Below are 55492 nucleotides of genomic sequence, written 5' to 3'. Positions count from 1 at the left end.
TCGCGGCGCCGATAACAAAGGTCAGGGCAATAACGCGATCGGTGTTAATCCCCAGCAGGCTGGCCATTTTCAGGTCTTCCGCACAGGCGCGGCAGGCGCGGCCCATGCGCGAATAGCGGATAAACAGCGTCAGCGCCAGCATCGCCACAAAGGTGACGATCCAAATAACCAGCTGCATGGTGGTGATCGTGGCAGAGAAGTTTTCGCTGCTGCCCACCGTCCACTGGCCGTTAAACAGGCTCGGCAGCGCCACGTCGCGCGACCCTTCCGTCAGGCTGACGTAGTTTTGCAGGAAGATTGACATCCCGATGGCGGAAATCAGCGCAATCAGGCGCTTGGAGCTGCGCACCGGCCGATAGGCCACGCGTTCAATACTCCAGCCATAGGCGCTGGCAATAATGATAGCCCCGACGAATCCGGCGGCGACCAGCAGCCAGCTGGTGTCGATGCCCATCATCATCAGCGCGGCAATGATCATGAAGGAGACGTAGCTCCCTATCATATATACCTCGCCGTGGGCGAAGTTAATCATGCCAATAATGCCGTATACCATCGTGTAACCGATGGCGATCAGCGCATAGGTACTGCCCAGCGTGACGCCGTTAAACATCTGCTGCAGAAAGTAGAGAAACTGCTCGGACATAAGGTAACCTTTCTAAACCCGGCAAGGCGGGATGTTGAATCCCACTCGCAACGATTCGAGCGGCGGACGGACGGCAAACTGTTCCCTCCCCGGCAGCCCCGGAGCGGAAACGTCGTCGAGGCATCAGCGGCTCGAACCATGACGAGGGGTTGTCTTATTTTGCAGCCGAGGATGACCCATCCGCATGCCACTGGAAGACACCAAACTCAAATCCCTTCAAATCGCCTTTTTCGTCCCAATTCAGCGGCCCAATCACGGTTTTCGCACCGTGAGCTTTCAGATCTTTGATTAAGTCCAGCGGCTCCTGGCTGCTGCTTCTGTCCATCGCCTGCGCTAAGGACTGCACGGCGGCGTAGGTAATCCAGACATACGGCCCGCTCGGATCTTTTTTCTCTGCTTTCAGCGCGTCTACGATAGCGCTGTTTGCCGGATCCTGGTCATAGCGTTTCGGCATTGTCACCAGCATGCCTTCTGCCGCGGCGCCTGCGATATTGGACAGCGAAGCATTGCCCACGCCCTCAGGACCCATAAAGACGGTTTTCAGCCCGTTAGCCCGCGCCTGACGCAGCATCTGGCCCATTTCCGGGTAATAGCCACCGTAGTAAACGAAATCAATATTCTCTTTCTGCAGGCGAGAAAGCAGCGCCGAGAAGTCTTTCTCACCGGCGGTGATCCCGTCGAAGAAGACGATGTTGGCGTTGCCTTTTTTCAGGCTCTCCTGGACCGAACGCGCCAGGCCTTCACCGTACTGCTGCTTGTCATGAATGATAGCAATACGCTGCGGTTTCACCGTTTCCAGAATATATTTTGCGGCGGTCGGCCCCTGCGAGGAGTCGAGGCCGGCGGTACGCATGATGTACTGATAGCCGCGCTGGGTCAGTTCGGGGTTGGTGGCCCCCGGAGAGATCATCAGAATGCCTTCATCTTCGTAGATATCGGAGGCCGGCTGGGTTGAGGAGGAGCAGAGGTGGCCGATAACGTATTTAATCCCTTCGTTAACGATTTTGTTCGCCACCGCGACGGCCTGTTTAGGGTCGCAGGCGTCGTCATACTCCACGCCGACCAGCTTATCGCCCTTAATTCCTCCCTGCGCGTTAATGTCTTTAATTGCCTGACGCGCGCCGTTGAACTCCATGTCGCCCCATTGCGCTACCGGACCAGACATCGCACCAACGACGGCGACTTTTATCTCTTTGGCGATTACCGCGTGCGACATGGTCAGTGCGACTAATCCCGCAATGATTGTTTTCGCGTTCCTTTTCATGCTCCAGAACCCCGTTCGTGATGTGGTGTAAATATTTTGTATTTTTATGGTTAAAAAGCATTCTGTGCTTTTATTAAACAACGCTACTTTTACCATGATCTTTAATGGTTTAGCGCAGTTTTTTGCCGGAAACCAGATTAAAATCTCTATTTTTCAGGCGATTAAGCAAAGATAATATTCTGTATTCACGCGAAGATAAACAAAAAAAGTCCCGTTTTCAGCATAAAATAACGATACTTATGGCGGAATAAAACGCTGCACTTTAGGTTAAAACTCTGCTTATTTTTCGATCCATAACGCATTGCGCTACCCTGCATTCACCAGGAAAACGAATCGCCTGATGAATGCGCAAAAAACAGCGCTCCGCCGGACAGTCATTTTAGGTACACTGACGCATCCGTTTTGACTGGACTTGCCGCGCATGAAACTGACCATTATTCGTTTAACGCACTTCAGCGATCAGGATCGCATCGATTTAGGGAAAATCTGGCCGTCACGCGATCTGGCCGGGATCACCGTGGATGAAAGTCACGCTATTTACGCCGCCCGCTTTAACGAGCGCCTACTGGCCGCCGTTTGCGTGACCTTAGACGGTGCAGAGGGCGAGTTGAGCGCGCTGTGCGTGCGAGAAGTCACCCGCCGTCGCGGCGTCGGGCAGTATCTGGTGGAAGAGGTGCTACAAAGAAATCCAGAAATCGGTCGCTGGCGGATGGCGAATACCGGTATTGAAGACCAGCGCGTCATGTCAGCGTTTATGCAGGCTCTGGGCTTCAGCGCCCAGGACGGCGGTTGGCAAAAGCATTAAAAACGAAGCGGGAAAACCCCGGGCGACGGCACATCGCGCCTTATCCGGGCTGCGATGGCTTTAGCTTGTTCAGCAAATTTAGGTAACCAGTAATCCCGTCTTTACCAGCCGCAAATTGACCGCTTATTTAACCCATAATCGCTGTTTTTCCCGGCCGAAAAGGGGCCATTTATTTAACCGAGAATTTCTACTTTCCCCGACCACAATTACGCCGTATTTAACCAATAATCCTCACCGCTTTCCCCAGCCATAAGCTGACCATTCATTTAACCAGGATCTTCTCTTATCCGGCCTACAAATTGACATTTTATTTAACCGAGAATTTCGCGCTACAGGCAGGCGGCAAGCTCTGAAATCCCCGGGAGCTTACATAAGTAAGTGACCGGGGTTGAAGAGCGCAGCCAACGCACCTGTAGCGTGAAAGGCGAAGGTTAAATTATTTGGCGTCGGTCGCGGTGCCATCGGCATGCCACGTAAACACGCCGAACTCGAAGCCTTTAAGGTCGCCCTTCGCATCCCATGACAGCGGTCCCATCACGGTATCAACGGAGTTTGCCTTGAGGTATTTCGCGATAGCCGCCGGGTCTTCAGACTGGTTCAGGCCCGCCTGCAGCGACTGGATAGCCGCATAGGTAGTCCAGACAAACGCGCCGCTCGGATCCTGTTTTTTCGCTTTGATGGCGTCTACGATCGGTTTGTTCGCCGGAACCTGGTCATAGTTTTTCGGCTTGGTGACCAGCATGCCTTCAGCGGACTGACCGGCAATGTTAGACAGGGAGACGTTCGCTACACCTTCCGGTCCCATAAACTGCGTTTTCAGGCCGGCCGCGCGCGATTGCCGCAGAATCTGCCCCATTTCCGGGTGATAGCCGCCGTAGTAAACGAAGTCGATATTTTCTTTCTTCAGACGCGCCACCAGCGTAGAGAAATCTTTCTCACCGGCGGTGATGCCGTCAAAGAACACGACGTTAGCGCCGCCTTTTTTCAGGCCATCCTGCACCGCGCGCGCCAGACCTTCACCGTACTGCTGCTTATCGTGAACGATAGCAATGCGCTTCGGTTTCACCTTATCAATGATGTACTTAGCTGCTGTCGGGCCCTGGTCAGAATCCAGGCCGGTGGTGCGCAGAATCATTTTATATCCGCGCGCGGTCAGCTCCGGCGCCGTCGCGGCCGGGGTGATCATCAGAATGCCTTCGTCTTCATAGATATCAGACGCCGGCTGAGTAGAAGAGGAGCATAAGTGGCCGATAACGTACTTAATGCCGTCATTAACAACCTTGTTGGCTACCGCTACCGCCTGTTTCGGGTCGCAGGCATCATCATATTTTACGATTTGCAGCTTATTGCCTTTGATACCGCCCTTCGCGTTAATATCGGCAACCGCCTGCTCAGCGCCGGTAAACTCCTGATCGCCATACTGCGCCACCGGGCCAGACATCGCGCCAACCACGGCAATTTTGATATCTTCAGCCAGCGCTGCATTGCTCATTACCAAGGCGATACATCCTGCCAGTAACGCTTTACCCTTCATATTCATCCTGAAGCTCCCCATTATTATGGTTTTTTGCATTTGTTGTGATGTTGTTTTTTAGCGCATTATTCTAATTAATCACATAAGAAAAGCATATGATAGCTAGATTGAGGTCTGCCGCTCGCGCCTTTGCAGCACACTATGCTAGAACATATCCCATTTTTCAGAATTTGAAACAACATTTTTTTAGGTTATGTAACAGTTATGTGACTGAAGCAGAACGCCACTCCGCAGAGTGGCGAGATGTGGGGCTATGCGGCCAGCGCGCGCTGAATAATCGCCAGCGCCTGGCGGAATTGCGCATCGGGGATGGTGAGCGGATAGAGGAAGCGGATGACGTTGCCGTAAACGCCGCAGGTCAGCAGCAGCAGCCCTTCAGCCAGCGCGCGTCGCTGGACGGCCTGGGTGAACTCGCTCGACGGCTCGCCGGTTTGCGGATCAAAAAACTCGACCGCCACCATCGACCCCTGCGCCCGCACCTCGGCAATCTGCGGGCACGACGCTTTGGCCTGATTGAGGACTTCAACCAGATGGTGGCCAAGCTCATTTGCCCGCTGGCAAAGCTGCTCTTCGGCAATCACATCCAGCACCGCGTGCGCGGCGGCAATCGCCAGCGGGTTACCGGCGTAGGTGCCGCCGAGGCCGCCTGGCGCGGGAGCATCCATCACCTCCGCCCGCCCGGCCACCGCCGACAGCGGCATCCCGCCCGCCAGGCTTTTCGCCATCGTTATCAGGTCGGGCTGCACGCCATAGTGTTCCATCGCAAACAGCTTGCCGGTTCGCCCAAACCCGGACTGCACCTCATCCGCAATCAGCAGGATGCCGTGGGTATCACAGAGCGCGCGCAGCGCCTGCATAAACCCGGCAGGCGCAGCGTTGAACCCGCCCTCGCCCTGTACCGGCTCAATGATGATGGCCGCCACCTGATCTGCCGCGATATCGGCCTTAAAGAGGCGCTCGAGGCTTTTTATCGCCTCTTCGCTGCTGATGCCGTGCAGCGCATTGGGATACTGAGCGTGGAAAACGGAGCCCGGGAACGGACCGAAGCCGATTTTATAGGGTGCCACCTTGCCGGTCAGCGCCATCGTCATGTAGGTTCGGCCGTGGAAAGCGCCGCCAAAGGTGATGATTCCCGGACGACGGGTCCAGGCGCGGGCAATTTTGACCGCATTCTCTACCGCTTCCGCGCCGGTGGAGAAGAAGGCCGTTTTGACGGCGCCGGAGACCGGCACCAAAGCGTTAATGCGTTCGGCCAGCGTGACGTAGCTGGCGTAGGGGACAATCTGATAGGCCGTATGGGTAAAAGCCTCCAGCTGCGAGGCCACCGCGGCGACAACTTTGGGGTGTCGATGCCCGGTGTTGAGCACCGCAATCCCCGCCGCAAAATCGATAAACTCCCGGCCTTCGATATCCCACAGCGTCGCGTTCTCGGCCTTTTGCGCGTAGAAGTCGCACATGACGCCCACGCCGCGCGGCGTCGCCTGCTGTCGACGCTGATTAAGATCGTTATTTTTCACCCGCCTTCTCCCTATATGAATTTAGTAAGTCATGCCTGTCTAAAAACAATAGCGCCTGCCCGGCATTCAAGCCCAGCGGAAGAAGAAATTAATATGGTTGAAGCGTGGAGGGATAAAAAAACAAAAAGCCCCCGCTGAGACAGCGGGAGCTTCTTTTAATGCCGGGCGCGGACTTACGCTTCGATAGCGGTACGCAGTTTCTTCATAGCGTTCTTTTCAAGCTGGCGCACGCGCTCAGCCGAAACGCCGTAGCGATCCGCCAGCTCCTGCAGCGTGGACTTGTTGTCTTCGTCCAGCCAGCGGGCGCGGATGATATCCTGGCTACGCTCGTCGAGGCCCTGCATCGCGTCGGTCAGCTTGTTTGCCGCCTGCTCTTCCCAGTTATCGTCTTCGATGCCGTCGGCAAAGTTAGACGTTTTATCCTGCAGATAGAGCACCGGAGCCATCGGCTGGCTATCGGACTCGTCGTCCGACGACATGTCGAAGGTCATATCCTGCGCCGCCATACGTGATTCCATCTCACGCACGTCTTTGCTTGATACGCCCAGTTCGCGGGCAACCATTTCGACTTCATCCTGGTTAAACCAGCCCAGACGCTGCTTGGTTTTACGCAGGTTAAAGAACAGCTTACGCTGGGCTTTGGTGGTCGCGACCTTCACAATACGCCAGTTACGCAGAACGTATTCGTGAATTTCGGCCTTAATCCAGTGCACGGCAAAGGAGACCAGGCGCACGCCAACTTCCGGATTAAAACGGCGCACGGCTTTCATCAGGCCAATGTTGCCTTCCTGAATCAGGTCCGCCTGCGGCAGGCCATAGCCCGAGTAGTTACGAGCAATATGAACAACAAAGCGCAGGTGAGACAGGATCAGCCTTTTCGCTGCTTCCAGATCGCCCTGGTAATGCAGCTTTTCAGCAAGCTCCCGCTCTTCATCGGCCGATAACATCGGCCATGTGTTCGCAGCCCGGATGTAGGATTCCAGGTTACCAACGGGGGCTAAGGCTAAAGTTTGCATATCTTTGGTCATTCAAATCCTCTCAATCGATATCGTCTGGCTCGACAGTTCCCGCTTAGACAACCGGGCAACAATCATGCCAGCGTTTATGAGCAACGAGAATATCACCCACATTAGTATCAGACAGTGATTTTATCCACAAGTTCCATGCAACGGTGTGAATACAATACGCACAAAATGTGACATGGAGATGAAGCGTAGGGAAGAGACAACAGGGACTCTTTCCCTGCAGAGAGACATTCAGTCAGTGCAGGGAAAGATTATACCAGAAAATTTTTAATCGGGAGTAAAGTGACGTAAATGTTGCACCGTCGCCAGCCAGGCCGCGACCCAGCCGATCATCGAGCAGACGATCAGCATCAGCAGACACTCGTCGAAGCCCAGGCCGCTGAGCTCAAACTGAGTGCCGAATACCTTCGCCACTTCCGTTACCGCTGATGACAGACGCATCACCATAATCTCCGACAGGATCAGCGATAAAAACGCCCCGCAGAAGCCCAGCAACGCGCCGCCGTAGAGGAACGGACGCAGGATAAAACCGTCCGTTGCGCCAATCAGCTTCTGCACGTTGATGGTATCGCGGCGGGCAAAGATGCTCAGGCGCACGCTGTTGCCGATCACCAGGAACACGGCGGCCACCATCAGCACGCCAATCAGCGCCGAGACGCGGCCAACCAGCCCGGTCAGCGAAGAGAGGCGAGCAAACCAGCTGTCATCCATGCGGACTTCATCGACGCCCTGAATATGCGCAACCCGATCGCGCAGGGTGTTGAGCGAGTCGGTCCCCTGGAAATCCAGCTTCGGCACGACAATCGCCACCGCCGGCAGCGGGTTCTCTTCCAGCATATCCAGCGCGCCGCCAAAGCCGGACCAGTTGCGGAACTCGCCTAAGGCTTCATCCCGCGACAGATAGTTGACCTTCTCCACGCCCTGCTCCGCCTGCAGCTGCCCGACCACCCGCGCCGCGGCGTCATCGTCCAGCGTCTTCTCCAGGTAGACGGTGATCTGCGGCGATGGATAGTACTGCGACGCCGCGCTGTTAACGTTTTTGTACACCATGTAGCACACGCTCGGCAGCGTCAGCGAAATGGCGATGACCATGATGGTCAGAAAGGTGGCCAGCGGCGTGCTTTTCAGATCCTGAACCGCACCGTGCCAGGCGTAGCGCACCTGCTCATTGAAAACGTTGCTTTTACGAGAAGCCGGGTTCGGCGCCGCTTTTGGCCGCTTCGGCGCATTGCGCCCACCGCCTGCCCCTGCGGCATTGCGGATGCGGTCAAATCGGCTGCCAAACTGGCGAATGTGGTTTATTGCGTCGCGCTTATTCACCCCAGTGGCCTCCGTGCATATGCCCGTCGCTCAGGGTCAGCATGCGATACGAACGACTGGAGATCAGCCCCAGGTCGTGCGTCGCCATCAGAACCGTGACCCCTACGCGGTTAAACTCTTCAAACAGTCGTAAAATCCCCTCCGAGAGCGCCTCGTCGAGGTTACCGGTCGGTTCATCCGCCAGCAGCACCGCCGGCTTGTTCACTACCGCACGGGCGATGCCCACGCGCTGCTGCTCACCGCCGGAGAGTTGGATAGGAAGATTTTTCGCTTTGTCCAGCAGCCCGACTTTATCCAGCGCCGCCGACACCCGGCGGCGGATATCATCCCCGCTGGCGCCGGCAATAATCAGCGGGATCGCCACGTTATCAAACACGGTGCGATCCATCAGCAGATGGTGGTCCTGGAAAATCATGCCGATCTGGCGGCGCAAAAACGGCACCTCACGGCTCTTCAGGCGGCTAATATCGTGGCCGCCGAACAAAATTTTGCCGGCGCTCGGCCGCTCGATGCCGCAGATAAGCTTGAGCAGGGTACTTTTCCCCGCGCCGGAGTGGCCGGTCAGGAACGCCATCTCGCCCGACTGCAGGTGGAAGTTCACCCCCTGCAGCGCTTGTCTCCCACCGAGATAGGCTTTGCTGACTTGTTCAAAGCGAATCATGATTAATCCTCTCGGGCAAAAAGTGCCTCAATAAAGTCGCCCGCGTTAAACGGACGCAGATCCTCAATACGTTCACCGACGCCAATATAGCGAATCGGAATACTGAACTGGTCGGCAACCGAGAAGATAACCCCACCTTTCGCGGTACCGTCCAGCTTAGTCAGCGTGATGCCGGTCAGGCCAACGGCTTCATGGAACAGTTTGGCCTGGCTAATCGCGTTCTGCCCGGTGCTGGCATCAATTGTCAGCATCACTTCATGCGGGGCATCTTCGTCCAGCTTCTTCATCACGCGGACAATTTTCTTCAGCTCTTCCATCAGGTGCGATTTATTCTGCAGACGACCCGCGGTATCGGCAATCAGGACGTCAACGTTGCGCGCCTTAGCGGCCTGAATGGCGTCGAAAATAACCGAAGCCGAATCCGCACCGGTATGCTGCGCAATCACCGGAATATTATTCCGCTGACCCCAAACCTGCAGCTGCTCAACCGCTGCGGCGCGGAAGGTATCCCCCGCGGCCAGCATGACCGACTTGCCCTGCTGCTCAAACTGACGCGCCAGCTTGCCGATGGTCGTGGTTTTACCCACGCCGTTGACGCCAACCATCAGAATAACAAACGGCGTTTTCCCTTCAACGTTCAGCGGCTGGTCAACCTTAGCCAGAATATCGCCCATCTCCTCTTTCAGCAGGCCATACAGCGCTTCGGCATCGCGGAGCTGCTTGCGGCTGGCAACGTCGGTAAGGTGGGTAATAATCTTACGCGTCGTTTCCACGCCCACGTCGGCGATCAGCAGCTGCTCTTCCAGCTCTTCGAAGAGATCATCATCTATTTTTTTGCCGCGGAACAGACTGATAAATCCGGAACCAAGGTTCTGTTTCGTTTTAACCAGGCTGCGCTTGAGTCGCGCAAAGAAGCCCTCTTTCGTCGGCTTCTCCTGCTCGATCTGAGCGGCTTCCTGCGGCTCGCTCTCTTCCTCAGTCTCTGCCTCAACCTCTGCCGCCAGCGCCTGGGCTTCCAGCTCATCGTCAGACAGCGCAGGCGCGTCCTCAATCAGCGTATCTTCCACCACGGCGGCCTGCGGCTCGGCGATAGTCTCTTCCGGCTCTTGTTCAGCAAGCGCTTCGGCAACCGCAGGCTCGGCAATCACCTCTTCAACCAGCGGCTCTTCAACCAGCGGCTCTTCCACCGGCGTTTCGTCGACTACGGCTTGTTGCACTTGCGGCTCGACGACGGCCGGCTCAGCGGCGATTTCTTCTACCGCGGCGTCTTTCGCTACGTCAACGGTCGGCGCAGCGTCTATCGCTGGCAGCGGCTGAACCGCCTCTTCCACGATGGTTTCTGCTACCGGCTGCGGCTGCTCGCTTTCGACAACCTGTTCGGTGACCTCAACGACGTCAGCGGCAAAGGCCTCCGGATCTGCTTTCTCCGGCGCCGGGGCGCGATCCGCTTCGGCTTCAGGCGCCACGACGGTCTCAGCCGGCGCTTGTTCGGCAGGAGCCTGCTCCGCAGCTTCCTGCAGCCCTTCTACTTTTTGTTCAACTTCTGTTTCCTGCGCCTGCTCTTTTTGTCCAAAGCCCAGCCAGGAAAAGAAGCCACGTTTTTTCTCTTTCGCCATTTGCGACTACACTCCTCGCTGATTATTCATGGCACAGCTTCGGCATATCTGTCGCGGAAGCTGAAAAATAATGAAATTAGTCAGATAGTCTATCACTTAACTTAACGCGCATCACCGCCCCCGGATTAAGGTTTCGTCATCCGCCTTCGATCGCTAGAATAGCAGGCTGGAAGTTGAGACTTGAGCAGAGAGATGAAGAAACCAAACCACGCAGGCAGCGGCCAGATCCGCATTATCGGCGGACAGTGGCGGGGCCGGAAATTACCGGTGCCGGAGAGCCCGGGCCTGCGCCCGACCACCGACCGGGTCCGTGAAACCCTTTTTAACTGGCTGGCGCCGTCTATGGTCGACGCGCGCTGCCTGGACTGCTTTGCCGGCAGCGGCGCGCTGGGCCTGGAAGCGCTCTCCCGCTACGCGGGCAGCACCACGCTGCTTGAGATGGAGCGCGGCGTTGCCCAGCAGCTGCAGAAAAACCTGGCGACCCTGAAAGCCAGCAACGGCACGGTGGTCAACACCAATACCCTGACCTGGCTTAATCAGCCCGGCACGCCGCACCAGATAGCCTTCGTCGACCCGCCTTTCCGTAAAGGACTGCTGGAGGAGACGCTGCGGCTGCTGGAGAATAACGGCTGGCTCGCCGACGAGGCGCTGATCTACGTCGAAAGTGAAGTCGAAAATGGGCTACCGCCGGTACCGGCCGGCTGGCACCTGTATCGTGAGAAAGTGGCCGGACAGGTCGCCTACCGCCTCTATCAACGAGAGGCACAAGGAGAAAAGAATGCTGATTAATCTGGGCCGGGTACTGATGCTGTGCGTATGGGCCTTTTTGCTCTTAAACCTGTTTCAGCCTTTCCCTAAGCCGCTGAATATTTTCGTCAACGTCGCGCTTATCTTTATGATCCTGATGCACGGCCTGCAGCTGACGCTGCTGAAGGCCACTCAGCCAAAAGATGCGCCGCCGCTGGGCCGCTTCGAGCAGGTACGCATTTTTGTCTTCGGCGTATTCGAGCTGGTTGCCTGGCAGAAAAAGCTCAAGGCCACGCTGCGTAAGAAGTGATGGCGCCCGGCTCGCTGCCGCGCCGCACGGCGCGTAGCATAGCCGGACACAGCAGGCTCAAGGATCTGGCGTAAACGCGACAAACCTTGAGCCTTTGTAGCTCAGCATTCCCCTGTCGCCAACGCTAAGCGCATGATACTGCGCCTCTTCGAGACGAAAGCTGACTTCGAGCCCGCCGCTTTCCGGCCTGAAGCTGACGTCATAGCGCATCTCGCTGCCGGCCGGGGAGACGGCTTGCTGGCGCGAACGACGATCGTTAATCACCTTCTCCCGCTTGTTGCTCACCACCACCTGCCTTTGCAGCAGCGGCGCGGCGTCGTTGTCCCTGCCTTCCCGTCGCTGCTGCGCATAGCGAACCGATGCCGCCACCACAATGATGGCCACGACGATAATAAAAAACAGCGGGATCTTACTCATTCATCTTACCCCCAGGAATTCTCAGGAATCAGCATACCGTGCCTTGATTAACGTTGTCATCTGCCCTCCCGAGCCACTACACTGAACATTAGTACCGTCAGTACAACTACTTATACCCTATGCATTTCGGGTTGCGGCCTGTAAGGCGGCGGGTATAGCGATAACAGATACAGGGACTCACTATGCTTTGGTCGTTTATTGCTGTCTGTTTTTCCGCATGGCTTTACGTCGATGCGTCCTATCGTGGGCCAACGTGGCAACGTTGGTTGTTTAAACCCGTTACGCTCATTCTCCTGCTGCTGCTTGCCTGGCAGGCGCCGATGTTCAACGCCATCAGCTACCTGGTGCTGGCCGGCCTGTGCGCCTCGCTGGTCGGCGACGCGCTGACGCTGCTGCCGCGCCAGCGGGTGATGTACGCCGTCGGCGCCTTTTTCCTTTCGCATCTGCTCTATACCATCTGGTTTGCCAGCCAGATGACGCTGTCATTTTTCTGGCCGCTGCCGCTGGTGCTGCTGGTCGTTGGCGCGCTGCTGCTGGCGGTTATCTGGACCCGGCTGGAAGAGATGCGCCTGCCGGTATTCACCTTTATCGGCATGACGCTGGTGATGGTCTGGCTGGCGGGGGAGCTGTGGTTCGTGCGCCCGACCGATACCGCCCTCTCCGGCTTTATCGGCGCCGCCTTCCTGCTGCTGGGGAATATTGTCTGGCTGGTCAGCCACTATCGCCGCCGCTTCCGCGCCGATAACGCGATTGCCGCCGCCTTCTACTTCGCCGGGCACTTCCTGATCGTGCGCGCGCTGTACCTCTAATTTAGCGCTTGACTCTGGAGTCGACTCCAGAGTGTATCCTCTGGGCAATGAGAAAATTATCATTACCCGGAGGGTCCCATGTCGACTCCAGAAGCTCAGGATAAAAAAGTCCCACAGTTCTCGTCATTCAAATTAAAACCCGCAGCCGCACAGCCTGACAGCTGCTGTACGGACTCCTCCTGCGCGGCGCAAGCCCGCGAAGAACCCCTGGAAACCGCGCGCTACAGCTGGTTAATCGACGGCATGGACTGCGCCGCCTGCGCCCGCAAGGTCGAGAACGCCGTACGCCAGGTGCCGGGCGTCAGCCAGGTACAGGTGCTGTTTGCCACGCAAAAGCTGCTGGTGAACGCCGGGAGCGATATCCGCCCGCAGGTGGAAAGCGCGGTGCGCTCGGCGGGTTATACCCTGCGCGATGAAGAGACTCCGCAGCAGGAAACCTCCCGGCTGCGGGAGAATCTGCCGCTAATAACCCTGGTGCTGATGATGGCGCTGAGCTGGGGGCTGGAGCAGTTTTACCACCCTTTCGGCGAGCTGGCCTTCGTTGCCACCACCCTCGTTGGCCTGTGGCCGGTCGCGCGCCAGGCGGTGCGTTTGATGAGAAGCGGCAGTTGGTTTGCCATTGAAACGCTAATGAGCGTCGCCGCCATCGGGGCGCTGTTTATCGGTGCCACCGCCGAAGCCGCGATGGTGCTGCTGCTGTTCCTGATCGGCGAACGCCTTGAAGGCTGGGCCGCCAGCCGCGCTCGCCAGGGCGTCAGCGCGCTCATGGCCCTCAAGCCCGATACCGCCACGCGGATCCGCGACGGCGTGCGGGAAACCGTCGCCCAGCGCGACCTGCGCCCCGGGGATCTGATTGAGGTCGCCGCCGGCGGACGCCTGCCCGCCGATGGTCAGCTGATGACGCCGTTTGCCAGCTTCGATGAGAGCGCGTTAACCGGCGAATCCGTCCCGGTGGAACGCAGCGCCGGCCAGCGCGTGGCGGCAGGCGCAACCAGCGTCGACCGTCTGGTGCAGCTGACGGTCATCTCCGAACCCGGCGACAGCGCTATCGATCGTATTCTGAAGCTGATTGAGGAAGCCGAAGAGCGCCGCGCGCCCATCGAGCGTTTTATCGATCGCTTTAGCCGCATTTATACCCCGGCCATTATGCTCGTTGCCCTGCTGGTAGCCGTCGTACCGCCGCTGCTTTTTGCCGGCGCCTGGCTGCCGTGGATCTACAAGGGGCTGACGCTGCTGCTGATCGGCTGCCCGTGCGCGCTGGTGATTTCCACCCCGGCGGCAATCACCTCCGGGCTGGCGGTCGCGGCCCGTCGCGGTGCGCTGATTAAAGGCGGCGCCGCGCTTGAACAGCTGGGCCAGATTCGCCAGGTCGCCTTTGATAAAACCGGCACCCTGACCGTCGGCCAGCCGCGCGTGAGCGCAGCGATCGTTACCGCCGACATCAATGAGAACGACCTGCTGGCGCTGGCCGCCGCGGTGGAGCAAGGCTCCAGCCATCCGCTGGCCCAGGCCATCGTCCGCGAAGCGCAGCAGCGGGGGCTGAATATCCCCACCGCCAGCGCCCAGCGCGCGCTGGCCGGTTCCGGCATCGAAGCCGACGTTGCCGGCCACCGGGTGCTGATTTGCGCGGCAGGTAAAGGAGCGGCGGCGGCGTATGAAGAGCAGATCCAGCAGTTGGAGAGCGCTGGCCAAACGGTGGTGCTGGTGCTGCGTGAGGATATCCTGCTCGGTATACTGGCGCTGCGCGATACCCTGCGCGACGACGCCCGCCAGGCGGTTGAAGATCTGCGTCAGCTCGGCGTACAGGGGGTGATCCTGACCGGCGATAACCCGCGCGCGGCGGCAGCCATCGCCGACGAGCTGGGGCTGGCGTTCCGCGCAGGGCTGCTGCCTGCCGATAAGGTCACGGCGGTGATGGCGCTCAACGCCGAAACGCCGCTGGCGATGGTCGGCGACGGCATCAACGACGCGCCGGCCATGAAGGCGGCCACCATCGGCATTGCGATGGGCAGCGGCACCGACGTGGCGCTGGAGACCGCCGACGCGGCATTAACCCATAACAGCTTAACCGGCCTGGCGCAGATGATTTCGCTGGCTCGCGCCACCCATGCCAACATCCGGCAGAACATTGCGATTGCGCTGGGACTGAAGGGGATTTTCCTGATAACCACGCTGCTCGGCCTGACCGGACTTTGGCTGGCGGTGCTGGCGGATACCGGCGCCACGGTGCTGGTCACCGTCAACGCCCTGCGGCTGTTGCGCCAGAAGTAGCGGACGCGCTCCCCGCTGGCGCAGCGCTTAGCGGGGAGTTCAGTGGTTTTTACGAATCAAATAGCGGTACGGCAGAGCGCTAATCTCCTGCGCCACCAGCTCATGCTCCATAAAGCGGCAAAAGCCGGGAATATCGCGGGTTGTCGCCGGATCGTCGGCGATAATCAGCAGCGTCTCGCCAACCGGCATCGTACGCACGGCCTTGCGCACCATCATTACCGGCTCGGGGCAGCGCAGCCCCTGTGCATCCAAAGTGTGGTCAGGACTGGAAAAAAGTTCGCTCATTTTCATCTCACGTCAACAAAACGGCCCTAGTTTACCCCCACCCGCACGCGACGCAAGCCAGGTTAACGTTTGCGCGAAAAACAACCGTTGCATTACGCTCTCAACGCAGTATCATGCAGCCGTTTTTAATTGGGTTCCCTCACCCCAAATTTCAGTCCCTCACTCATTCATGTTGTAGAAAAGCGGCGACGCCTCTGCAGCCTGAAGGATAACGGGCATAAAAAGGTCACAATATGAATCCCTTTACTACCGTACAGCGTAAAAAAGCGCTGGTCTGGCTATCGCTATTCCATTTGCTGGTGATCACCTCCAGTAACTATCTGGTGCAGCTACCGATCTCCATTTTTGGTTTCCATACCACCTGGGGCGCGTTCAGCTTTCCGTTTATCTTCCTCGCCACCGATCTGACGGTACGCATTTTTGGCGCACCGCTGGCGCGACGCATCATCCTCGCGGTAATGGTCCCGGCGCTGCTGATCTCCTATGGCGTCTCCGCGCTGTTTTATATGGGCGAATGGCAGGGCTTTGCCGCACTGACGCACTTCAACCTGTTCGTGGCGCGTATCGCGGCCGCCAGCTTTATGGCCTATGCGCTGGGGCAGATCCTCGACGTCCACGTCTTTAACCGCCTGCGTCAAAACCGCCGCTGGTGGCTGGCGCCCACCGCCTCGACGCTGTTTGGCAACGTCAGCGACACGCTGGCCTTTTTCTTTATCGCCTTCTGGCGCAGCCCGGACCCGTTTATGGCGGCCCACTGGGGAGAAATCGCCATCGTTGACTACTGCTTCAAGGTGCTGATTAGCATCGTATTCTTCCTGCCGATGTACGGCATGTTGTTGAATATGCTGCTGAAAAAAATGGCGGATAAATCTGATTTGTCAGCATTGCAGCCAGGTTAAGAGTACTCGCAGACTGATGTGATAAGATAAGCGAATGAGCCGTTAATGGCCGTTTATCGAAAGGAAGATGTCAATGCGCAATTTGGTTAAATATGTCGGTATTGGCCTGCTGGTTGTGGGCCTTGCGGCCTGTGATAACAGCGATTCAAAAGCGCCAACCGAAGGGGCTGCGGCTGAAAGCAACGCCAGCGGACAAACCGTGAACCTGCTGGACGGCAAACTGAGCTTCTCCCTGCCCGCTGGGATGACTGACCAGAGCGGGAAGCTGGGTACTCAGGCCAACAACATGCACGTCTATTCTGATGTCACAGGTCAGAAAGCGGTGATCGTGATTGTGGGCGACAGCACCACTGAAGAGCTGTCCGTACTGGCTCAGCGTCTGGAAGAGCAGCAGCGCAGCCGCGATCCGCAGCTGCAGGTCGTGACCAATAAATCCGTTGAGATCAAAGGCCACACGCTGCAGCAGCTGGACAGCATCATCTCCGCCAAAGGACAGACCGCCTGGTCTTCGGTTCTTCTCGGCAAGGTAGATGACAAGCTGCTGACCCTGCAGATCACTCTGCCGGCGGACAACCAGCAGCAGGCGCAGACTGCGGCGGAAAACATCATTAATACCCTGACCATTCAGTAACTCACGGTCAGAGGTTATGGCCTCCGGTGTCGCCACCGGGGGCCATTTTTTTTGGCCGCTGCCCCGACGGCACCGCGATCGTCAGCCGCGGGCAAATTAAACATCGCTCCCGGCCAATCCGCAGCCTGAAGCGAACTCCTTCAGGCGCCGGTTGCGGTATTCAGGTTCAGCGAATATGCCCCACTCGGTGTTTCCCCGTTACCACGTCATCCGGTGAAAAACAGCTACCAGAACTGAATATTGATTTACGTCATTCACGGCTTAAATCGGGGAAATAAAACAGAATTCCCGCTGCCCCCGGCAGCCGGAGATATAATACCCTCATTATATAGCCGGGTAATAGTTTGCTTATTATTAAATGATGAGAATGATATGACTGAATAAGCCGACTGATTAATTTGATGGTGAAGAATAGCGAGGATTGTATAATTTTTGTGAATTTTAGGCTATCAAAGTAAATTTTAACCATATGAAATCCATCATCATTACTCATTGCCGCTGGTGACCTCGCGATCTATGCTTTATGATGAAAACCCTTCTCGCCTGACGTCAAAACGGAAAACGTGCGAGATATTTACCTGAGAGATAATTCCGGCCCGGTGAGACTGATATTAATTATTCTTAGCATTGGGCATCTCATCATATACCCATAATTCGACAGGAAGCGTTCATGAAAAAGGTTGTTAAGTGGTTGGCAGCTATTGCCGTTATCGGGACATTGGCAGGCTGCGCCCGTACGGCGCCCATCGAACAAATTCAGACCACGGTCAGCGCTGGCCATACCGATGCTCAGGTAAAAAATGCTATTTTCCGAGCCGGCGTACAGCGCCAGTGGATAATGTCAGAAACGGCGCCGGGTATTATCAAAGCCCGCCAGCAGGCGCGCGATCACGTCGCTGAAGTGCAAATTAACTATTCCGCGACCGGTTATTCTATTCGTTACGTCAGCAGCCTCAACCTGATGGCCTCCGGCGGTGAAATCCATAAAAACTATAACCGCTGGGTACATAATTTGGATAAAGACATCCAGGTTAATTTGGCTGCGGGAAGCGCGCTGTAAGCATTCGCTCTCCGCGCTCGGGCGTGAAGTGATTAGGGTTCTTACCCCTAAAGAGGAATATAGCGCCCGGCGCTATATCGGCATCATCCCGCTAACGCCAGCCGGCAATCGCCTGAAGGCCCGCGGGATAATGCCGAACCGCCATTTGATTCGGCATTATCCTATGTATTCGCAAGCCGCCCTGTATGATATGTGGTGGTCGCGGCAGAAAATGCGCGTCAGGCGGCGGACGGAACGATGAAAATATTCGGCTCGTGCTCTTAGATTTGCCACAATAAATTGCACTGATGCGCGAAAATATCGAAAATACGCGAAATCGATCGGCAAATAATGCGGGCTGCGGCGCGCCCGATAACCTGGCGTCGGTCATACTGTATTGGCAGGCCAGCAGAAAAATAACAAGGTGGCGTTAAAAAACGCTACCGGAATCACCGATTTACCGCGGACTCGCGTTGATGAAATTTGCACTAAACATAATTGACTGGCAGGGCAGAGCCCCAGGACTAAGCGAAACGACGCAGTGGCAGCAGTGGTCACGGCTTTCGCACGCCATCGATCCGGCGGCGCCTCAGGCAAAGCTGAGCGAACTACCGATGATGACCGCCAGACGACTCAGCTCCGGCAGCCGGCTTGCCGTTGAGTGCGGGCTGGCGATGCTGCGCCGCCATCGCATCGATGCCGTACTGTACACCAGCCGCCACGGCGAGCTTGAACGCAACTACCGCATCCTGCACGCGCTGGCGACGGAGCAGGCGCTCTCCCCGACTGACTTCGCGCTCTCGGTGCATAATTCAGCGGTCGGTAACCTGACCATTGCCGCCCAAAGGCCGATCGTCTCCTCTTCACTCTCCGCCGGGCGGGATACCTTCCAGCAGGGGCTGTGCGAAGCGATGTGCCTCCTGCAGGCGGGCTATCAGCGCGTGCTGATGGTTGATTTCGACGGCCATCTCCCGGAGTTTTATCACCCCTATCTTCCCCCTGCGATGCCGACCTGGCCCTACGCGCTCGCGCTGGTTATCGAAGCGGGCGAAGAGTGGCGCTGCTCGACGCAGCGCGCAGCGCCGGGCGAAGAGGCGGAGCTGCCGCAGAGCCTGCAGTTTTTACGCCACTACCTACAGCAGAGCCCGGCCTTTACCCTCGCTGGCGAGCGCCTGCAGTGGCAGTGGAGCCGCTCATGAACGGCCTTCCGTCACGCATAAATCGCGCCTGGCGCGGGCTGATGACCGGCGTTTGCTTCGCGCTGTTCGGCCTTGGCGGGCTGCTGCTCTCCTTAGTCTGGTTTAACCTGCTGCTGGTGGTGGTCAGAGATAAATCTCGCCGCCGTCGCCTGGCGCGACGCAGCATCTCGGCCAGCTTTCGCCTCTTCTTAACGGTGGTCAAAGCCGTCGGGGTGCTGGATTACCGGATCGTGGGCGCCGAGCTCCTGCGCCAGGAGCGCGGATGCCTGGTGGTGGCTAACCATCCCAGCCTTATCGACTACGTGATGCTGGCTTCGATCATGCCCGAGACCGACTGCCTGGTAAAAAGCGCCCTGCTGAAAAACCCGTTCGTCAGCGGCGTGATCCGCGCGGCGGACTATTTAATTAACGATCAGGCCGATGCGCTGCTGCCCGCCAGCCGACAGCGCCTGCAGCAGGGCGATACCATCTTAATTTTCCCGGAGGGAACCCGCACCCTGCCGGGTGAACCCATGGTCCTTCAGCGCGGCGCGGCCAATATTGCCGTGCGCTGCGCCAGCGATTTGCGCGTAGTGGTCATTCGCTGCAGCGAACATATGCTGGGCAAAAACAGTAAATGGTACGATGCGCCGGCAACCCGGCCCCTGTTTACCATCGAGGTAGGCGAGCGGGTGCAGATCGCCCAGTTTTACGACGATAACTCACAAGAACCGTCGCTGGCAGCAAGACAGCTAAATCGGCATATTTTGCTTCAATTACAATCAGGTACTACGCCTACTTCAGGAATTAATGATGCAAGCGCTCTATCTTGAACTGAAAAATCTCATCATCAACACGTTGAATCTGGAAGAGCTGTCGGCTGACGACATCGACGCCGACGCGGCGCTCTTTGGCGACGGTCTCGGCCTCGATTCCATTGACGCCCTGGAACTGGGGCTGGCGGTGAAAAACCGCTACGGCGTGGTGCTTTCCGCCGAAAGTGACGAGATGCGCCAGCACTTCTACTCCGTCGCGACCCTGGCCGCGTTCATCCACGCTCAACGTACCTGAGGCACCACCCATGACTGAATCACATGATATTTATGCAGAAGTCTCGGCGCTTCTGGTTAAGCTGTTTGAAATCGACCCTCAGGAGATCCGCCCGGAAGCGCGTCTGTACGAAGACCTCGAGCTGGACAGCATTGACGCCGTCGATATGATCGTCCACCTGCAAAAGAAGACCAGCAAGAAAATAAAGCCGGAAGAGTTTAAGGCCGTGCGTACCGTACAGGACGTCGTTGATGCGGTTGAACGCATGTCCCGAGAAGCCTGACCCGCATGTCGGGCGCCCCTTCATCTAAGGGCATACAGCTGCTAACGAGCCTGCTCCTGCTGGCCTGGCCATTTTTAATCTGGCTGGGCCTCGCGCACAACAGCCTGCACTGGCTGCTCCCCTTGATGGCGCTGATTCTGCTGTTACGCTTTCGCCAGACCCGGCGACAGGCTGGACCGCTGCACGCCGTCACCCGGCTGGTGGCGCTGGCGGGTATGGCACTCTGTACCGCCAGCTACCTGCTCAAAACGCATCAGCTGCTGCTGTTTTATCCGCTGGTGGTCAACGCCGTCATGCTCGCCGTTTTCGGCGGCTCGCTGTGGTCCGCGATGCCGGTTGTTGAACGGCTGGCGCGCCTGCGCGACCCGCAGCTTTCCGCGGCCGGCGTACGCTACACCCGTCGGGTGACGCAAATCTGGTGCGGCCTCTTTATTCTTAACGGCGGCATGGCGCTCTTTACCGCGCTGTATGGCGATATGGCGCTATGGACGGCGTGGAACGGCATGATTGCCTATCTGCTGATCGGCACGCTGATGGCCGCAGAGTGGCTGGTGCGCCAGCGGATGATAAAGCGAGAGTCGTCATGATAGCGCCTCTCGCGCTGGCGCGCTGGCTGGACGCTTCGCGCCCGTCGGACACGCCGATCGCCTGGCTGGATGAGCAAACCTGGACCCTCGGCCATTTGCGCTACGACGTGGCGCAGTGGGTCGAACGGCTGCAACAGCACGATGCCGAACGCTGGTCGCTGTGCTTTGAGGACAGCTACCTGTTTCTCGTCGCGCTGCTGGCGACGCTGCACGCGCATAAAATCCCGGTGATCCCTGGACATAGCCGCACCTCGCTGCTGAACGAGCAGCGGGCGCTGTTTGACGGCGTGCTCAGCGACAGGCCCCTCGACTGGCACGGACCCTCGCTGGTCATCGGCAGCGCGCGCCGCGCGATGGCAGAGCCCGGCACGTTTTGCCGCATCGCCGGGGACGCCTGCGTAGAGCTGTTTACCTCAGGCTCAACCGGGAAGCCCAAGCGGGTTATCAAACCGATCGCCCATCTTGACCGCGAAGCCGAGCTGCTGGCCGCGCGCTTCGCCACCCGCCTTGAGGGCTGCCGCATCGTGGCCTCGGTGGTGCCTCAGCACCTCTACGGGCTCACCTTTCGCATCTTTCTGCCGATGGCTCTCGGCCTGCCGCTCCACGCGGCGATGCTCTTTTACGCCGAGCAGCTCAGCGCCCTGAGCCAGCAGCACCGCTATGCGTTTATCAGCAGCCCGGCGTTTTTGAAACGCCTCGATCCCCATCTGACGCCGCCGCCGGTAGCGCTCATCCTCTCCGCCGGCGGCCAGCTTCCCTCGGAAGATGTCGCCCGGGCGGCGGCCTGGCTGAAGGTCTGGACGGACGAAATTTACGGCAGCACCGAAACCGGCGTGATCGCCTGGCGTTCTCGGCGCCAGGAAGAGGCGGCCTGGCAGCCCTTTGCCGGCATCAGGCTGCTGCAGCAGGGGGAGACTTTCCGCCTGTTTTCACCGCTTATCGCCGATGAAGACGGGCTGTTAATCGACGATACCCTGGAATTTACCGCCAACGGCCAGTTTCATCTGACCGGACGGCGTGGGCGGGTGGTCAAAATTGAAGAGAAGCGGATTTCGCTGAGCGAAATAGAGCTCAGGCTCCAGAACCTGCCGGGGATCCGCGAAGCGGTGGCTCTGCCGGTTACCCGCGGCGATCGCCAGGGGATTGGCGCGCTGCTGGTGCTGGATGCGCAAACCCGTCAGCGCTGGCAGCACGAGGGCAAAACCCTTGAGCGCCAGTGGCGCCAGGCGCTGCGCCCGACGCTGGAACCGGTGGCGATCCCCCGCTACTGGCGCGTGATTGACGATATCCCGGTCAACAGTATGAACAAGCGTGTCTATGCGCAACTACAGGAATTTTTTCATGATACCCCATGAAATAGAGCGCCATCAGGCACAGCCGCAGCAGGTTGAAATCGTCCTGCACCTCGACCCTAACCTCTTCTGGTTCGGCGGCCATTTTGCCGTACAGCCGCTGCTGCCAGGCGTCGCGCAGCTCGACTGGGTGATGCACTACGCCACCACGCTGCTGGCGCCGGGCTGGCGCTTTCACAGCATTCAGAACGTCAAATTCCAGGCGCCGCTGCTGCCGGAGACCACCGTCACGCTGGTCCTGAGCTGGCAGGAAGCGCGCCAGATACTGGCCTTTAGCTATCAGCGCCACGACGGCGACGCGCGCCATACCGCCAGCAGCGGGAAGATTCGCCTGTGTCGCTAACCTTCCGCCCCTGCGTGGTGATCCCCTGCTACAACCACGGGGCAATGATGGCGCGCGTGCTGGCCCGGCTGCAGCCGTTCGGCCTGCCCTGCATCGTGGTGGACGACGGCAGCAGCGAGGAGACGCGCCTGCAGCTGAACGAGCTGGCGGCGCGGGAGCCAAACCTGACGCTGATTCGGCTGGCCGAGAACGCCGGCAAAGGGGTGGCGGTGATCCGCGGGCTGCAGGCCGCCGCCGAAGCCGGCTATAGCCACGCCGTGCAGGTCGACGCCGACGGCCAGCACGCCATCGAAGATATTCCGCAGCTGCTCGAGCTGGCCCGCCGCCATCCGGCGGCGCTGATTTCCGGCCAGCCGATTTACGACGACTCCATTCCCCGCTCGCGCCTGTACGGACGCTGGATAACGCACGTTTGGGTGTGGATCGAAACGCTATCGCTACAGCTGAAAGACAGCATGTGCGGGTTCCGCGTTTACCCGATAGCGCCAACGCTGCGCCTGGCGCAGCGCGTCGCCCTCGGCCAGCGCATGGATTTTGATACCGAAGTCATGGTCCGCCTCTACTGGCAGGGCAACCCCAGCTATTTTGTGCCAACGCGCGTCACCTATCCGCCGGACGGGCTCTCTCATTTTGACGCCTTTAAGGACAACTGCCGCATCTCCTGGATGCATACCCGCCTGTTCCTCGGCATGCTGCCGCGCATCCCCTCCCTGCTGCTGCGCCGCTCCCCCGTACACTGGGCGCAGCAGGAGGAGGTCAAAGGGCTGTGGGGCATGCGCCTGATGCTGCTGGTGTGGCGTCTGCTGGGACGCAAAGCGTTTACGCTGCTGCTCTATCCGGTGGTTGCGGTCTACTGGCTCAGCGCGCACCGCGCCCGCCGGGCCTCCCGCAGCTGGCTCTCCCGCGTGCGGACGCAGCTTAGCGCCAGGCAGCAGCCGCTGCCTGCGCTGAACAGCTATCGCCACTTTCTGCGCTTTGGCCATGCGATGCTCGATAAAATCGCCGGCTGGCGCGGCGAGCTCCGCTTCGATCGCGATGTGGTTTTTGCGCCCGGCGCTGAGGAAACGCTGCACAGCAGCGCCCCCGGCGGCAAGCTGCTGCTGGCCTCGCATCTTGGCGACGTCGAAGCCTGCCGGGCGCTGGCGCAGCTGCAGGGCACCAAAACCATCAATGCGCTGGTGTTTAGCGACAACGCCCGCCGCTTTAAGCAAATCATGCAGGAGATGGCGCCCCAGGCCGGGCTGAACCTGATACCGGTAACCGATATCGGTCCGGATACCGCCATCCTGCTGAAAGAGAAGCTGGAGCGCGGAGAATGGATTGCGATCGTCGGCGACCGCATTGCGGTGACGCCCCAGCGCGGCGGCACGTGGCGCGTCTGCTGGAGCCCGTTTATGGGCCAGCCTGCGCCGTTCCCGCAGGGGCCCTTTATTCTGGCATCGGTCCTGCGCTGTCCGGTACAGCTCATCTTCGCCCTCCGCCAGCAGGACAAGCTGCATATTCACTGTGAACCGTTCGCCGACCCGCTGATCCTGCCGCGCGCCGGGCGCGAGGAGGCGATCCAAAACGCGGTCGATCGCTACGCCAGCCGCCTCGAGCACTACGCCCTGCGCTCGCCGCTGGACTGGTTTAATTTTTTCGATTTCTGGCAGCTGCCAGACGCCAAAGAGAAGGAGTAAAGGGTGCTTAACGATCCCCGTTTTACTGCCGAAGTAGAGCTGACCGTCCCGTTTCACGACGTCGATATGATGGGCGTGGTGTGGCACGGCAACTATTTCCGCTACTTCGAGATCGCCCGCGAGGCGCTGCTCAATCAGTTCAACTACGGCTACCGGCAGATGAAGGAGTCCGGCTACCTGTGGCCGGTCGTCGACACCCGCGTTAAGTACCGCGACGTGCTGACCTTTGAACAGCGCTTTCGCGTGCGCGCCCGCCTCGAAGAGTATGAGAACCGGCTGCGCATTGGCTATGAGATCGTCGACGCGGCCAGCGGAAAACGGACCACCACCGGCTACACCATTCAGGTCGCGGTAGAGGAGAAAAGCCGGGAAATGAGCTTCGTCAGCCCGGATATTCTGTTTGAACGCATGGGGGTCACGCCATGAAACTCTGGCCCCTGCTGGCGCTGCTCGTCTGCCCGCTGGTCAGCGCGCTGACGCTCGACGATCTGCAGCAGCGCTTCACCGAGCAGCCGGTTATCCGCGCCCACTTCGATCAAACCCGCACCATCAAGGATCTGCCGCAGCCGCTGCGATCTCAGGGAACGATGCTGATCGCCCGCGATAAGGGCCTGCTGTGGGATCAAACCCAGCCGTTCCCGATGCAGCTGCTGCTCGACGACAGGCGAATGGTGCAGGCGATTAACGACCAGCCGCCGCAGGTCATCACCGCCGAGAGCAACCCGCAGATGTTTCAGTTCAACCATCTGCTGCGGGCGCTGTTCCAGGCCGATCGCCGGGTGCTGGAGCAGAACTTCCGCGTTGAATTCAACGATGCGGGCGCAGGCCGCTGGACGCTGCGCCTGACGCCGATAGCCACGCCGCTGGATAAAATCTTCGCCACCATCGATCTCGGCGGACAGGCCTACCTGGAACGCATTCAGCTAAACGATAAGCAGGGCGACCGCACCGATATCACCCTTTCTCAACATCAACTTACGCCAGCGCAACTGACCGATGACGAACGCCAACGATTTGCTGCACAGTAACCGCAGAAGCTTCGCGCTGCTGTGGGGGCTCGCCTGCCTGGTGATGCTGGGCGTGCTGCTGACGCTGCTGCCGCAGTCGCGGATGAACAGCAGCGTGCTGGCGATGCTGCCGAAACAGGCGCTTGGCGCCGTTCCTCCGAGCCTCAATGAGGGCTTTATGCAGCGCCTTGACCGGCAGCTGGTGTGGCTGGTCAGCCCCGGCAAGCAGGCCGACCCGCAGGTGGCCCGCGAGTGGCTCAGGCTGCTGCAGAACGCCCACGCGCTGGCGACGGTGAAGGGCCCGATGGATGCCGCCAGCCAGCAGGCCTGGGGCACTTTTTTCTGGCAGCACCGCAACGGACTGATTGACGATGCCACCCGCGCCCGCCTGCAAAACGGCGGCGAAGCCCAGGCGCAGTGGATCCTCTCTCAGCTCTACTCCGCCTTCTCCGGCGTCAGCGGCAAAGAGCTGCAAAATGACCCGCTGATGCTGATGCGCGGCTCGCAGCTGGCGATGGCGAAAAACGGTCAGCGTATGCAGCTGAAGGATGGCTGGCTGGTGACCGAGGATAAGCAGGGCAACCAGTGGTATCTGCTGCACGGCGAGCTGGCGGGTTCGTCGTTTGATATGCAGCAAACGCATCGTCTTGTGACCACCCTCTCCGCCCTGGAAGCCGAGCTCAAGGCCCGCTATCCGCAGGCTCAGCTGCTCTCGCGCGGCACGGTATTTTACAGCGACTACGCCAGCCAGCAGGCAAAGCGGGATATCTCAACCCTCGGCGTAGCCACCATCCTGGGCGTTATTCTGCTCATCGTCGCGGTCTTTCGCTCGCTGCGTCCGCTGATCCTGAGCCTGATCTCCATCGGCATCGGCGCGCTGGCGGGCACCGTCGCCACGCTGCTGCTGTTCGGCGAGCTGCACCTGATGACGCTGGTAATGAGCATGAGCATTATCGGTATTTCCGCCGATTACACGCTCTACTACCTGACCGAGCGGATGGTGCACGGCGGCGAGGTCACGCCGTGGCAAAGCCTCGCCAAGGTACGCAACGCGCTGCTGCTGGCGCTCCTTACGGTGGTCGTAGCCTATCTGATCATGATGCTTGCGCCCTTCCCCGGCATTCGTCAGATGTCGGTATTCGCCGCCGCCGGGCTCAGCGCCTCCTGCCTGACGGTCATCTTCTGGCATCCGCTGCTCTCCCGCGGCCTGCCGGTGCGCCCGGTGCCGGCGATGGTTCTGATGCTGCGCTGGCTGGCGGCATGGCGACGCAATAAAAAGCTCACCATCGGCCTGCCGGTCGCCCTTGCGCTGTGCTCGCTGGCGGGGATCGCCACCCTGCGCGTCGACGACGATATTTCACAGCTACAGGCGCTGCCGCAGCCCCTGCTGGCGCAGGAAAAGACGATCGCGGCCTTAACCGGCCAGGGCGTCGATCAGAAGTGGTTCGTGGTCTACGGGCGGACGCCGCAGCAAACGCTGGAGCGGCTGGAAGCCTTTACGCCAGCGCTGGAACAGGCGCAGCGGCAGGGGCTGCTTAACGGCTACCGGACGATCCCCCTGAACTCGCTGGCCCGTCAGCATCAGGATCTGGCGCTGCTGAAGGCCGCCTCCCCGGCGGTAAGCCGCGTGCTGCAAAGCGCCGGGCTGCAGGCGATCAATCCGGATCTCAGTCCCATGCCGGTCACCGTGGAGGCCTGGCTTGCCAGCCCGGCCAGCGAAGGCTGGCGTCTGCTATGGATAACCCTGCAGAACGGCGAGAGCGGCGTGCTGGTGCCGGTTGACGGCGTGAAGGAGAGCCCGATGTTGAAGGCCCTTGGCGCAAAATATAGCGGCGTGGCGTGGGTCGACAGGAAAAGCGCCTTCGACGAGCTCTTCGCCCTCTATCGTCATTTGCTCACCGGGCTGCTGGGTATTGCCCTGGCGACCATCGCCTGCGGGGCGGTTCTGCGCCTCGGCTGGCGTAAAGGGCTTATCAGCCTCGTGCCTTCGGTGCTCTCATTAGGCTGCGGCCTCGCGGCGCTCTCCTTCAGCGGCCACTCGCTCAATCTGTTCTCGCTGCTGGCGCTGGTGCTGGTGCTGGGGATTGGCATCAACTACACGCTGTTCTTCAGCAACCCGCGTGGCACGCCGCTGACCTCGCTGCTGGCCGTTACCCTGGCCATGATGACCACGCTGCTGACCCTCGGCATGCTGGTATTTAGCTCAACCCAGGCGATCGCCAGCTTTGGCATTGTGCTGGTCAGCGGGATTTTCACCGCCTTCCTGCTATCGCCCCTGGCGATGCCCGGCAAAAAAGGGAAACACAGACGATGATGACGTTCAGATTTGGCCGCGCCCTTGCGCTGATTGCCACCTTAGCCCTTGCCGGCTGCAGCCATTCGCAGAAGGCGCAGCAGGACCGCCCGCAGGCGTGGCTGGAGCCGGGCACCCGCGTGACGCTCCCGGCGCCGGGCATCTCACCGACGCTCAGCTCACAGCAGCTGCTGACCGGCAGCTTTAACGGCCAGACCCAGTCGCTGCTGGTGATGCTCAACGCCGATGCGCACAGGGTGACGCTGGCCGGGCTCTCATCGGTGGGCATTCGCCTGTTCCTCGTCACCTATGATGAAAAAGGCGTGCATACCGAACAGTCGATCGTGGTGCCGCAGATGCCGCCCGCCAGTCAGGTGCTGGCCGACGTGATGCTCAGCCACTGGCCGATAGCGGCCTGGCAGCCGCAGCTGCCGAAAGGCTGGACGCTGACCGACGCCGGCGACAGGCGCGAGCTGCGCAACGCCCGCGGCAGGCTGGTGACGGAAATCACCTACCTGAACCGCAAAGGCCGCCGTGAGCCCATCAGCATTCAGCAGCACGCCTTCGGCTACCACATCACCATTCAATACCTGGGTGACTGAGATGATCTACATTTCCGCTGTCGGCATGATTAACGCGCTGGGCAACAGCCTCGACGAGATTGCCTGCAACCTGACGCGCGGCATCGCCCCCGGTATGCGCCCGCGCGCCGGCTGGCTGCAGGGGCAACCGCAGGCGATGCTCGGCGGCGTTGACGGCGAGCTGCCCGCCATCGGCGACGCGTTTGCCGCCCATCGCACGCGTAACAATCAGCTGCTGCTGGCGGCGCTGGCGCAGATTCAGCCACAGGTGGACGACGCTATCGCCCGCTACGGCCGCGACCGCGTGGCGGTGGTGCTCGGCACCAGCACCTCCGGACTCGATGAGGGCGACAGGCACGTGGACTTAACCCTCAACGCGAAGGCGAGCGCGGCCTGGCACTACCCGCAGCAGGAGCTGGGCGATCCGTCGCGCTTTCTCAGCCACTGGCTGGATCTCGACGGCCCGGCCTTTACCCTCTCCACCGCCTGCTCCTCCAGCGCCCGCGCGATAATCAGCGGGCGGCGGCTGATCGAGGCCGGCCTCGCGGACGTGGCGATTGTCGGCGGCGCCGACTCCCTCAGCCGGATGCCGGTGAACGGCTTCCACAGCCTGGAGTCCCTCTCCCCGACGCTGTGCCAGCCCTTCGGCCGCGACCGGAGCGGAATTACGATCGGCGAAGGCGCAGGGCTGATGCTGCTGACCCGCGAGCCGCAGCCCATCGCCCTGCTCGGGGTGGGCGAGTCCAGCGACGCGCACCATATTTCGGCCCCTCATCCGCAGGGCGAAGGGGCCATCCGCGCCATTCGCCAGGCGCTCGACGATGCCGGTCTCTCAGCCGAGGCGGTGGGCTACATCAACCTCCACGGCACCGCGACGCCGCTTAACGATCAGGTGGAGTCGCAGGTGGTAAGCGCGCTGTTTGGCGAGCAGGTGCCGTGCAGCTCCACCAAGCATCTGACCGGCCATACGCTGGGCGCGGCGGGGATCACCGAAGCGGCAATCGCCATGCTGATCCTGCAGCGCAGCCTGCCGCTGCCGGCTCAGGATTTCAGTCTTTCGCCGCGCGACCCGGCGCTGCCCGCCTGCGGCATTATCGATACCGCGCAGCCGCTCGCCCGTCCGACGATCCTGTCCAACTCGTTCGCCTTTGGCGGCAATAACGCCAGCATTCTGCTCGGGAGAGTTTTATGAACCACTATTTATCGCCCGGCGACTACCTGCCGCACGACGCGCCGATGCTGCTGCTGGAAGAGGTGCTGGAGGTCACTGACGAAACCGCCGCGTGCCGCGTTGCCGTCACCGGGCGCGGCGTGCTGGCGCCGTTTCTTGACGCCGACGGTAACCTGCCCGGCTGGTTTGCGCTGGAGCTGATGGCGCAGACCGTCGGCGTCTGGTCGGGCTGGCATCGCCGCCAGCAGGGGCAAAGCACTATTGCGCTCGGCATGGTGCTCGGCGCCAGGGAGCTTATCTGCGCCGCGGGGATTCTGCCCGCCGGCCAGACGCTGACCATCAGCGTCAGCCTGCTCATGCAGGACGCGCGTTTTGGCAGCTTCGAGTGCGCCATCAGCGCCGGGGATGAGGCGCTGGCAACCGGCAGGGTGAATACCTTCCAGCCCACCGCCGAAGAGTTAACGACGCTTTTTAATCAGGGAGAGAAACCATGAGTCGCTCAGTATTAGTTACCGGTGCCAGCAAGGGCATTGGCCGCGCCATCGCCTGCCAGCTGGCGGCGGACGGTTTTACCGTCGGCGTTCATTACCATCGCGACGCCGAGGGCGCGCGGGAGACCCTCGAAACCCTGCAGGCCGCCGGCGGTGCCGGACGGGTGCTGAGCTTTGACGTCGCCAACCGCGAGCAGTGCCGCGAGGTGCTGGAGCAGGATATCGCCGCCCACGGCCCGTGGTACGGCGTGGTAAGCAACGCCGGGATCGCCCGCGACGGCGCCTTCCCGGCACTCAGCGACGACGACTGGGATTGCGTCATCCACACCAACCTCGACAGCTTTTACAACGTCATTCAGCCGTGCATTATGCCGATGATCGGCGCCCGTCAAGGCGGGCGGATTATTACCCTGTCGTCCGTTTCCGGGGTGATGGGCAACCGCGGTCAGGTCAACTACAGCGCGGCGAAGGCGGGCATTATCGGCGCCACCAAAGCGCTGGCTATCGAGCTGGCGAAACGCAAAATCACCGTCAACTGCATTGCGCCGGGGCTGATTGATACCGGGATGATCGAGATGGAAGAGGCCGCGCAGAAAGAGGCGATGGCAATGATCCCGATGAAGCGTATGGGTCAGGCAGCAGAAGTGGCCGGGCTGGCCAGCTATTTAATGTCCGACATTGCGGGCTACGTCACCCGCCAGGTTATTTCCATCAATGGAGGTATGTTATGACACGTCGTGTCGTGATCACAGGGATGGGCGGCGTCACCGCCTTTGGGGAAAACTGGCAGGACGTTTCCACCAGGCTGCTCGCTTACGAGAACGCCGTGCGCAAGATGCCGGAGTGGCAAATCTACGACGGCCTGCATACCCTGCTTGGCGCGCCGGTCGACGATTTCACCCTGCCGGAGCACTATACCCGCAAGCGTATTCGCGCCATGGGCCGGGTATCGCTGATGTCCACCCGCGCCAGCGAGCTGGCGCTGGAGCAGGCCGGCCTGATTGGCGAAGCGGTGCTGACGAACGGCGAAACCGGTATTGCCTACGGCTCGTCGACCGGCAGCACCGGCCCGGTGAGCGAGTTTGCTACCATGCTGACGGAAAAGCATACCAACAACATTACCGGCACCACCTACGTGCAGATGATGCCGCACACCACCGCGGTTAACACCGGACTCTTCTTCGGCCTGCGCGGGCGGGTTATTCCCACCTCCAGCGCCTGCACCTCCGGCAGCCAGGCCATCGGCTACGCCTGGGAAGCCATTCGCCACGGCTATCAAACGGTAATGGTGGCCGGCGGCGCCGAAGAGCTCTGTCCGTCCGAAGCGGCGATCTTTGATACCCTGTTCGCCACCAGCCAGCGCAACGATGAGCCGAAAACCACCCCGTCGCCGTTCGACGCGCGTCGCGATGGCCTGGTGATTGGCGAAGGCGCCGGTACGCTTATCCTCGAAGAGCTGGAGCACGCCAAAGCGCGCGGCGCGACGATCTACGGCGAAATCGTCGGCTTTGCCACCAACTGCGACGCCGCGCATATCACCCAGCCGCAGCAGGAAACGATGCAAATCTGCATGGCGCAGGCGCTCAGCATGGCCGGTTTACGCGCCGAAGATATCGGCTATATTTCGGCCCACGGTACGGCAACCGATCGCGGCGATATTGCCGAAAGCCGGGCCAGCGCCGCCCTCTTCGGCAACCGCGTGCCGATCTCGTCCTTGAAAAGCTATTTTGGCCATACGCTGGGCGCCTGCGGGGCGCTGGAAGCCTGGATGAGCCTGCAGATGATGCGTGAAGGCTGGTTCGCCCCGACGCTCAACCTGCGCCAGCCGGATCCCCAGTGCGGCGAGCTCGACTACATCATGGGGGAAGCGCGCAGGATCGACTGCGAGTACCTGCAGAGCAATAACTTCGCCTTTGGCGGCATCAATACGTCCATCATCATTAAACGTTGGTCTTGATATGTATCGGCTTTTGCTGGGGAAAATTTCGACCTTAAGCACCCAGGCGCTACCGCCGGCGCTCTGCGCCCTTGCGCCGCAGGGCGCGCGCCGCGCCGGCTGGCTGGCTGGCCGCGCGCTGCTGTCTCAGGCGGTGACGCCGCTGCCCGAGATTATCTACGCCGAACAGGGCAAGCCGGGGTTTGCTGACGGGACGCCGCTGTGGTTTAACCTCAGCCACAGCGGCGACGATATTGCGCTGCTGCTCAGCGACGAGGGCGAAGTGGGCTGCGATATTGAAGTCATTCGCCCGCGTGAAAACTGGCGTCGGATCGCCAATGCGGTGTTTAGCTCCGGCGAGCACGCCGAGGTGGAGGCCGAAAGCCCGGAAATGCAGCTGGCCGCGTTCTGGCGCATCTGGACGCGTAAAGAGGCAATCGTTAAGCAGCGCGGCGGCAGCGCCTGGCAGATCGCCAGCGTTGACAGCACCTTCCGCTCACGGCTGTCGGTCAGCCAGCTTCAGCTTGGCGACCTCAGCCTGGCGGTGTGCACGCCGACGCCGTTCGAGCTCAAGGTCGAACCGGCGGGCTAAGTCAGGCTTTGCGCTTCAGCGGCCAGAAGATGGTCAGCACGCCGGCGACGATAATCAGCACCCCCAGCAGCGAGCGCCAGCGGAAAGCCTCGTGCCAGCCGGGCAGCCAGATAGCGGCGGCCCACACCACAATGTAGCTCAGGCTCAGCAGGGCATAGGCTTTGGCGAGCGGCAGGCGGTGCAGCGCAAAGTACCAGCACACCATCGACAGCAGGTAGCCGCCCAGCCCCAGCGCCAGGCCGAAGGTGCCGGCCCGGAAATGGACAAGGTGGCCGATAAACGCGACCAGGTCGGTGAGCGGCGGCAGCTCGACCATCGCCCCGCGCAGCAGCAGCTGCGCGGCGCTGACCAGCCCGACGCTAAGCAGCGCCCAGATTAAGCCCATCAGACGCTACTCCCAAGAACCGCGATCCCGACGACAATCAAACCAACACCCACCCAGTGGCGGCGCGCCACCGGCTCGTGCCAGACGCCCCACGCCGCGAGGGTGACCCAGACGAAGTTGAGGCTCAGCATCGGGTAGGCAATACTCACCGGGATCGCCTGCAGCACGCTCAGCCACAGCAGCATACCGCCGCCGAGCGCCAGCAGCGCCAGGCCCAGCCAGCCGAGAATATGCCGTCCGCGCCGCCCGGATTTAGACGGGCGGGTGGCCTGTTTCTGGCACAGCTGCCCGGCGCAGCTCAGCAGGCTGGCGAGCGCCAGGCAGATCCAGATACTCATTGCGGCAGATACTGGATAAACACAACCCGCCCTAACTCATAGGAGCTATCGGGTTTTGGTAGCGCCAGATCGTTCATGCTCTCCCCTTTGTCCATCAGCAGAACCAGCGATACCGGCCCCTGCTGACGATGCGTCGCCAGCCAGCTGACAAAATCACCCTCGCTGACGAAGCGGCCCTGCGCATCCGGCCAGTCGAGACCGTATTTTAGCTCACCCTGCTTATCGAACAGAATGATATCGTTACGCTTGAGCTCCCACGACAGGCCGCCGGCAATACCGACGTTATTGGTCAGCACGTAGCGGCTTGGCGCCAGCGACTCGCCGACGATATCAATCATAAACTGCGGCTGCTTGCTATCGATCACCCGGTCAGGGATGGCGAAACCCACCAGCAGCGCCAGCCCCAGCGGACAGCAGGCGGCGAGCGGCCAGCGCCGGGCGCTGTCCTTCATTGTCATCCAGCCCACCAGCGCCCAGGTCGCAAATATCAAGGCCGCCAGCAGGCACTTATACAGCTCAATCTTCGACCACACCGGATGGTGCATAAAGCTCCACGGCGAGACCGCCAGCACCGCCAGCAGGCCGACCAGGCCGAAGCCGATGTTGATCATCGCATTGATGCGCAGCACCTTCGCCCCCGCTTTCGCCGCATCCAGCGCATAGCGGGCCATCAGGATCGCCAGCGGCCCAAAGCACGGCAGGATGTAGGTCGGCAGCTTGCCCTTGGCGATGCTGAAGAACAGCAGCGGCATCACCACCCAGCCCAGCAGGTACAGCGCGCCGCGGGCGTCGTCGCGCTCGGTCCAGCCGCGCTTCAGCGCCCCGGGCAGCAGCGCCAGCCACGGCAGGCTTCCGGCAATCAGGAACGGAATGTAGTACCAGAACGGCGCCTTATGCTGGGCGTCTTTCTCGGCAAAGCGCTGTATATGCTCTACCCAGAAGAAGTAGCGCCAGAAGTCCGGCTCGCGCTGGGCAATAGCCAGCCCCCACGGCAGCACCACCAGCACGCAGGCGACCACCGACAGCCAGCCCCAGGTCAGCACTTCACGCCAGCGCTTGCGCGCAATGACCCACGGCAGTACGCCCACCACCGGCACCGCCAGCGCGAGGAAGCCTTTGGTCATCACCCCCATCCCGCAGGCCACGCCCAGCAGGAGATAGCCGGCCATTTTTCCCCGCCGGGTCTGCGCCTGAGCGGCGCCCCAGAAGCTGCACATGGCGAGGGCCATCCACATGGTGATCATCGGGTCCAGCACCGCGTAGGTGCCGATACCGTAAACCAGCAGCGCGGTGAGGAACATCACGCCGGAGAGGATCGCTACCCGCTTGTCCCGCCAGATCCGCCACGCCAGCCAGGCCACCAGCAGCGCCGTCACGCTGATAGAGAATACCGAGCCAAAGCGAACGCCAAAATTGTTGTGGCCAAACAGCCACTGCCCGATGCTGTTAATCCAGTAGCCGGCAATCGGTTTTTCAAAGTAACGCAGCCCGAGGAAATGCGGCACCACCCAGTCGCCGGAGGAGAGCATTTCGCGGCTAATCTCCGCGTAGCGCGTCTCGTCAGGCTGCCAGAGCAGGCGAAAATTCAGCGGCAGTATGTAATACAGGGCAAAAAGCGCCAGCAGGGAGATACCATAACGAATGCTTTTCATACGTCCTAACTCAATAATTGTTCACGCCCAAGCCAGCCTTCCCGGCCGGCCAGTTCACCGCGGACCACCTTACCCGCCGGCAGCTCGCTAAAATCAGCGGGCAGCAGCTGGCTCAGCGGACAAAACTGGATCTCTTCCTGCGCCGCCATGGTCAGCAGCTCATCAAACTGCTGCGCAAACGCAATCCCTTCCACTTCGGCATGAATGGTATAGACCGGGACGCCCGCGTCGCGATGAATGCAGTCCAGCAGATAGCGGTTAAAGCCGCCGGTATCCACCGCGCTGCCGACCACCTCATCCCAGGTGGGAAGCGTTACCGGGATCTGCACGGTACCCAGCATCTCGTTGCCGAGCTGCGGCCGGAAGGGGCGGCTGCCGCGGCAGTCGCTGTTGTAGAGAAAATCGAAGGACTCTTTGGCTTTGATAACCCGCTGGTCGGCGCGCCAGCCGGCGACGGCGGAGCAGGTAACCGGGCGGCCAATAATCCGCTCCAGCTCCAGCAGCCCGCGCTCAACCTCCAGGGTCAGGCGCTCCTGCGGCCAGACGCCGCTCCATGCCTGCCAGCTGTAGTGATCCCAGGCGTGCAGGCCCACCTCATGGGCCTGTGCCGTCGCGCGCAGCACCTCTTCATTACCCGCGCCGATGCGCCGTCCGGGCCAGGCGGTACCGGCCAGCAGGATATCCCAGCCGTACAGCGAGGCCGCCTTTGAGCGCAGCATCTTCCACAAAAACTTAGGTTTTATCAGGCGCCATAAATGGCGCCCCATATTGTCCGGCCCAACGCTAAAAAAGAAGCTCGCCTGAATCCCGTGCTGGCCCAGAAGGGTCAGCAGCCGCGGAACCCCGTCCCGCGTGCCGCGAAAGGTATCAACATCTATGCGTAAGCCGACCTGTTTCATGATGTCTTATCATCCGCCAGCTCAACGGTGCGCAGGAAGAAGTCGAGGGTATGCTCGACGGTCTCTTCCATCGGTACCGTCGGCGTCCAGCTCAGGCAGCGCTTCGCGTTGCGGATGCTCGGCTTGCGGTGCTCGACGTCCTGATAACCTTTACCGTAGTAGTCGCTGCTTTCAACATCGCGGAAACCGGCGAACGGCGGGAAGTTGCCGCGCAGCGGATGGCGCTCGAAGCAATCCAGCAGCATCTCGGCCAGCTCTTTAATACTGGCTTCGTTGTCCGGGTTACCGATGTTGATAATCTGCCCGTCGCAGCGGCCGTCTTTGTTCTCGATAATGCGGAACAGCGCTTCAATACCGTCGCTGATATCGGTGAAGCAGCGCTTCTGCTTGCCGCCTTCGATAAGCTTAATCGGCGAGCCTTCAACCAGGTTGAGGATCAGCTGGGTAATGGCGCGGGAGCTGCCGATACGCGCGGCGTTGAGGTTATCCAGACGCGGTCCCATCCAGTTAAACGGACGGAACAGGGTGAAGCGCAGCGCGGCTTTGTCGCCGTAGGCCCAGATAACGCGGTCGAGCAGCTGCTTCGACACGGAATAGATCCAGCGCTGCTTGTTGATTGGCCCCACCACCAGGTTCGAGCTGTCTTCATCGAAGTTTTTATCGGTGCACATGCCGTACACTTCAGAGGTCGACGGGAAGATAATGCGCTTATCGTACTTGACGCAGTCGCGGATAATCTTCAGGTTCTCTTCGAAGTCCAGCTCGAACACGCGCAGCGGGTTACGGGTGTATTCGATAGGCGTAGCGATCGCCACCAGCGGCAGCACCACGTCGCATTTCTTGATGTGATACTCAATCCATTCCGAGTGAATGCTGATATCCCCTTCGACGAAGTGGAAGCGCGGATTCTCGAGGAAGCGGCTGATGGCATCAGAACCGATATCCAGCCCGTAGATTTCGTAATTATCGTCCTGCAGCAGGCGCTCGGTCAGATGGTTGCCGATAAACCCGTTAACGCCGAGGATCAGTACGCGGGTGCGGCGCTTAATTGCCACGACCGGTTTGCTGCTCAGCACCGCGCCGGAGACCAGGCCCAGGGCCTGCGCCAGCTGCGTGCCCTGAATATAGACGCCGCGATCGGTCTGACCGGTGACGATTTCCAGCGCTCCGTCCTGGCAGGCGACCACCAGCGGCGCGGTGGAGAGCACCGTCCCCGGCTTCGCTGCCGGCAGATCGCGACGGACACGAGATTTCCAGACGATAAATTTGTTGGCGCCGGTGTAGCCAAATGCGCCCGGCCACGGATCGGAGACGGCGCGGACCAGGTTATGCAGGACCTGCGCGGGCTGCTCCCAGTCAAGGCGGCCATCTTCCGGCGTGCGGCGGCCAACGTAGGTCGCCTGGCTCTCATCCTGGGCGCGCGTGGCAATGTTACCTTCGCGGATCGCCGGCAGCGCCTGGCCCAGCAGCTCGGACGCCGCCGTGCACAGCCTGCGGTGCAGGGTCAGCGCCACGTCATCGGCCCCAATGGCCACCGACTGCTGGGCGACAATATCGCCGGCATCGGCGCGGCCGATCATGCGATGCAGGGTAACGCCCGTTTCGCTCTCTCCGTTGACCAGCACCCAGTTCAGCGGCGCGCGGCCGCGATATTTCGGCAGCAGGGAGCCGTGCAGGTTAAAGGCGCCCTGCGGCGCAAGATTGAGGATCTCATCGCCCAGCAGATTGCGGTAGTAGAAGGAGAACAGCACGTCCGGCTTCATTTCGCGGATACGTTCAATCCACAGCGGGTGATTCACATCTTCTGGCGCCCATACCGGGATACCCTGTTCCGCAGCGAGACGCGCCACCGAACCAAAGAAATGGTTTTCGCCGGGGTTATCCGGATGGGTGAAAATAGCGGCGATGTCATACCCGGCGTCCAGCAGGGACTGAATACCTGCACAACCCATATCGTGATAAGCGAAGACTACGGCTTTCATGAACGATCTTCCTCTTGAGATGCCGTTTCCGGCTGACGAACAACACGTTGAATAAAGTAGCGGGGGCGAGCGCGAACATCGTTATAGATGCGCCCGATATACTCCCCAAGCAGGCCCATGCCGACAAACTGGGCGCCGATAAACATAAACAACACGGCAAAGAGCACGAACACCCCTTCGGCCGCCCACTGCGGACCCAGTACCAGGCGCAGGACGATCAGCAGGATCGAGAAGGTGAAGCCCAGCAGGGCGATCACGCTGCCGAAAACGCTGAGCAGACGCAGCGGCGTGGTGGTCAGGCAGGTCACCAGGTCGTACATCAGGTTAATCAGGCGCATAAAGCTGTATTTGGAGTCGCCGAACTCACGCTCGGCGTGCATCACCGGGATCTCCACCGCCCGGCGGGCAAAGGTGTTCGCGAGGATCGGGATAAACGTACTGCGCTCGTGGCAGTTGAGCATCGCGTCGATGATATGACGGCGATAGGCCCGCAGCATGCAGCCGTAGTCGCCCATCGCTTTACCGGTGGTGCGCTGGATCAGGCGGTTGATGGTCTTCGACGCGGCTTTGCGGAAGAAGGTGTCCTGGCGGTTCTGACGTACGGTTCCGACCACGTCATAGCCCTCGTCCGCTTTCTCGACCAGCCGCGGGATCTCCTCCGGCGGGTTTTGCAGGTCGGCATCGAGGGTAATAATCAGATCGCCGGTGACGTGGCTAAAGCCCGCCATGATCGCCGAGTGCTGGCCGTAGTTACGGTTCAGCAGCACCGCCACGACGTGGCTGCCTTCGGCTTCGGCCGCCGCCGTCAGCATGAGGGCGGAGTCATCGCTGCTGCCGTCGTCGACCAGCAGAATTTCATATTCGCGCCCAAGGGTGGCGCAGGCGGTATCCGTGCGGCGAATGAGCTCTGGCAAACTCTCCTGCTCGTTATACACAGGGATGACCACCGAGACCTTCTTCACGGGAGGGTAAGTAAACATATTAACGTCCTGACAGCTGGTGCAGAGCGGAGATAACGCGAGTGACGTCGTCATCGGTCATATCCGGGAACAGCGGGAGTGAACAAATGCGCGCGCTGTTCCATTCCGTGTTCGGCAATGACAGCGTCGGGAAGCGCTCGCGGTAATATTTTTGCGTATGCGCCGCGCGGAAATGCAGGCCGGTGCCGATCCCCATGGCTTTCAGCTGCTCCATTAAGGCATCGCGATTAATGCCGCAGAGGGCCTCATCGACGCGAATGATAAACAGGTGCCAGGCGTGCTGGTGCTCCCAGCTCGGCACCTGCAGCGGCGCGAACGGGGTATCCGCCAGCTCGCTCAGATAGCGGCGGGCGATGTCGGCGCGACGCTGGTTGGCGTGCGCCAGCTTATCCAGCTGCACCAGCGCCAGCGCGGCGTTGATGTCGGCGAGGTTGTACTTGAAGCCCGGGGAGATCACCTCCGCCTGCGGGGCGCGCCCGAGGGTCTGACGATCGTAAGCGTCAACGCCAAGGCCGTGGAACTTGAGGCTACGGATACGCGCAGCCAGCTCGTCGTCATCGGTGACGACCAGCCCGCCTTCGGCGCAGGTCATATTTTTAATGGCGTGGAAGGAGAAGATTGCGGTACCGCGGCTGCCGACGTGGCGGCCCTTGTAGTACGTCCCCGCCGCGTGGGCGGCATCTTCAATCACCGCGATGCCGTGGCGCTCGCCGACGGCGCGAATCGCGTCGATATCCGCCGGCGCGCCGGCGTAATGCACGGGAACGATAGCCCTGGTGCGGGGAGTAATCGCCGCTTCGACCGCGTCAGCGGTAATCATCAGGTTATCGCGATCGACGTCGATCATCACCGGCGTCGCGCCCAGCAGGCAGATCATGTTCAGGGTCGAGACCCAGGTCTGTGAAGGGGTGATCACCTCATCGCCGGCGCCGATGCCCAGCGCCATCAGCGTCACGTGCATGCCGCCGGTCGCCGAGCTGACCGCCACCGCGTGACGGTTGCCGGTCAGCGTGCAGAAGGCCTCTTCCAGCGCCTGATTTTTCGGCCCGGTGGTGATCCAACCTGATTGCAAAACTTCACGCAGCGCGGCCAGCTCTGCGTCACCCATAGACGGGCGCGAAAACGGCAAAAATTCGCTCATCATTTTCCTGCTCTGTATTTGGCCCGATCCAACTCAGGCCGGTAGAAAAAAATATCCTGCGCCAGCGGACTTAAACAAAATGAAAATGAAATTCTTTCAATGCCACATTTCCATTGCAGGGTATTTGACGTTATTTAATTTAGACGGGGTTGCTTAGGATAATATTAAGAAATTAATATAGTTGGTAATCGTCAATACAACCAGTTGTTTTATAAATAAGTTTATTAACTTCGGTGGCTGTTTTGAGAGCGGGATTCGGCTCCTGTCCCAGGGCAGGCCAGGAGCACGGGGGTGGTAAAGTAAACCAACATTAAACCGTTAAAGAATAAATATAACTTTACGCTATGCTGCTAACGCTAAAATCTAATGTAGATCACAAAATTATTTCCGGAATATTACAAGTTTGCAGGGAAATCAGCCGGTAATTGATTAGCGGGGCAATTAATAACAGCGTCATTATTGGCGCCGCAGTCGCGAACAAAGGTAATTGTCGCAAACTCATCAATCACTTCCGTCGGATAGGCCGGGCCGGCGGCGCGGTAAGACTCCATCAGCGGAATATGCTCATTCTGGAAGCAGACGGTTTTTTGCGGATCGTTGATAACCCAGCGCGGAAAGAAGATGGTGCCGTGAAAAAGCCGATCGCCGAGATTAACGATCAGGCTGACGTCGGTTCCGGTTGGTTCGGTCCACGAGATTTTATAGATGCTGGCGCCCACTCGTACGATAAAGGCCTGCTGATCTTTCACCCACCGGTTGCCGACGATCCCGCTATGAATACGGTAGTCGAGGGTGTGGCCATTTTTGACGTAAATTTCGTAGTTCCATCCGTTATCGTAGGTATAAACCAGATGTTTGCCGATAAAACCGCTCAAATCGTGTTTGTCAAAAGCGTTCATTGTGCTTGCTCCTCTGTTGTTGGAACCCAGCGTACTGCTTTAAAAAATGAATGAATAACGCTATGTTTGGATTGAATCCATCCACTTTTTAGATGAGTTATGCACAAGACAACGCTCGAACAATGGGCTCTGCTGGAGAAGGTTATCGCCCTGGGCAGCTTCGCCAGGGCCGCGGAGGAGACCCATCGCAGCCAGTCGTCGGTCAGCTACAACCTCGCCCTGCTGCAGGAGAGGCTGGGGGTGACGCTGCTGACGCCATCCGGACGCCGCGCGGTATTAACGCCGGCGGGCGAGCTGCTGCTCGCCCAGGTTAAGCCGCTGCTGCAGGCCTTTTACTACGTTGAAAATCACGCTGTTGCGCTGCGCAACGGCGCACGCAGCAGGCTCGATCTGGTGGTCGACAGCATTTTTCCTCGCCAGCGGCTGTTTGCTATTCTGCGCCAGTTCCAGCAGCGCTACCCGCAAACCCAGGTCAGGCTAACGGAGGTGCTGGAAAACGTCGGCGACGAGAGCGCGGCGTACAGCGAGGCTGACGTGATGGTGCTCACCCGCCGCCAGGATATTACCGGCCGCGGCGAGTGGCTGATGAACATCGATTTTATCGCCGTGGCCCACCGGGACCATCCGCTTGTCGCCCTCGACGGGCCGCTGGACGATAGCGCCCTCGCCCGCTGGCCGCTGGTGCAAATCGCCGATCGCCACAACGAGCGCCAGCCGGGCCGCGACGCGTGGACCTTCTCCACCATTGATGCCGCGATTGACGCCGTGCTGTATCAGGTCGGTTTCGGCTGGCTACCCGAAGAGCGCATTCGCCAACAGCTCGCCCAGGGGGAGCTGAAGCCGCTGCCGCTGAGCCACGGCGCCCGCCGCGCGACCCCGCTGCACCTGATCGTTAAGCGCGATGTCGCCCCCATTGATGAACAGCTCGCCACGCTGCTGGATCTCTTCAGGCACCCTGATGGCACCGCGTCTATATGATTTTCTTATACTATCGGGCCATTGATTGATCTGAGTTACTCCTAAAGTATGATGAATTATTAAAATCATCATACTTTTCTGCTCACTGAGATTAACGCCTTGTCGATCCTCCGCACCCTCTTCCGCCCCCTTCTGACGGCGGTTTGCCTCTGTCTGCCTCTGCTAACCGGCGCCGCCGCGCGTGAATTAGTCACCGCCTGGCCGGTAAACGTCGGCCCCCTGAATCCCCACCTCTATACGCCCAACCAGATGTTCGCCCAAAGCATGGTCTACGAGCCGCTGGTCAAATATCAGCAGGATGGCTCGGTCAAGCCGTGGCTGGCGAGCCGCTGGACCCATTCCGCGGACGGCAAGGTCTGGCTGTTTACCCTGCGCAGTGACGTGCAGTTCTCTAACGGCGAGCCGTTTAACGCCCAGGCGGCGGTAGCCAATTTTCAGGCGGTGCTGGCGAACAGGCAGCGCCACGCCTGGCTCGAGCTGACCAATCAGATTAGCGATGTCAGGGCGCTGAGCGATACCCAGCTGCAAATTACCCTGAAAAGCGCCTACTACCCTTTTCTGCAGGAGCTGGCGCTGCCGCGTCCGTTCCGCTTTATCGCCCCGTCACAGTTTGTTGACGGCGGCACCGTTCACGGCATTAAGGCGCCCATCGGCACCGGGCCATGGGTGCTGAAAACCACGAAGCTCAACCAGTTTGACGTGCTGGCGCGTAACCCACGCTACTGGGGCGAAAAACCGGCGATTGACCAGGTGACCGTGAAGGTGATCCCGGACCCGATGACCCGCGCCGTCGCCTTTGAAACCGGCGATATCGATCTGCTCTACGGCAACGAGGGCCTGCTGCCGCTGGATACCTTCGCGCGTTTCAGCCACAACCCGGCCTGGCGCACCCAGCTTTCTCAGCCCGTCGAAACGGTGATGCTGGCGCTTAACTCTGCCAAAGCGCCCACCAATGAGCTGGCGGTGCGGGAAGCGCTCAACTATGCGGTCAACAAAAAGTCGCTGATCGACAACGCGCTGTACGGCACCCAGCAGGTCGCCGATACGCTGTTCGCCCCTTCGGTCCCCTATGCCAATATCGGACTGACCCCGCGCCGCTACGATCCGCAGCAGGCTAACGCCCTGCTGGAGAACGCCGGCTGGCTGAAGCCCGCGGGCGAGCATATCCGCCAGAAAAATGGCCAGCCGCTGCGCATCGAGATGTCGTTTATCGGCACCGACGCTCTGAGCAAATCCATGGCGGAAATTATGCAGGCCGATATGCGCCAGGTTGGCGTCGATGTCGTGCTGAACGGCGAAGAAGAGAGCAGCATTTATGCCCGCCAGCGCGACGGGCGCTTCGGCATGATTTTTAACCGTACCTGGGGCGCGCCGTACGATCCACACGCCTTTATGAGCTCAATGCGCGTCCCCTCTCACGCCGACTATCAGGCCCAGCAGGGGTTAGCCGATAAGGCGCTTATCGACCAGCAGATTGGCAAGGTGCTGACGACCACCGACGAAACCCAGCGCCAGGCGCTGTATCGCGACATCCTGACCCGCCTGCACAACGATGCGGTCTATCTGCCCATCAGCTACGTCTCGATGATGGTGGTGGCAAAACCCGAGCTCGGTACGATCCCCTACGCTGCCATCGCCGCTGAGATTCCGTTCGAACAGATCCGGCCGGAGCAACCCTGATGCGGCGCTACGTACTGCGGCGCATCCTGCTGCTGATACCGATGATTCTCGCCGCCTCGGTCATTATCTTTCTCATGCTGCGTCTTGGCACCGGCGACCCGGCGCTGGACTATCTGCGCCTGTCAAATCTTCCGCCGACGCCGGAGATGGTGGCCTCCACCCGCGCGATGCTCGGACTTGATCAGCCGCTCGTCGCCCAGTACGCCAGCTGGCTGTGGAAGGCGCTGCATCTCGATTTTGGCCTCTCCTTCGCCACCCAGCGGCCGGTGCTCGACGACGTGATGCACTTCCTGCCCGCCACGCTGCAACTGGCGGGCGCGGCGCTGGTTATTATCCTGCTGACCTCCGTGCCGCTGGGGATTTGGGCCGCCCGCCATCGCGACCGCCCGGCGGATTTCATCGTGCGGGCGATCGCCTTTCTCGGCGTTTCGATGCCCAACTTCTGGCTCGCCTTCCTGCTGGTGATGCTTTTTTCGGTCTATTTGCAGTGGCTGCCGGCGCTGGGCTACGGCGGCTGGCGACACCTTATTCTGCCCGCAGCGTCGATAGCCCTGATGTCGCTGGCCATTAACGCCCGCCTGCTGCGCGCCAGCATGCTGGAGGTTGCCGGCCAGCGCCACGTCACCTGGGCGCGGCTGCGCGGGCTGAGCGACAGGCAAACCGAACGACGCCATATCCTGCGCAACGCCTCGCTGCCCGTGGTGACCGCTATCGGGATGCATATTGCCGAGCTGATTGGCGGCACGATGATTATCGAAAATATCTTTGCCTGGCCGGGCATCGGGCGCTACGCGGTGTCGGCCATCTTTAACCGCGACTACCCGGTTATCCAGTGCTTCACGCTGGTGATGGTGGTGGTGTTTGCGCTCTGCAACCTGACGGTTGACCTGCTCAACGCCGCGCTGGACCCGCGTATTCGCCGCCATGAAGGAGCGCGCCCGTGAACCTTTTTCTTTCTGCCCGCTGGCCGGTTCGCCTGGCGCTGATCGCCATTATCCTGCTGGTGCTGATCGCCCTCACCGTCCAGTGGTGGCTGCCCTACGACCCGCAGGCCGTTGATTTACCGTCACGCCTGCTCTCGCCGGACGCCCGGCACTGGCTGGGAACCGATCATCTGGGACGCGATATTTTTTCCCGCCTGCTGGCCGCCACGCGAGTTTCTCTCGGCGCGGTGCTGGCCTGCCTGCTGCTGGTGCTGGCGCTGGGGCTGGTCATCGGCGGCTGCGCCGGGCTGATGGGCGGCCGGGTCGATCAGCTCACCATGCGGGTTGCCGATATGTTTATGACCTTCCCGACCTCTATCCTGTCGTTTTTCATGGTGGGCGTACTGGGTACCGGGCTGACTAACGTGATTATCGCCATCGCCCTGTCGCACTGGGCATGGTACGCACGGATGGTGCGCAGCCTGACGATTTCGCTACGCCAGCGCGAGTTTGTGCTCGCCTCCCGGCTTTGCGGGGCGGGGCATGTCCGCGTTTTTGTCGATCATCTGGCGGGGGCGGTGGTGCCGTCGCTGCTGGTGCTCGCCACCCTCGATATCGGCCATATGATGCTGCACGTCGCCGGAATGTCGTTCCTTGGCCTCGGCGTCAGCGCGCCAACCGCCGAGTGGGGAGTGATGATTAACGACGCGCGCCAGTATATCTGGACCCAGCCGCTGCAGATGCTGTGGCCGGGCCTGGCGCTGTTTATCAGCGTGATGGCCTTTAACCTGGTGGGCGACGCGCTGCGCGATCGTCTCGATCCTCACCTGATCGCGGAGCATAGCCACTGATGCCACAGAAGATCGAACTCGAGCAGTTCACCCTCCACGCCGAGCGGCCGCTGGTCCACGATCTGTCGCTGACGCTCCGGCGCGGCCGGGTGCTGGCGCTGCTCGGCAGCAGCGGCTGCGGAAAATCGCTGACCTGCGCCGCGGCCCTTGAGGTTCTGCCGCCCGGTGTCAGGCAGAGCGCCGGGCGCATCCTGCTCGACGGAATACCGGTCCACGGCAGGCAGCTACGCGGCGCCACCGTCGCCACCATCATGCAGAATCCTCGCAGCGCCTTTAACCCGCTGCACACCATGGCGGCTCACGCCAGGGAAACCTGCCGCGCCGTCGGCCGGCCGCCGGATGAGTCGGCATTTATCGCCGCCCTGCAGGCGGTGGGGCTGGAGAACCCGACCCAGCTGCTCAGGCGCTACCCCTTCGAGATGAGCGGCGGCATGCTGCAGCGGATGATGATTGCCCTGGCCGTGCTGAGCGAGGCGCCGTTTATCTTTGCCGATGAGCCCACCACCGACCTCGATGCCGTCGCCCAGGCGCGCATTCTTGACCTGCTGGAGGAGATCGTCACCAGCCGCGGCCAGGGCCTGCTGCTGATCACGCACGATATGGGCGTGGTGGCACGGCTGGCGCACGAGGTCGCGGTGATGGACGAGGGTCGTATCGTCGAGCGCTGCGACGTGGCAACCCTGTTCAGCGCCCCGCGGCATCCGGTCAGCCGACGGCTGCTGGCGGCGCACCTGGCGCTGTATGGAATGGAGAGCAGAGCGTGAATTTACTTAACGTCACTGGCGTCAGCCACGATTACCCGCATCACCCGGCGGTGCTGCAGCAGATCAACCTCAGCATCGCGCCGGGGGAGACGGTGGCCCTGCTCGGGCGCAGCGGCTGCGGCAAAAGCACCCTCGCGCGCATGCTGGTGGGGCTGGAATCACCCGATTGCGGCGTTATCGCCTGGCGCGATACCCCGCTCCCAGCCCTGAAGGACGAGGCTCTGCGCACCTTTCGCCGCGATATCCAGCTGGTTTTTCAGGACCCGCTGAGCGCGGTGAATCCGCGTAAAACGGTGCTGGAGATTATCAGCGAACCGCTGCGCCACCTGTTCCGCTACTCCCGCGATGAGCGCACGGCGCAGGTGAAGGCGATGCTGCAGGCGGTCGATCTCTGCGCTGACCTGCTCCACAAGCGCCCGCTGCAGCTCAGCGGCGGCCAGCTCCAGCGCGTGTGCCTGGCCCGGGCGCTGGTGGTGCGGCCGCAGCTGCTGATCCTTGATGAGGCGGTGTCGAATCTGGATCTCGTGCTGCAGGCGGAGATCGTTGCCCTCCTCAAGCGTCTGCAGGTCCAGTTTTCTACCGCCTGCCTGTTTATCACCCATGACCTGCGGCTGGTGGAACGCTTTTGCCAGCGGGTGATGGTGATGGAGAGCGGGCAAATTGTTGAAACGACGGAGATAAGCTCACCGCTGCGTCTTCAGTCCACCGCGGGTCGGGCGCTACAGCGCGCGGTACTTCCCGCTTTTCCAGCCTCCCTGACCAAAGAGAAACAGCCATGCAGCGCGTAACCCTGACCCTTGATGATGAGCTTCTCGCCACCCTTGATGCGCTCAGCGAACAGCGGGGCTATAACAACCGCTCGGAAGCGGTGCGCGATATTTTGCGCAATACCCTGATGCATGAACACGCGCAAAAGAGCGAACAGCGCGGCTACGCGGTGCTCTCCTACGTGTACGAGCACGAGAAGCGCGAGCTGGCGAGCCGGCTGATTGCCACCCAGCACCATCATCACGATCTCTCCGTCGCCACGCTGCATGTGCACATCAGCCACGATGACTGCCTCGAGATTGCGGTACTGAAAGGGGAAATGGGCGAAGTGCAGCACTTCGCCGATGAGGTGATTGCCCAGCGCGGCGTGCGTCACGGGCATTTGCACTGCCTGACCGCGGAAGAGGAGCACGCCCACTCCTAGCCTCGCGTTCGGCGGGAACGCAACGGCGGATCGGTAAACAAAACCGCCGCCGTTTATCAACAGTTGATAAACATATTGAATTATCAACCTGGTTAACTATCTCTTTTCGTGAATAATGGCGCCTCATTTAACGATCTCGTTATGGCGAGGCTCCTGCACAAATATAAGTTACCGCCCTGCTGGTATCGAGAGAGACCACTCAGGGAAATACAGGCATCCATCGAATCAAGGTGTTGCCAAGGTAACTTCTGACGGCACTGACGCCGGACAGATACGTTGTGCAGTGCTAAAACCAGGACGTAGGGATCTGCCTGTGCTCATCCTGTCTTGTTCGCCCCTATGAGTGATTTTTTTATAGGGAATTACACCATGTCATCCATCCAACACTGCGCCACCCATCCGACTAACGCCGCCTTCGACGGCGATGCCATCGCCCAGTACATGCGTACCGACTTTATTACGCTGCCGGAGCAGCTCAGCGTTCATGAAGCGCGGGAGCGCTTTGTCTCGCAGCTCACCAGCGACGATATCCCAGGCCAGGTTTTCGTCGTCGCCGGCAGGAAGCTGCGCGGCAGCCTGTCGATTAAAAAACTGCTGCAGGAGAGCGATACCACGCAGCCCATTCGCTACTTAATGGACAGCTGCCTGTTCCGCGTAAAGCCCGATGATGAGCGCCAGCAGGTGGTGGCCGAACTGGGCGAACGCGGGCTCAACCTGGTGCCGGTGGTCGAAAAAGGCGAGCTGGTGGGCTGCCTGATGGAGAAGGAGATCGCCCATCTGCTGGAAGATGAGGTCACCGAAGACGCGCATCTGCAGGGCGCGACGCTGCCGCTGGAGAAGCCCTATCTGGAGATAAGCCCGTGGACGCTGTGGAAGAAGCGTTCGGTCTGGCTGCTGCTGCTGTTCGTCGCCGAAGCCTACACCAGCAGCGTTATCCAGCACTTTGAAGAGGCGCTGGAGTCGGCCATTGCGCTGGCCTTCTTTATCCCGCTGCTGATCGGCACCGGCGGCAACAGCGGCACGCAGATCACCTCCACGCTGGTGCGCTCCATGGCGCTGGGCGAAGTGCGGCTGCGCGATATGGGACGGGTTATCCGCAAAGAGGTCTCAACGTCGCTGCTGATCGCCCTCACGCTCGGGCTGGCGGGATGCCTGCGCGCCTGGATGATGGGCATCGGGATGGAAATCACGCTGATCGTCAGCCTGACGCTGGTGTGTATTACGCTGTGGAGCGCGCTGGTATCGTCGGTGATCCCGATGGTGCTCAAGCGCGTCGGTATCGACCCGGCTGTGGTCTCCGCGCCGTTTATCGCCACGCTGATCGACGGCACCGGGCTTATCATCTACTTCAAAATCGCCCAGTATTTTCTGGGTCTGAACTGACGGCCAGAGGTCAGCCTTCCGCAGCGGGAGGCTGACCTCATCTTACGCCTCCGACAGCGCCAGTGCGCAGGCCCAGGCGCTGGACCACGCCCACTGGAAGTTATAGCCGCCGAGCCAGCCGGTGACGTCCATCACTTCGCCGATAAAATAGAGCCCGGGCACTTTCCGCGCTTCCATCGTGCGGGAGGAGAGTTCGTTGGTGTCCACGCCGCCGAGGGTCACCTCCGCCGTCCGATAGCCCTCGGTGCCGTTGGGCTGCACGCGCCAGGCGGTCAGCGTCTCCACCAGCGCCTCCTGCTCGCGGAGGTTGAGCTGCTTGAGCGTGACGTCCGGGATCTGCCCCAGCTGCTGCAGGCACTCGACCAGACGCTTCGGCAGCTGCATGGCGAGGGTATTTTTCAGGCTTTGATTCGGATGCTCTGCCCGCTGCTGGTTGAGGAAGTCGTCGAGACTGCAGTCCGGCAGCAGATTGATGCTGACGAATTCTCCCGACTGCCAGTAGCTGGAAATTTGCAGCACCGCCGGACCGGAAAGCCCGCGATGGGTAAACAGCAGATTCTCGCGGAAAACCGTGCCGTTCTCGGCGGTAATGGTCGATGGCACCGACACGCCGGAGAGCACCTGCAGCTGCTCGAGCAGCGGTTTATGCAGGGTAAAAGGCACCAGTCCGGCGCGGGTCGGCAGCACCGTCAGGCCAAACTGTTCGGCCAGCTTGTAGCCGAACGGCGACGCGCCAAGGCCCGGCATCGACAGGCCGCCGGAGGCGACCACCAGCCTGTTCGCCGCCACCGTTTCGCCGTTAAGCTGCAGGGTGAAGCCCGCGTCGTCGCGCTCGACGCTCAGGATCTCCGTGCGCAGGCGGAGCTGCACGCCGCCCTTTTCACATTCGGCCAGCAGCAGGTTGACCACCTGTTCGGCAGAGTCGTCGCAGAACAGCTGGCCGAGCGTCTTCTCATGCCAGGCGATGCCGTGTTTACCCACCAGCTCGATAAAATCCCACTGGGTGTAGCGCGCCAGCGCCGACTTGCAAAAATGCGGGTTCTGGCTGAGATAGGCCGCCGGCTCGATATACATATTGGTAAAATTGCAGCGCCCGCCGCCGGACATCAGGATTTTACGGCCCGGCTTTTTGCCATTATCCAGCAGCAGCACGCGCAGCCCCGCCTGGCCCGCCTGTGCTGCACAAAACATTCCCGCCGCTCCGGCGCCAATTACAATGGCATCAAACCTTTCCACACTGCTTTCCTCATGTCCCGATTGTCGGGAATTGTAAATATTTCACGCTGGTCGCACCAGCGCGAAAAATTAAGTATTTATTTACATCATTGAAATATATAGGATTACTCCCAAGCGCATCGTACCTGAAGAGCAAGGAAATCAAAAAAAGTCTATATTTCACTTTGCCCGCGCCGCTAAAGTCACTGATAATGCGCCGCGTTCATGTCCTCAAAATGGCGTAACGTCCTATGCTACATTTATTTGCCGGTCTGGATTTACATACCGGGCTATTACTATTGCTTGCTTTAGCTTTCGTGCTGTTTTACGAAGCGATTAACGGTTTTCATGATACCGCAAACGCTGTTGCAACTGTGATCTACACACGCGCAATGCGGTCGCAGCTTGCTGTGGCGATGGCGGCTCTCTTCAACTTTTTCGGCGTTCTGTTAGGTGGTCTTAGCGTAGCTTATGCCATTGTGCATATGTTGCCGACCGACCTGCTGCTTAACATGGGTTCTGCACATGGCCTCGCTATGGTGTTTTCCATGCTGCTGGCGGCTATTATCTGGAACCTCGGAACCTGGTACTTTGGTCTTCCGGCCTCCAGTTCGCATACGCTGATCGGCGCCATCATCGGGATTGGTTTAACCAATGCATTGATGACCGGCACCTCGGTGGTTGACGCGCTGAATATCCCGAAAGTCATCGGTATTTTCGCCTCGCTGATCGTCTCGCCTATCGTGGGCCTGGTGGTGGCTGGCGGCCTGATTTTCATTCTGCGCCGCTACTGGAGCAATACCAAGAAACGCGCTCGTATCCACCTGACGCCTGCTGAACGTGAAAAGAAAGACGGGAAGAAAAAACCGCCATTCTGGACCCGTATTGCGCTGATTCTGTCAGCAATAGGCGTGTCATTCTCGCACGGCGCGAACGACGGTCAGAAGGGCATTGGCCTGGTGATGCTGGTGCTTATCGGCGTAGCGCCGGCAGGTTTCGTGGTTAACATGAACGCTTCCGGCTACGAAATCACCCGTACCCGCGATGCGGTCAATAACGTGGAAACCTTCTTCGAACAGCGTCCTGAGCTGCTGAAGAAAGCGACCGGCGTTGACCAGCTGATTCCGTCTCCGGAAGCCGGCGCGGTCGCCGCGGGCGAGTTCCACTGCCATCCGGCGAACACCGTCAACGCGCTTAGCCGCGTGAAAACGATGCTCACCGGAATCGAAAGCTACGACACGCTCACTCTCGATCAGCGCAGCCAGCTGCGCCGCATTATGCTGTGTATTTCCGACACCACCGACAAAGTCGCGAAGCTGCCGGAAGTGAATGGCGATGATAAGCGTCTGCTGAAGAAGCTTAAAACCGATATGCTGAGCACCATCGAGTACGCGCCAATCTGGATCATTATGGCGGTTGCTCTGGCGTTAGGTATCGGCACCATGATCGGCTGGCGCCGCGTGGCGACCACTATCGGCGAGAAAATCGGTAAGAAAGGCATGACCTACGCACAGGGTATGTCGGCCCAGATGACCGCAGCCGTATCGATTGGTCTGGCGAGCTACACCGGGATGCCGGTTTCCACCACCCACGTGCTCTCCTCCTCGGTTGCAGGGACGATGCTCGTTGACGGCGGCGGACTGCAGAGAAAAACCGTCACCAGTATTCTGATGGCGTGGGTTCTCACCCTCCCGGCGGCGATTCTGCTGTCAGGCGGGCTGTACTGGATAGCGCTGAAGCTTATCTAAGAAGCTAACGGCAGCGATATAACGGGTCAGGAAACTGGCCCGTTTTTTTTTGCGCTAGTGCCAGATAAGTAGCGCAACCATACTCACCACCACGAGGCCGCACAGCGCGCTGGTCAAAATAAACTGTCGCCGCACCCGTTCACAGCGGCGAATAAACTCGTCGTCATGATGATCGCGGTAGCGCTGGCCGTAGATATACCAGACCAGCCTCATCTGTTTACCCGGCTGGCCGTGAGAGGTAAAAAAACCCCCGCCATCAACATATTGATACAGCAAGGGATCGCAACCACGTAGCACTACCAATAACGCACGCAATGATGAGAAGTAGCGTGCCATATTCACCACACAAACGATACACAGGGCCCAAAACAGCGCAATCGTGCTGATCATACTTCCTCCCCGGCGACCCACCCTCGGAGACGTCTCCGGGGCTAGCGCTCCCCAATACCCGACCCATACAATAGAAGAGTGCGATACCAATCACGTTTATTTATTCGATCGGCTCATTAAATAGTGTAGGAGATCCGTTAATTTTTTTACCACAAGGTTAATCGTTATCAATACATAAGAAGGATATATTTGTTTAACTATTTGGTGAACCAGGCGCATTGACGGCGCGCGAGGGGCGCTATAAGGTAGAAATATCTTCTACAATTAAGTCCTTAACGGACTGAACCCCCGCGAATTAGCACGCAGGACGCGGGCGAAGCGGCAGCGCTAGCTGTCTGGTCCAACGGTCATCGACAACTTATGGAAGGAGTAACACTATGGCTTACAAACATATTCTTATTGCAGTAGACCTCTCCCCGGAAAGCAAAGTGCTGGTAGAGAAAGCCGTTTCTATGGCACGTCCCTACAATGCCAAGGTTTCCCTGATCCACGTCGATGTGAATTACTCCGACCTCTACACCGGTCTTATCGACGTCAATCTGGGCGACATGCAGAAACGCATTTCTGAAGAGACCCACCACGCGCTGAGCGAACTCTCCGGCAACGCGGGCTATCCGATTACGGAAACCCTGAGCGGCAGCGGCGATCTCGGCCAGGTGCTGGTTGATGCCATTAAAAAATACGATATGGACCTGGTCGTCTGCGGCCACCATCAGGACTTCTGGAGCAAGCTGATGTCCTCCGCACGCCAGCTGATCAACACCGTACATGTCGATATGCTGATTGTCCCGCTGCGCGACGAAGAAGACGAATAACGCTTTCGCCTTTCTCAGCATCAGCCTGTCTGCGCCCGCTTATGCGGGCGTTTCTTTTCCCGTCCGCGCCGCCATCGCCCGCCCGCTATTATCCCGACTATCCCAAACGAACCGTTATCGCCCGCCGAGAGACATAAGCAGGATATCAACCCACACATTTAATATCAGTTAGTGTGATCGACCAATTATAAGAAAAAACATCTATATAATAATCTAATCATTAAGCCAATGGCCGCAGTATAGCGCGCCATCATACTTTTTCAGCGCGTTCTGGCATACGCGTTCATACTTTTTTGGGATAGCACTAAAAGGCGAAGGAATATGAAAACAACTGCACCTACGGGCCTGCTGCAGCAACCGCGGCCGTTCTTCATGATCTTTTTTGTAGAGTTATGGGAGCGATTTGGCTATTACGGCGTCCAGGGCATCCTGGCGGTTTTCTTTGTTAAACAGCTCGGCTTCTCTCAGGAACAGGCGTTTATTACCTTCGGCGCATTTGCGGCGCTGGTCTACGGCCTGATCTCCATCGGCGGCTACGTCGGCGACCACCTGCTGGGCACCAAACGAACGCTGGTGCTGGGGGCGATTGTGCTGGCGCTCGGCTATTTCATGACCGGGCTGTCGCTCCTGAAACCCGATCTTATTTTTATCGCTCTGGGTACCATCGCCGTCGGGAACGGACTGTTTAAGGCCAACCCCGCCAGCCTGCTGTCAAAGTGCTATCCTCCGGAGGACGCCCGCCTCGACGGGGCATTCACCCTGTTTTACATGTCGATTAACATCGGCTCCCTGCTGTCACTATCGCTGGCGCCGGTGATTGCCGAGAAGTTCGGCTACGCCGTCACCTACAACCTGTGCGGGGCGGGGCTGATTATCGCTCTGCTGGTCTACTTCGCCTGCCGTGGGATGGTCAAAGATATCGGTTCGGAGCCTGACCATCGGCCGCTGGTGCTGCGCAACCTGCTGTACGTGCTGGTCGGTACGGTAGCGATGATTTTCCTCTGCGCCTGGCTCATGCATAACGTAAAAATCGCCAACCTGGTGCTGATCGTCCTCTCTATCGTGGTGATTATTTTCTTCTTTCGCGAGGCCTTTAAGCTGGATAAAACCGGCCGCAACAAGATGTTTGTCGCCTTTATCCTGATGCTGGAAGCGGTGCTGTTCTACATCCTGTACGCGCAAATGCCCACGTCGCTCAACTTTTTTGCCATCAACAACGTGCACCACCAGATCCTTGGCATCACCATTAACCCGGTCAGCTTCCAGGCGCTGAATCCGTTCTGGGTCGTGGTCGCCAGCCCGATACTGGCGGCAATCTACACCCGCCTCGGCAACAAAGGTCGGGACCTGACCATGCCGATGAAGTTTACCCTTGGGATGTTTTTATGTTCGCTGGGCTTCCTGACCGCCGCCGCCGCCGGTATCTGGTTTGCCGATGCCCAGGGGCTCACCTCGCCGTGGTTTATCGTGCTGGTCTATCTGTTCCAGAGCCTTGGCGAGCTGCTGATTAGCGCACTCGGCCTGGCGATGGTCGCCGCGCTGGTTCCCCAGCAGCTGATGGGCTTTATCCTCGGGATGTGGTTCCTGACGCAGGCGGCAGCCTTCCTGATGGGGGGATACGTGGCGACCTTCACCGCGGTGCCGGAAAATATCACCGACCCGCTGCAGACCCTGCCTATCTACACAGACGTGTTCGGCAAGATTGGCCTGGTGACCCTGGCGGTGACGATCGTGATGGCGATTCTGGTGCCGTGGCTCAACCGCATGATTAATACCCCCGCCGACGGCAAATAGCGTCGGCTCAGGCAGCTGGCCGAGGTTAACCCTTACGGGCGTCAAGCTGCCCGAGCGCCTCTGCCATGCGCTGCTGGGCAAATTTACCGGCAACAACGCGGCGGCCAGCCTGCTGGAAGTGGCGCCGCTGCCCTATCGTCAGGAAAACTACGTCACCTGTCTGGATTCCGGCGCCTGGGCCGCGCGATGCTTATCCGGGCTACAGGCTACGTAGCCGGATAAGGCGCGTTGCGCTACCGTGCGGGAAATTCCGCGAGAAGGGGTTATTCCGCCGTGCCGGCGTAAATATCAAACCGATGGCCCTTGGTGACCACCGCGTTCGGCGTGGCGACATCCGCCAGCGGCGGCGCGTAGTCAGGCCGTTTGACCACCACCCGTTTAGTCGCCAGCAGGCGCGCCGGCTCCAGCAGGCCGTCGGCGTCTAAATCCGGCCCCACCAGCGACTGAAAGACGCGCATCTCTTTTTTCACCAGCGCGCTTTTCTGCTTGTGCGGGAACATTGGGTCGAGATAGACCACCTGCGGTCGCGGGGCAATATCGCTCAGCGCCGTCAGGCTCGAGGCGTGAATAAGCTGCAGACGCTGCTGCAGCCACGGGCCAATTTCCGGGTCGGCATAGCCGCGGGCCAGGCCATCATCGAGCAGCGCCGCCACCACCGGGTTACGCTCCAGCATCCGCACGCGGCAGCCTACGCTGGCGAGCACAAACGCGTCGCGCCCCAGCCCTGCCGTGGCGTCCACCACCTCCGGCAGATAGTCGCCCTTGACGCCCACCGCTTTGGCCACCGCCTCGCCGCGTCCGCCGCCGAACTTACGCCGATGGGCCATCGCCCCGCCGACAAAATCAACGAAGATACCGCCAAGCTTCGGCTCGTCGCGCTTACGTAATTCCAGATGCTCCGGCGTCATCGCCAGCGCCATCAGGTTGTCTTCGTCATGCTCCAGCCCCCAGCGGGCGGCAAGAACAGATAAGGCGCCGTCTCCGGCGCCCGTTTCATCAATTAAGCAGATTTTCACTTCCGCTTTACCCTAAATAATTCGCGTTGCCTCAGGACAACAAGGGAACAAATCCCCGGCAACGAACGCAGCGTAGGTTCCCGGGGTGAGTGAGTGCAGTTGCCGCAGAGGCAGCCTGAAGTATGGCGGGT

Annotated in this window: 57 protein-coding genes and 1 riboswitch (1 of these 58 running past the window's edge); of the genes, 36 read left to right on the top strand and 21 right to left on the bottom strand. The window is 59.9% G+C overall.

Going from position 1 to position 55492, the window contains the following annotated elements:
• Positions 1–643 carry the 5' portion of a high-affinity branched-chain amino acid ABC transporter permease LivH gene (livH, locus tag RTE01_RS13320; protein ID WP_041143050.1) on the bottom strand. 284 nt of this gene lie to the left of the window's left edge, so only the first 643 of its 927 coding nucleotides appear in the window; its start codon is at positions 641–643; the stop codon falls past the left edge of the window.
• A 154-nt stretch (positions 644–797) separates the two neighbouring features.
• Positions 798–1907, bottom strand: coding sequence for a high-affinity branched-chain amino acid ABC transporter substrate-binding protein LivK (gene livK, locus RTE01_RS13315; protein ID WP_041143051.1), 1110 nt, complete (start codon positions 1905–1907; stop codon positions 798–800).
• Positions 1908–2328: 421 nt separating this feature from the next.
• On the opposite strand from livK, the gene panM reads away from it, so the two are divergent.
• Complete coding sequence (gene panM, locus RTE01_RS13310; protein WP_134528021.1) at positions 2329–2712, top strand: aspartate 1-decarboxylase autocleavage activator PanM; 384 nt, start codon at positions 2329–2331, stop codon at positions 2710–2712.
• A gap of 436 nt (positions 2713–3148) precedes the next feature.
• Here the strand turns inward: panM and livJ are convergent, their stop codons facing one another.
• The 6 genes from livJ to ftsY all read right to left on the bottom strand — a co-directional run bounded on the left by livJ (position 3149) and on the right by ftsY (position 10385).
• A complete protein-coding gene (gene livJ / locus RTE01_RS13305) occupies positions 3149–4252 on the bottom strand; it encodes a branched chain amino acid ABC transporter substrate-binding protein LivJ (protein ID WP_115191735.1) in 1104 nt (367 codons plus the stop codon).
• A gap of 245 nt (positions 4253–4497) precedes the next feature.
• Positions 4498–5763: a 4-aminobutyrate--2-oxoglutarate transaminase gene (locus tag RTE01_RS13300; RefSeq protein WP_134528024.1), complete on the bottom strand. Its 1266-nt coding sequence runs from the start codon at positions 5761–5763 to the stop codon at positions 4498–4500.
• A gap of 173 nt (positions 5764–5936) precedes the next feature.
• Positions 5937–6791: an RNA polymerase sigma factor RpoH gene (gene rpoH / locus RTE01_RS13295; RefSeq protein ID WP_041143056.1), complete on the bottom strand. Its 855-nt coding sequence runs from the start codon at positions 6789–6791 to the stop codon at positions 5937–5939.
• Positions 6792–7055: 264 nt separating this feature from the next.
• Entirely contained in the window at positions 7056–8108 is a 1053-nt protein-coding gene (gene ftsX, locus RTE01_RS13290; RefSeq protein WP_041143057.1) for a permease-like cell division protein FtsX, read from the bottom strand.
• Complete coding sequence (gene ftsE / locus RTE01_RS13285) at positions 8101–8769, bottom strand: cell division ATP-binding protein FtsE (protein WP_004868565.1); 669 nt, start codon at positions 8767–8769, stop codon at positions 8101–8103. The genes ftsX and ftsE overlap by 8 nt, the downstream gene beginning before the upstream one ends.
• Before the next feature lie 2 nt (positions 8770–8771).
• Positions 8772–10385 carry a signal recognition particle-docking protein FtsY gene (gene ftsY / locus RTE01_RS13280; protein ID WP_134528027.1) on the bottom strand — a complete coding sequence of 538 codons (1614 nt, stop codon included), beginning with the start codon at positions 10383–10385 and terminating at the stop codon, positions 8772–8774.
• Between the two features lie 192 nt (positions 10386–10577).
• On the opposite strand from ftsY, the gene rsmD reads away from it, so the two are divergent.
• Complete coding sequence (rsmD, locus tag RTE01_RS13275; protein WP_041143059.1) at positions 10578–11174, top strand: 16S rRNA (guanine(966)-N(2))-methyltransferase; 597 nt, start codon at positions 10578–10580, stop codon at positions 11172–11174.
• Complete coding sequence (locus RTE01_RS13270; protein WP_041143060.1) at positions 11164–11442, top strand: DUF1145 family protein; 279 nt, start codon at positions 11164–11166, stop codon at positions 11440–11442. Before rsmD ends, RTE01_RS13270 begins: the two co-directional genes overlap by 11 nt.
• Positions 11443–11499: 57 nt before the next feature.
• Here the strand turns inward: RTE01_RS13270 and RTE01_RS13265 are convergent, their stop codons facing one another.
• A complete protein-coding gene (locus tag RTE01_RS13265; protein ID WP_166793794.1) occupies positions 11500–11850 on the bottom strand; it encodes a DUF2500 domain-containing protein in 351 nt (116 codons plus the stop codon).
• A 191-nt stretch (positions 11851–12041) separates the two neighbouring features.
• Here RTE01_RS13265 and RTE01_RS13260 point away from each other — a divergent pair, with 191 nt between their 5' ends.
• Positions 12042–12668, top strand: a complete 627-nt coding sequence (locus RTE01_RS13260) for a lysoplasmalogenase (RefSeq protein WP_076946171.1) — start codon at positions 12042–12044, stop codon at positions 12666–12668.
• A 78-nt stretch (positions 12669–12746) separates the two neighbouring features.
• Entirely contained in the window at positions 12747–14939 is a 2193-nt protein-coding gene (gene zntA / locus RTE01_RS13255; RefSeq protein ID WP_141335088.1) for a Zn(II)/Cd(II)/Pb(II) translocating P-type ATPase ZntA, read from the top strand.
• 39 nt (positions 14940–14978) lie between these two features.
• On the opposite strand, the gene tusA is transcribed toward zntA, so the two are convergent.
• Entirely contained in the window at positions 14979–15224 is a 246-nt protein-coding gene (gene tusA, locus RTE01_RS13250) for a sulfurtransferase TusA (RefSeq protein WP_041147480.1), read from the bottom strand.
• Between the two features lie 233 nt (positions 15225–15457).
• On the opposite strand from tusA, the gene RTE01_RS13245 reads away from it, so the two are divergent.
• The 20 genes from RTE01_RS13245 to acpT all read left to right on the top strand — a co-directional run bounded on the left by RTE01_RS13245 (position 15458) and on the right by acpT (position 32336).
• Positions 15458–16123 (top strand): 7-cyano-7-deazaguanine/7-aminomethyl-7-deazaguanine transporter, encoded by a 666-nt coding sequence (locus RTE01_RS13245; RefSeq protein ID WP_041143064.1) that lies wholly within the window; start codon positions 15458–15460, stop codon positions 16121–16123.
• Positions 16124–16196: 73 nt separating this feature from the next.
• The gene (locus RTE01_RS13240; RefSeq protein ID WP_041143065.1) at positions 16197–16754 is read left to right on the top strand and encodes a DcrB family lipoprotein; all 558 of its coding nucleotides are present in this window, start codon (positions 16197–16199) and stop codon (positions 16752–16754) included.
• 670 nt (positions 16755–17424) lie between these two features.
• Positions 17425–17814, top strand: coding sequence for an LptM family lipoprotein (locus tag RTE01_RS13235; protein WP_041143066.1), 390 nt, complete (start codon positions 17425–17427; stop codon positions 17812–17814).
• A 455-nt stretch (positions 17815–18269) separates the two neighbouring features.
• A complete protein-coding gene (locus RTE01_RS13230) occupies positions 18270–18992 on the top strand; it encodes a beta-ketoacyl synthase chain length factor (protein WP_134528033.1) in 723 nt (240 codons plus the stop codon).
• A complete protein-coding gene (locus RTE01_RS13225; RefSeq protein WP_134528036.1) occupies positions 18989–19804 on the top strand; it encodes a lysophospholipid acyltransferase family protein in 816 nt (271 codons plus the stop codon). Before RTE01_RS13230 ends, RTE01_RS13225 begins: the two co-directional genes overlap by 4 nt.
• Positions 19785–20042, top strand: coding sequence for a phosphopantetheine-binding protein (locus RTE01_RS13220; RefSeq protein ID WP_041143069.1), 258 nt, complete (start codon positions 19785–19787; stop codon positions 20040–20042). The genes RTE01_RS13225 and RTE01_RS13220 overlap by 20 nt, the downstream gene beginning before the upstream one ends.
• A 10-nt stretch (positions 20043–20052) precedes the next feature.
• Positions 20053–20304: an acyl carrier protein gene (locus RTE01_RS13215; RefSeq protein ID WP_041143070.1), complete on the top strand. Its 252-nt coding sequence runs from the start codon at positions 20053–20055 to the stop codon at positions 20302–20304.
• Between the two features lie 5 nt (positions 20305–20309).
• On the top strand, positions 20310–20891 hold the full coding sequence (locus tag RTE01_RS13210) for a COG4648 family protein (RefSeq protein ID WP_134528039.1): 582 nt from the start codon (positions 20310–20312) through the stop codon (positions 20889–20891).
• A complete protein-coding gene (locus RTE01_RS13205; protein WP_134528042.1) occupies positions 20888–22246 on the top strand; it encodes an AMP-binding protein in 1359 nt (452 codons plus the stop codon). Before RTE01_RS13210 ends, RTE01_RS13205 begins: the two co-directional genes overlap by 4 nt.
• On the top strand, positions 22233–22586 hold the full coding sequence (locus RTE01_RS13200; protein WP_134528046.1) for an ApeI family dehydratase: 354 nt from the start codon (positions 22233–22235) through the stop codon (positions 22584–22586). The genes RTE01_RS13205 and RTE01_RS13200 overlap by 14 nt, the downstream gene beginning before the upstream one ends.
• Complete coding sequence (locus tag RTE01_RS13195) at positions 22577–24265, top strand: glycosyltransferase family 2 protein (protein ID WP_141335086.1); 1689 nt, start codon at positions 22577–22579, stop codon at positions 24263–24265. Before RTE01_RS13200 ends, RTE01_RS13195 begins: the two co-directional genes overlap by 10 nt.
• Before the next feature lie 3 nt (positions 24266–24268).
• A complete protein-coding gene (locus RTE01_RS13190; protein ID WP_041143075.1) occupies positions 24269–24691 on the top strand; it encodes an acyl-CoA thioesterase in 423 nt (140 codons plus the stop codon).
• Positions 24688–25293 (top strand): outer membrane lipoprotein carrier protein LolA, encoded by a 606-nt coding sequence (locus RTE01_RS13185; protein ID WP_134528049.1) that lies wholly within the window; start codon positions 24688–24690, stop codon positions 25291–25293. The genes RTE01_RS13190 and RTE01_RS13185 overlap by 4 nt, the downstream gene beginning before the upstream one ends.
• Positions 25262–27586: an MMPL family transporter gene (locus RTE01_RS13180; protein ID WP_141335084.1), complete on the top strand. Its 2325-nt coding sequence runs from the start codon at positions 25262–25264 to the stop codon at positions 27584–27586. The genes RTE01_RS13185 and RTE01_RS13180 overlap by 32 nt, the downstream gene beginning before the upstream one ends.
• Positions 27583–28167, top strand: a complete 585-nt coding sequence (locus RTE01_RS13175; protein WP_076946184.1) for a DUF3261 domain-containing protein — start codon at positions 27583–27585, stop codon at positions 28165–28167. Before RTE01_RS13180 ends, RTE01_RS13175 begins: the two co-directional genes overlap by 4 nt.
• A 1-nt stretch (position 28168) precedes the next feature.
• A complete protein-coding gene (locus RTE01_RS13170) occupies positions 28169–29338 on the top strand; it encodes a beta-ketoacyl-[acyl-carrier-protein] synthase family protein (protein WP_041143079.1) in 1170 nt (389 codons plus the stop codon).
• On the top strand, positions 29335–29811 hold the full coding sequence (locus RTE01_RS13165) for an ApeP family dehydratase (protein WP_123552483.1): 477 nt from the start codon (positions 29335–29337) through the stop codon (positions 29809–29811). The genes RTE01_RS13170 and RTE01_RS13165 overlap by 4 nt, the downstream gene beginning before the upstream one ends.
• A complete protein-coding gene (locus RTE01_RS13160) occupies positions 29808–30539 on the top strand; it encodes a 3-ketoacyl-ACP reductase FabG2 (RefSeq protein WP_134528052.1) in 732 nt (243 codons plus the stop codon). Before RTE01_RS13165 ends, RTE01_RS13160 begins: the two co-directional genes overlap by 4 nt.
• Positions 30536–31765, top strand: coding sequence for a beta-ketoacyl-ACP synthase (locus tag RTE01_RS13155; RefSeq protein ID WP_115191721.1), 1230 nt, complete (start codon positions 30536–30538; stop codon positions 31763–31765). Before RTE01_RS13160 ends, RTE01_RS13155 begins: the two co-directional genes overlap by 4 nt.
• Position 31766: 1 nt before the next feature.
• Complete coding sequence (gene acpT / locus RTE01_RS13150; RefSeq protein WP_141335082.1) at positions 31767–32336, top strand: 4'-phosphopantetheinyl transferase AcpT; 570 nt, start codon at positions 31767–31769, stop codon at positions 32334–32336.
• A 1-nt stretch (position 32337) separates the two neighbouring features.
• Here the strand turns inward: acpT and arnF are convergent, their stop codons facing one another.
• The 8 genes from arnF to RTE01_RS13110 form a co-directional block, all read right to left on the bottom strand.
• Positions 32338–32721, bottom strand: coding sequence for a 4-amino-4-deoxy-L-arabinose-phosphoundecaprenol flippase subunit ArnF (gene arnF / locus RTE01_RS13145; protein WP_134528056.1), 384 nt, complete (start codon positions 32719–32721; stop codon positions 32338–32340).
• On the bottom strand, positions 32721–33059 hold the full coding sequence (gene arnE, locus RTE01_RS13140) for a 4-amino-4-deoxy-L-arabinose-phosphoundecaprenol flippase subunit ArnE (RefSeq protein ID WP_041143085.1): 339 nt from the start codon (positions 33057–33059) through the stop codon (positions 32721–32723). Before arnE ends, arnF begins: the two co-directional genes overlap by 1 nt.
• Positions 33056–34711, bottom strand: a complete 1656-nt coding sequence (gene arnT / locus RTE01_RS13135) for a lipid IV(A) 4-amino-4-deoxy-L-arabinosyltransferase (protein ID WP_115191719.1) — start codon at positions 34709–34711, stop codon at positions 33056–33058. Before arnT ends, arnE begins: the two co-directional genes overlap by 4 nt.
• 5 nt (positions 34712–34716) lie before the next feature.
• On the bottom strand, positions 34717–35610 hold the full coding sequence (gene arnD / locus RTE01_RS13130) for a 4-deoxy-4-formamido-L-arabinose-phosphoundecaprenol deformylase (RefSeq protein ID WP_115191718.1): 894 nt from the start codon (positions 35608–35610) through the stop codon (positions 34717–34719).
• A complete protein-coding gene (arnA, locus tag RTE01_RS13125) occupies positions 35607–37592 on the bottom strand; it encodes a bifunctional UDP-4-amino-4-deoxy-L-arabinose formyltransferase/UDP-glucuronic acid oxidase ArnA (protein ID WP_134528059.1) in 1986 nt (661 codons plus the stop codon). Before arnA ends, arnD begins: the two co-directional genes overlap by 4 nt.
• A complete protein-coding gene (gene arnC / locus RTE01_RS13120; RefSeq protein WP_041143089.1) occupies positions 37589–38572 on the bottom strand; it encodes an undecaprenyl-phosphate 4-deoxy-4-formamido-L-arabinose transferase in 984 nt (327 codons plus the stop codon). The genes arnA and arnC overlap by 4 nt, the downstream gene beginning before the upstream one ends.
• Position 38573: 1 nt before the next feature.
• The gene (gene arnB, locus RTE01_RS13115; RefSeq protein WP_041143090.1) at positions 38574–39713 is read right to left on the bottom strand and encodes a UDP-4-amino-4-deoxy-L-arabinose aminotransferase; all 1140 of its coding nucleotides are present in this window, start codon (positions 39711–39713) and stop codon (positions 38574–38576) included.
• Between the two features lie 395 nt (positions 39714–40108).
• Entirely contained in the window at positions 40109–40612 is a 504-nt protein-coding gene (locus RTE01_RS13110) for a phenolic acid decarboxylase (RefSeq protein WP_041143091.1), read from the bottom strand.
• A 99-nt stretch (positions 40613–40711) separates the two neighbouring features.
• Between RTE01_RS13110 and RTE01_RS13105 the strand changes: the two genes are divergently transcribed.
• The 8 genes from RTE01_RS13105 (at position 40712) to RTE01_RS13070 (ending at position 48383) form a co-directional block, all read left to right on the top strand.
• Entirely contained in the window at positions 40712–41590 is an 879-nt protein-coding gene (locus RTE01_RS13105; protein WP_134528062.1) for a LysR family transcriptional regulator, read from the top strand.
• 105 nt (positions 41591–41695) lie between these two features.
• Entirely contained in the window at positions 41696–43270 is a 1575-nt protein-coding gene (gene nikA / locus RTE01_RS13100) for a nickel ABC transporter substrate-binding protein (RefSeq protein WP_141335092.1), read from the top strand.
• Complete coding sequence (gene nikB, locus RTE01_RS13095; RefSeq protein WP_141335080.1) at positions 43270–44214, top strand: nickel ABC transporter permease subunit NikB; 945 nt, start codon at positions 43270–43272, stop codon at positions 44212–44214. Before nikA ends, nikB begins: the two co-directional genes overlap by 1 nt.
• Entirely contained in the window at positions 44211–45044 is an 834-nt protein-coding gene (gene nikC / locus RTE01_RS13090; protein WP_141335078.1) for a nickel ABC transporter permease subunit NikC, read from the top strand. Before nikB ends, nikC begins: the two co-directional genes overlap by 4 nt.
• Positions 45044–45808, top strand: a complete 765-nt coding sequence (nikD, locus tag RTE01_RS13085) for a nickel import ATP-binding protein NikD (protein WP_134528065.1) — start codon at positions 45044–45046, stop codon at positions 45806–45808. The genes nikC and nikD overlap by 1 nt, the downstream gene beginning before the upstream one ends.
• Positions 45805–46596, top strand: coding sequence for a nickel import ATP-binding protein NikE (gene nikE / locus RTE01_RS13080; RefSeq protein ID WP_141335076.1), 792 nt, complete (start codon positions 45805–45807; stop codon positions 46594–46596). The genes nikD and nikE overlap by 4 nt, the downstream gene beginning before the upstream one ends.
• Positions 46584–47000: a nickel-responsive transcriptional regulator NikR gene (nikR, locus tag RTE01_RS13075; protein WP_076946200.1), complete on the top strand. Its 417-nt coding sequence runs from the start codon at positions 46584–46586 to the stop codon at positions 46998–47000. The genes nikE and nikR overlap by 13 nt, the downstream gene beginning before the upstream one ends.
• Positions 47001–47128: 128 nt before the next feature.
• Positions 47129–47312: riboswitch (M-box (ykoK) riboswitch) on the top strand.
• Between the two features lie 57 nt (positions 47313–47369).
• Entirely contained in the window at positions 47370–48383 is a 1014-nt protein-coding gene (locus RTE01_RS13070; RefSeq protein WP_134528071.1) for a magnesium transporter, read from the top strand.
• A gap of 42 nt (positions 48384–48425) precedes the next feature.
• Here RTE01_RS13070 and RTE01_RS13065 read toward each other — a convergent pair whose 3' ends face one another.
• On the bottom strand, positions 48426–49619 hold the full coding sequence (locus tag RTE01_RS13065) for a BaiN/RdsA family NAD(P)/FAD-dependent oxidoreductase (protein ID WP_134528074.1): 1194 nt from the start codon (positions 49617–49619) through the stop codon (positions 48426–48428).
• Positions 49620–49849: 230 nt separating this feature from the next.
• Between RTE01_RS13065 and pitA the strand changes: the two genes are divergently transcribed.
• On the top strand, positions 49850–51346 hold the full coding sequence (pitA, locus tag RTE01_RS13060; RefSeq protein ID WP_041143100.1) for an inorganic phosphate transporter PitA: 1497 nt from the start codon (positions 49850–49852) through the stop codon (positions 51344–51346).
• A 54-nt stretch (positions 51347–51400) separates the two neighbouring features.
• Here the strand turns inward: pitA and uspB are convergent, their stop codons facing one another.
• Positions 51401–51736, bottom strand: a complete 336-nt coding sequence (gene uspB / locus RTE01_RS13055; RefSeq protein ID WP_041143101.1) for a universal stress protein UspB — start codon at positions 51734–51736, stop codon at positions 51401–51403.
• A 377-nt stretch (positions 51737–52113) separates the two neighbouring features.
• Here uspB and uspA point away from each other — a divergent pair, with 377 nt between their 5' ends.
• A complete protein-coding gene (uspA, locus tag RTE01_RS13050) occupies positions 52114–52551 on the top strand; it encodes a universal stress protein UspA (RefSeq protein WP_041143102.1) in 438 nt (145 codons plus the stop codon).
• Positions 52552–52872: 321 nt separating this feature from the next.
• Positions 52873–54345, top strand: a complete 1473-nt coding sequence (gene dtpB / locus RTE01_RS13045) for a dipeptide/tripeptide permease DtpB (RefSeq protein ID WP_123552493.1) — start codon at positions 52873–52875, stop codon at positions 54343–54345.
• Between the two features lie 263 nt (positions 54346–54608).
• On the opposite strand, the gene rsmJ is transcribed toward dtpB, so the two are convergent.
• On the bottom strand, positions 54609–55361 hold the full coding sequence (gene rsmJ / locus RTE01_RS13035) for a 16S rRNA (guanine(1516)-N(2))-methyltransferase RsmJ (protein WP_041143104.1): 753 nt from the start codon (positions 55359–55361) through the stop codon (positions 54609–54611).
• Positions 55362–55492: the final 131 nt, after the last annotated feature.

The organism is Klebsiella terrigena (assembly GCF_006539725.1).
GTDB classification, from domain to species: domain Bacteria; phylum Pseudomonadota; class Gammaproteobacteria; order Enterobacterales; family Enterobacteriaceae; genus Klebsiella; species Klebsiella terrigena.
Note: the sequence above shows the minus strand (reverse complement) of the source record. Positions and strands in the feature narration are given on the sequence as shown.

Excerpts from the sequence above, each read along its gene's own strand:
- RTE01_RS13215 (WP_041143070.1), top strand. The coding sequence starts at position 20,053 with ATGACTGAATCACATGATATTTATGCAGAAGTCTCGGCGCTTCTGGTT.
- arnE (WP_041143085.1), bottom strand. The coding sequence starts at position 33,059 with ATGAGTATCTGGATCTGCCTGGCGCTCGCCAGCCTGCTGAGCTGCGCC.
- nikB (WP_141335080.1), top strand. The coding sequence starts at position 43,270 with ATGCGGCGCTACGTACTGCGGCGCATCCTGCTGCTGATACCGATGATT.
- RTE01_RS13180 (WP_141335084.1), top strand. The coding sequence starts at position 25,262 with ATGACGAACGCCAACGATTTGCTGCACAGTAACCGCAGAAGCTTCGCG.
- RTE01_RS13220 (WP_041143069.1), top strand. The coding sequence starts at position 19,785 with ATGCAAGCGCTCTATCTTGAACTGAAAAATCTCATCATCAACACGTTG.
- RTE01_RS13205 (WP_134528042.1), top strand. The coding sequence starts at position 20,888 with ATGATAGCGCCTCTCGCGCTGGCGCGCTGGCTGGACGCTTCGCGCCCG.
- RTE01_RS13175 (WP_076946184.1), top strand. The coding sequence starts at position 27,583 with ATGATGACGTTCAGATTTGGCCGCGCCCTTGCGCTGATTGCCACCTTA.
- panM (WP_134528021.1), top strand. The coding sequence starts at position 2,329 with ATGAAACTGACCATTATTCGTTTAACGCACTTCAGCGATCAGGATCGC.
- nikD (WP_134528065.1), top strand. The coding sequence starts at position 45,044 with ATGCCACAGAAGATCGAACTCGAGCAGTTCACCCTCCACGCCGAGCGG.
- tusA (WP_041147480.1), bottom strand. The coding sequence starts at position 15,224 with ATGAGCGAACTTTTTTCCAGTCCTGACCACACTTTGGATGCACAGGGG.
- arnB (WP_041143090.1), bottom strand. The coding sequence starts at position 39,713 with ATGAGCGAATTTTTGCCGTTTTCGCGCCCGTCTATGGGTGACGCAGAG.
- dtpB (WP_123552493.1), top strand. The coding sequence starts at position 52,873 with ATGAAAACAACTGCACCTACGGGCCTGCTGCAGCAACCGCGGCCGTTC.
- arnT (WP_115191719.1), bottom strand. The coding sequence starts at position 34,711 with ATGAAAAGCATTCGTTATGGTATCTCCCTGCTGGCGCTTTTTGCCCTG.
- RTE01_RS13170 (WP_041143079.1), top strand. The coding sequence starts at position 28,169 with ATGATCTACATTTCCGCTGTCGGCATGATTAACGCGCTGGGCAACAGC.
- RTE01_RS13240 (WP_041143065.1), top strand. The coding sequence starts at position 16,197 with ATGCGCAATTTGGTTAAATATGTCGGTATTGGCCTGCTGGTTGTGGGC.
- RTE01_RS13260 (WP_076946171.1), top strand. The coding sequence starts at position 12,042 with ATGCTTTGGTCGTTTATTGCTGTCTGTTTTTCCGCATGGCTTTACGTC.
- arnD (WP_115191718.1), bottom strand. The coding sequence starts at position 35,610 with ATGAAACAGGTCGGCTTACGCATAGATGTTGATACCTTTCGCGGCACG.
- RTE01_RS13105 (WP_134528062.1), top strand. The coding sequence starts at position 40,712 with ATGCACAAGACAACGCTCGAACAATGGGCTCTGCTGGAGAAGGTTATC.
- arnF (WP_134528056.1), bottom strand. The coding sequence starts at position 32,721 with ATGGGCTTAATCTGGGCGCTGCTTAGCGTCGGGCTGGTCAGCGCCGCG.
- rsmD (WP_041143059.1), top strand. The coding sequence starts at position 10,578 with ATGAAGAAACCAAACCACGCAGGCAGCGGCCAGATCCGCATTATCGGC.
- uspA (WP_041143102.1), top strand. The coding sequence starts at position 52,114 with ATGGCTTACAAACATATTCTTATTGCAGTAGACCTCTCCCCGGAAAGC.
- RTE01_RS13155 (WP_115191721.1), top strand. The coding sequence starts at position 30,536 with ATGACACGTCGTGTCGTGATCACAGGGATGGGCGGCGTCACCGCCTTT.
- RTE01_RS13200 (WP_134528046.1), top strand. The coding sequence starts at position 22,233 with ATGATACCCCATGAAATAGAGCGCCATCAGGCACAGCCGCAGCAGGTT.
- ftsY (WP_134528027.1), bottom strand. The coding sequence starts at position 10,385 with ATGGCGAAAGAGAAAAAACGTGGCTTCTTTTCCTGGCTGGGCTTTGGA.
- zntA (WP_141335088.1), top strand. The coding sequence starts at position 12,747 with ATGTCGACTCCAGAAGCTCAGGATAAAAAAGTCCCACAGTTCTCGTCA.
- rpoH (WP_041143056.1), bottom strand. The coding sequence starts at position 6,791 with ATGACCAAAGATATGCAAACTTTAGCCTTAGCCCCCGTTGGTAACCTG.
- RTE01_RS13160 (WP_134528052.1), top strand. The coding sequence starts at position 29,808 with ATGAGTCGCTCAGTATTAGTTACCGGTGCCAGCAAGGGCATTGGCCGC.
- acpT (WP_141335082.1), top strand. The coding sequence starts at position 31,767 with ATGTATCGGCTTTTGCTGGGGAAAATTTCGACCTTAAGCACCCAGGCG.
- RTE01_RS13235 (WP_041143066.1), top strand. The coding sequence starts at position 17,425 with ATGAAAAAGGTTGTTAAGTGGTTGGCAGCTATTGCCGTTATCGGGACA.
- livJ (WP_115191735.1), bottom strand. The coding sequence starts at position 4,252 with ATGAATATGAAGGGTAAAGCGTTACTGGCAGGATGTATCGCCTTGGTA.
- RTE01_RS13070 (WP_134528071.1), top strand. The coding sequence starts at position 47,370 with ATGTCATCCATCCAACACTGCGCCACCCATCCGACTAACGCCGCCTTC.
- arnA (WP_134528059.1), bottom strand. The coding sequence starts at position 37,592 with ATGAAAGCCGTAGTCTTCGCTTATCACGATATGGGTTGTGCAGGTATT.
- RTE01_RS13245 (WP_041143064.1), top strand. The coding sequence starts at position 15,458 with ATGAATCCCTTTACTACCGTACAGCGTAAAAAAGCGCTGGTCTGGCTA.
- uspB (WP_041143101.1), bottom strand. The coding sequence starts at position 51,736 with ATGATCAGCACGATTGCGCTGTTTTGGGCCCTGTGTATCGTTTGTGTG.
- RTE01_RS13210 (WP_134528039.1), top strand. The coding sequence starts at position 20,310 with ATGTCGGGCGCCCCTTCATCTAAGGGCATACAGCTGCTAACGAGCCTG.
- RTE01_RS13230 (WP_134528033.1), top strand. The coding sequence starts at position 18,270 with ATGAAATTTGCACTAAACATAATTGACTGGCAGGGCAGAGCCCCAGGA.
- RTE01_RS13110 (WP_041143091.1), bottom strand. The coding sequence starts at position 40,612 with ATGAACGCTTTTGACAAACACGATTTGAGCGGTTTTATCGGCAAACAT.
- pitA (WP_041143100.1), top strand. The coding sequence starts at position 49,850 with ATGCTACATTTATTTGCCGGTCTGGATTTACATACCGGGCTATTACTA.
- ftsE (WP_004868565.1), bottom strand. The coding sequence starts at position 8,769 with ATGATTCGCTTTGAACAAGTCAGCAAAGCCTATCTCGGTGGGAGACAA.
- livK (WP_041143051.1), bottom strand. The coding sequence starts at position 1,907 with ATGAAAAGGAACGCGAAAACAATCATTGCGGGATTAGTCGCACTGACC.
- arnC (WP_041143089.1), bottom strand. The coding sequence starts at position 38,572 with ATGTTTACTTACCCTCCCGTGAAGAAGGTCTCGGTGGTCATCCCTGTG.
- RTE01_RS13165 (WP_123552483.1), top strand. The coding sequence starts at position 29,335 with ATGAACCACTATTTATCGCCCGGCGACTACCTGCCGCACGACGCGCCG.
- RTE01_RS13225 (WP_134528036.1), top strand. The coding sequence starts at position 18,989 with ATGAACGGCCTTCCGTCACGCATAAATCGCGCCTGGCGCGGGCTGATG.
- nikR (WP_076946200.1), top strand. The coding sequence starts at position 46,584 with ATGCAGCGCGTAACCCTGACCCTTGATGATGAGCTTCTCGCCACCCTT.
- RTE01_RS13270 (WP_041143060.1), top strand. The coding sequence starts at position 11,164 with ATGCTGATTAATCTGGGCCGGGTACTGATGCTGTGCGTATGGGCCTTT.
- RTE01_RS13185 (WP_134528049.1), top strand. The coding sequence starts at position 24,688 with ATGAAACTCTGGCCCCTGCTGGCGCTGCTCGTCTGCCCGCTGGTCAGC.